Here is a 57671-nt window from a genome sequence, read left to right on the forward strand (position 1 = left end):
GATTTCACGCTTCAAGGGTGACATCACCTCTTCTCCTTATAGTGGTGCGGCGCGCTCGAAGTAGTCCAGCCTGTCGCCGTTCTGGAACTTGGCATGCCCGTCGGCGTAAGCCGCGTTCTTGCGCGACATTCCTGCTGTGCGGCCCGTCATGTGATAGTATACCAAATCTCCGATGGTGGGTTTCTCGGCGGGGTTGGTCACCGACGCCAGCGAGCGGCTGTCGCCCGAGTGATAGCCGGAGCAGCTATCCCAGTTGGTAATCACGTAAATAGACAGTCCGTTGTCGCAACGCCGGGTACCGTTATCACACAGTGCAGGCATCCAGCAGAACATCGCGGCAGGCTTGGCGTAATACTCGTAGCTGGTTTTGCCCGTCCAGTCGGGGCTCCACATATTGGGCACATTGATGCCCCACCAGGTCAGCGGCGCGCCGTTGTCGCTTGGGCAGGCGAAAATGCCCATATTCTTCACGTAGGGGCGCAGACGGAAGACGATGCCTCCCGGGAAGGTAGCGGGATTATCATGCTCGGCCTGCCACTCCCACCACTCCCAGCTGCCCGCATTCGGGAACTTCTCGTCGTAGTCCTGCGCATACATGACAATCGCGAGCCCCAGCTGCTTGAGATTGGATAAACACGAGGTCTGACGTGCTTTCTCCCGTGCCTGTGCGAACACAGGGAACAGGATGGCTGCCAGTATCGCGATAATCGCGATAACCACCAGCAGCTCGATGAGCGTGAATGCGCGTCGTTTCATTGTGCTTACACCCTCCTTGAAATTTTCGCGTAATCGGTTACGCAACAATATCTTAACAGAGGTGTTTCCTTGATGTCAAGAGATTTCGCAACATTTTTCCACAAATTCCCTCAAAAAACCGCTTTCTTACCTGCCCTTGCATACCCCGTGTCATTCCGTTATAATGCGTGTGATGAACCTGTTTCTCGGGAGGTAGCACGCTTGATGTCCAAACCCCGCCTTCTCAGCGGAATGCAGCCGACTGGCGTTTTGCATCTGGGCAATCTGGAGGGCGCGCTGCGCAACTGGGTGCAGCTGCAGCACCAGTATGATTCCTATTTCTGCATTGTAGACTGGCACGCGCTGACAACACTCGCCGAGCGCACCGAAGAGATACCGCACAACGTGCGCGAAGTGGCGATCGACTATATCGCTGCGGGGCTGGACCCCGAAAAGTGCGCCATCTTCGTACAGTCTCACATCAAAGAGCACGCCGAACTGCACCTACTCTTCTCGATGATTACCCCGCTGGGCTGGCTGGAACGGGTCCCTACCTACAAGGAGAAGCGCGAGAACCTGCAGCTGGAGTCTGTCTCCTATGGCTTGCTGGGCTACCCGGTGCTGCAGGCGGCGGACATCCTCATCTACAAGGCGCAAGTGGTGCCTGTGGGCGAAGACCAGCTGCCCCATCTGGAGCTGACGCGGGAAGTCGCCCGACGGTTTAACTATCTCTATGGCGAAGTATTTCCCGAACCTCAGGCGCTACTGACGCCAGCCGCGCGTGTGCCGGGGCTGGATGGGCGCAAAATGAGCAAGTCTTACGATAACGCCATCTACCTTTCTGACGATGCCCAGACCGTAACGCAAAAGGTAAGGCAGGCTTTTACCGATCCTCAGAAGATTCGCAAGAACGACCCCGGTCACCCCGAAGGGTGCGTGGTCTTCGCCCTGCACCAGATATACAGCAAGGAAGAGATACAGACCATCGAAAGCGAATGCCGCGCCGGACAACGCGGTTGTGTGGATTGCAAGATGCAGCTGGCGAGCAACCTGAATACCGCGCTGGACCCACTGCGTCACCGGAGACAGGAACTGCTGGCGAAAGCGGGCGAGCTGGAGCGCATCCTGAAGGAAGGAGCAGAGAAAGCACGTGCGGTTGCCAGCGAAACAATGAAAGAAGTACGCGCTGCCATGCATCTGGAGTGAGCAATGGAAGTTACTTTCCGAGCGATCCATCCCGATGAATTCGAGGCGTGCCTGGACGTTTGGGATGCCGCTTTCTCGGACACCCCGCGTGAGTATTTCCGCAAGTATTTCACGGGCGACCCCTGGTTCCATCCCGAATACACGCGTTGTGCCTTCGAGGGCAAGCGGATGGTCTCGGCGGTACAGATTGTGCGGCGAGAGGTGCGCGTTGGGCAGGCGACGTTGACACTGGGTGGCATCGCTAACGTGGGCACGGTCCCTGCCTACCGTTCGAGGGGGTATTCCACCCAGCTGCTGCGCGATGCCATCACCGTGATGGAGAACGACGGCTTCGATTTTTCGATGCTCTTCACGGGCATTCACGGCTTCTATGCACGTTTGGGATGGGAGAATCTGCCCGTAAAAGTGATGCACGCCGAAATCCGCCCCGAGCTTCCTCTCCCCGAAGGCGGATACCGTGTCCGTCCGCTTGCCGACGCTGACCTCGAGGCGTTGTGCGCGTGCTATGAGCAGTGTAATGCGGGACGCAGCTTCACCGTAGTGCGTTCCCCTGCCTACCTACGCGGCTGGACAGGGTGGGAAGAACGCACGCCGCCGGATGTCTACGTGGCAGAGGCTGCTGGCAAAGTGGTGGGATATATTGTTGCCCCGATAGGCGAAAGCCTCTCGGTCACGGAAGTGGGCTGGCTACCTGCATACAGTGAGTGTGTGTTCGCACTCATGCTGCACGTCACGCGGCTGGCTGCGGAATGCCAGGTGACCCAGGCGCGTCTGCATATTCCCCGAGATCCTGCATTGATGGGCGTTGTACGCAACCTGTTCCATCGTTTTACGTGGCACGAGTACCTGCCGATGGTGCGCGTGATACGTCTGCAGCCGCTGGTAAACAAACTCTTACCCGAGTTATCCCGGCGCATACAGGCAGTGGGTGCTAAAGGTACGGTGCGGCTCCGCCTGCCTTCGGGCACAATAGGTTTGAGGGCGGCGGGCGATGAGGTGACGCGGGATGCAAATGCCCTGCCCGAAGTGGCAATAACGCAGGCGCAGTTTCTGGGTCTGGTTTTCGGGCTGGTCGGTGCGGAGGAACTTCCCGAACCTGTTCCCCCTCAGACGCGCGTCCTACTGAACGTGATGTTTCCCCGTCAGCCCGCGATATACTGGGCGTGGGACGGTTTCTAAAAAGAGCTGAGGAGCAGTACCATGGCAGAACAACACCACATGCATCGTGAAATACACGAACAACCCCAGGTGATTCGCACTGTGGCGGAGAAAAGTGTGCGCTCTGCACAGGCATTGGCGCAGGCAATCCGCGACAGGGGCATCCAGTTTGCGATGATTAGCGCTCGAGGCACCTCGGACAACGCAGCACTTTACACCAAATACCGTCTGGAGATAGAAGCAGGCATCCCGGTCGCCTCGGCGGCACCCTCCATCTTCACGCTTTACAACGGGCAGCTCAACCTCTCTCGCGCGCTGGTCATCGGCATCAGCCAGTCCGGCAAGGCGCAGGACGTGGTGGAGGTGGTTTCCGCGGCTCGCGCCGCGGGGGCATTGACAGCGGCTATCACCAACGACCCCAGCTCCGAGCTGGCGCAGGTAGCTGAGCATGTATTGCTGTGTCATGCAGGCGAGGAACGCAGTGTCGCCGCTACCAAGACCTACACCGCCACACTGGCGAATATCGCCCTGCTGGTGGATGCTCTGGCGGGACGGTCGCGTATCGGTGAAGACATCGAAGATGCGGCACAGGGAATGGAGCAGGTGCTGGCGATGGAGGAAGAGATAGAACTGCTCGCCGAGCGTTATCGCTATATGTCTGCCTGCATGGTGCTGGCACGCGGATACAACTTTTGCACTGCGCACGAAGCGGCATTGAAAATGATGGAGACAGGCTACGTGATTGCACGCGCCTATTCTGCCGCCGACTTCATGCACGGACCCATCGCCGTGGTGGATACAGGATTCCCCTGCTTTGTATACGCCCCCAACGGCAGCGCATACGCGACGATGCTCCAGCTGACGGCAAGACTGCGAGAGCGTGGCGCAGAGATTGTGGTGATTTCCTGTAACCCGGAGATACTGCGTTTAGCCACCCGCATGGTAGTGCTGCCTTGTGATATTGCCGAGCGTATCAGCCCTCTGGTTTACATCGTGGTGGGTCAGCTATTCGCGTTCCATCTCTCAGAAACGCGCGGTTACGACCCGGACCGCCCGCGTGGGCTGAGCAAAATCACCATCACCCGTTAGGAGGTAGCACAATGGTCAACACCCAGCGGCTGGTGGACGATTTCCTGGCACTATGTCGCATCAACAGCCCGCCCAAACAGGAATCGGAAATCATCGCGGCTGTAATACCCCGCTTGATTCGCCTGGGATTGGAAGTCAAACAGGATGAGGCAGGCAAACAGATTGGCGGGAATGCGAACAACGTCATCGCCCGGCTGCCCGCAAACGTGCCCGGTGTGCCCCCCATCTTCTTCAGCGTGCACTTCGATACGGTGGAGCCCAATCCGAACGTGCAGATAATCGTGGAAGACGACCTGATCCGCACCGACGGCTCCAGTATTCTTGGCGCGGACGACAAGGCGGGACTCGCCCCGCTGCTGGAGGCAATACAGTGTATCGTGGAAAACAACCTTCCGCACGGGGAAATCTGGTTGTTGCTCAGCGTGGCGGAAGAGATTGGTCTGCTGGGGGCGAAGCACCTGCCTCTGCAAGGGGTCAACGCCACGATGGGCTTCGTGCTGGATACGGGACCGCCTGTGGGTAAAGTGGTTGTGGGTGCCCCCACCCACGACCACCTGACGGTGCGCGTGATAGGACGTGCCGCCCATGCCGGAGCTGCTCCTGAACAGGGTATCAGCGCGATTGTGGCGGCGTCGCGCGCGATTGCCCGCATGAAGCTGGGACGCATCGACGGGGAGACCACTGCCAACATCGGCTCGTTTCACGGCGGACAGGCGACTAACGTGGTGTGCCCGGAGGTGGAAATCCGCGCCGAGGCGCGCAGCCACAATAGCGAAAAGCTGGAAGCGCAGATAGCGCACATGATAGCCTGCTTCCGTGAGGAAGCGGAGGCAATGGGTGCGCAGGTGGAGGTAGAAACATCGCGTCACTATGAGGCATATCGCCTCCCCGAAGACGCTCCGGTCGTGCAGGTCGCCCGTGAGAGCGCGCTCGCATTAGGGCTTCCCTACGAGGCGAAACTGGCGGGCGGCGGCAGCGACGCCAATGTGTTTAACGCCAAAGGCATCCCTACCGTCGTGCTCAGCACGGGCATGGATAAGGTGCATACCCACGACGAGTGCTGTCGCATCTCCGACCTGGAGAAGACCGCCCTCTGGGTGCTGGAGATTGTGCGTCAGGTGGCACTCGGCTAAAGCTCGGGTACCGGCGTGTAAATGTTTTTGCCGCCTGTTCGGTCTTTGCCCCGCAACAGGTAAATGCGATGCGTGCCAGGCGGGTCGTGATGTACCACATAAGCGGGCATGTATCGCATGGTGTAGCCGCATCGTCGCTTGCTGGACGTGTTGGGGGCAGAGCCGTGCACGGTCCAGGCATCATGGGCACTGCACTCACCCTCTGCCAGCACCACATCCACGGCCTGGGAAGTGTCAACACCCTCCAGCTCTGAGGAAAACACATGTGTGGTCATATCCACCGGGCGATACGCATCTCTTCCGGGATGCGCCCACCGGTGCGAGCCGGGAATAACGCGCATACAGCCGTTTTCGGGGGTAGACTCGTCGACGGCTAACCATAAGGTGATGACCTCCATTGGGGAGAGCCGACTGCCCCAGTAGTCGCCGTCGGTATGCCAGGGTACAGCTTTACCATCCCCGCCGGGCTTCGCAATGACGTGGCTACTCCACAGAACGATATCGGGTCCGATGAAACACTCTACCACATCCAGCACGCGCGGATGCGCCAGATAACGAAACAGCCACGGGTCTTCAAAGTGTGGCACATCCAGCTCCTCCGGGCGTTTGCCGGGCGGCAGCGAAGCAATCATACCGTCGACATGGTCGCGCAGCGCGTCCAGCTCTTCCCGCGTGAAGAGGCGTCCCAGCTTCACGTAGCCGTGCTCCTGATAAAAACGCACCTGTTCGGGCGTCGCGCGAGAGATGACCTCCCATTCTTCAGGCACCACTGTCCCCACCTCCGTGATTATTTTGCATACCTAATCTATTTGGTCGGGAACGTGTAACTATCCTGCTCACGGCAAACGGGGGATGGGCAAATCGGCGACGGCGACTTATCCCGCAATCCCGCCTTAGTCGCCAAGCAAGTCAGTCAGCTTCAGTTCCAGTCCCTCGAAAAGACGCGGGCGGAAGACGGCATCACCTTCCACATGGCTGCGCAAGACGTAGCCTTCGGGAGTCAGCTCGTACTCGGCAATCAGCAGGGTTTCAGGATCGATGACCCAGTAAAAGCGTACACCTGCGTCCTGATAGCCCTCCAGCTTTGTGAACAGGTCGCGCAGGCGTGTAGACGGAGACAGCACTTCCACTACCAAATCGGGCGCCCCACGCACTTTCCCGTCCGGCGTCAACAGCATCGATCCACGCTCCCGCGCCACGAAAGCGATGTCAGGGATGTATCCCCGCCCGTTGGGCAAAGCAACGTCTACCTCCATCACCACCGTGCCCGATCCGTGCTGACGGCAATATTCATACAGGCGAGCAAAGAGGAGACCAGTCACCTGCTGGTGCCTGCGGTGTGGTGAAGGCATGAGGACTAACCTGCCTCCTTCTAACTCGTAATACGGGGGGCCTTCAGGAAGAGAAAGCCACTCGTCCTGAGTCCAATCCTTTTGTAATGGCGGCGCGTGCTGGCTCATCGGACCTCACCGGAACCCATTGTAGCACACGGCACTTTTGCGGAGCAAGGTTCAGTGTCTCAGGCACCACCCGGCGATCATCCGCACGCGCTCCATCGGTTCTTCTCCACCTCCTTCGGGTAGCTCATCGGAGATGCCCAGTACCAGACGTGGGTGGAAGAGCTTCACCAGCCTCTCCACCATCTCCATCAACTGCTCGCGCGTGAACGGTGGCAGGAAAAGAATCGCCGGGATGCCATCCAGCAAGACCTTATCGCCGATATGCTCTTTGATTTCCTCCGGCGTCACATCGCCCTGCGGCAGGGGTGTTAACGCCTCCAGACCGTCGAAAGGCAGGTCCTTCAGATACGGCAGCAACGAGCGGAAGTAGCCGTCGATATGCACGTGCGTAAAGATGCCTGCCTTGCGCAGCTGCCCCGACCGCTTCTCCCAGAACGGAACGAGGTAGCACTCGAAGTAGCGCGGGGAGAGCAGACTGTCGTGGATGTTTTCTCCGAAGTTCACGATGTGCACCATGCCGCTGGCGATAATCTGTTCGTAGAGCACGTCGTACGAGTCTTCAATCGCGCGCATGGTCTCCTCCACCTCGCGCGGGCAGTCTGTCAGCGCGTAGATAAGATCCTCCAGTCGCATCCATATCTGCGCCAGAGCCTGATAGGGGCTTTTGGGTACCCAGAACTGCGGTTCCCCGCGCTCGCCCACGAACTCGCTTCCCTGCTGGAAGTTCTCGCGCGAGAAGGTGTAGGTGCTGTGCTGATAAAGCCAGCGCAGGGCGCGCAGGTCGTCTACGGTTCGCACGGCGAACTGCACGGTGCGCCAGGTATCGTCTAAGGTGCGGGCGTATCGCTCCACCAGGTCACCATAAGGCGTCTCGTAAGCCACATAAGCCTCTTGCTCCCCCCAGTGATGACGCACTTTTACCTCCGGAGAGAACTGCCGCACCACCGGGTCCGGCATTCCCGTGTAGTAATGGACGTAACGCATGGAGACTTTCAGGTCGTCGAACAGCTCCAGCAGGCTCATCTCGCGATAGCGGGCGGGGAGCTTTCCAAACTGTTTGTGCCAGGCGTACCAGGGCTCGATGCGCGGCTGGAAGAACACATGCGGCAGCGGCTCACCCCGAAACACCCGCAAATTCATCTCACGGAAGGTCATATCAGCGTCCTCCAAATTGTCTCAAGCCCCATGAAACGTCGTTATTCTTATACTGTGTAACACTCCTTTACGTGCTGTCGGAAAAAGCCGTCATATCGCGAATTACCCAAGTTAAAAATAAAAAGATTCAGGCGTGCGCGAGTCAAACCTGTGTAGATGAGTTCATCAGTTGCAAATTCGTGTTCGGTATCATTCTCTCCTCAATTATAAGAAACAATGAACGTGCTTCCCATCCCTTGAAGCTATGGATTGTGGAAAGCTTTACCGTGCCCGTACCCATCCAAAAGTGATTCTTTCTATTCCTACGAATCTTCTCCAATTCTTCCTGAAGTTTTTCAGCCTGCTTCCCGATTTTGCGCGACAACTGTTCGTATTGTTCTCGCGTTTCAAAGGTTGTTGTCGTTTTTTCATGCAATTCGTGTCTAAATCGGAAATCGATTTCTCTAAGAACCTCAACTCGGGGTGAGACGATGGCTACATCCGATGGATGAATTGTTCGGTTACGAATTATCTCGTATATCCTAGCAAACACCTTGCCCGCCGACGGGTCCACAAAGTGGTGGTACTGAATTAGAACTGGCTGAAAATCTAGCGACAATTGTGGAGCAGCGAACTCGTCAAGGGCATACTTTTCCCTGAAGAAACAGATCTGGAACTGCTCTGCTAGGTTCGCAATTTCGCCTTGTAGGCGGATTGGCGCATTTAGGCTCCGGTTCCATCTGCCCGGCACGCTCTTGACCACAGGCTCTCGGTTCTCATCCAATGGTCTGCCATAGATGTTTTGCTTATCATCACCAAAGACGACAAACTCCGCGTCAGGAGCTAAGAAGTAGCGAGTTATTACTTCATACCACTCTGTTTTGTAATCCTGCCCTTCATCGATGAAAACAGCGCGGTAACACTTGGTCTCGTCGCGCACCGCTTCAAAGAACCGAGGATTGTCGAGGTCCGAAAGTCGCACAATTTCCAAATTGTGGTTATTCGCCATAAACTTGAAGAACTGATGGTAATTTGTGATAATGAAATTTTTCCAATCAAAGTTCTCGCTTACCAGACTAATCTGATCGTGCAGATAGTTCTTCAGGGTGAGATTGAAAGTTAAGATCAAGACAGGCTCTCCGGTTCTTTTATGAGCATTCACAGCACGCCGTGCACGCACGAAACTTTTTCCACTTCCTGCAACACCTTTTACTTTTTGTCTGACACCCCCGCGGCTGACGGTCAGAACTTCTTGCTCCCGAGTAAGCGTCGGTTCCTTTCCTTGATCTGCTCGATGCACGGGAGGTAAGAGGTACCGCTTAAAGCTTTCGTACAGGTCGGAAGTGAACAATACAGAGGAGCGATCGAGGTGACACTGTCTAATTAGCTTCCGAAGCCGCTCCACAGTTAGCGAGTCATAACCCAACAAGTGGAAACGCTCGATAAACCTCTTGTATTCGTCGTATTCGGGTTTGCTGCTGTTAGGGGCACTGAACAAGAACTTCCTCAACTCATCTTCAGAAGCCCTATGGAAATAGACGGCGCAAGACACTATCCCGAAGTATCGTGGGTCTGATATCTTTATCTAACAACGACTCAATATGTAAGTCGAAAAGGTTCTCTTTGTATTCGAGCACTTGTTCAAGGGGAGATTTTATAGGAGCTTTTTTTTCTTTCAACCTCCATCTATTTTTATCATCAATATAATAGCTCTGCAGTAGCCAGTCTTTCACCTTGGTAATTAGTACTCCGCTTCCTTTGCGCATTACGATTACGTCAGGGTTATCACCGTTGAGACAGGGCTGAAAGAAAATCTCATAACTATCGTCGAGATGTTGAGCTAGAAACTGAACAAGACGCCACTCGCCTTCAGTAGGCGCCGGCCTCAGTATCTTGATGTCCTCCACGTTCGGATATAGCACAGCCATCTTAACCACCTCGGTAATTGTGCGCCAAATGGTACCGTATACCCTGACCTCGCCCCAAACAATACGTTCGCCACACGCAAATACTAACAGCCCAACGTCCTCACATCGCCGGACGCAGCATCGTGTAGAACCCTGCTTCCGTCGATTGTCTTCCGTCCATACGAGCATCATATGAGAGCTGTAATCGGCGACTCCAGCAGCTGCTTCACCCGCTGCAAGAATCGGGATGCTGGGGCGCCGTCCAGCACGCGATGGTCAAAGGTGAGACACAGGTTCATCAGGTGTCGAGCAACGACCTGTCCCTCACGGATAGCAGGCTTTTCCGCGATGCGCCCCACCCCCAGGATGCCTGTCTGCCCGGGCACCAGCACAGGGTTGAATATCTCTACGTCGTACGCGCCCAGATTGGTGATGGTAAATGTACCGCCGGAAAGGTCATCAGGGGTGCTTTTGCCCGCGCGGGCACGGTCTGCCAGTTCGCGTAACTCGCGGGAGATTTCGCCCAGCGTCTTGCGGTCGGCGTTTTTCAGCACAGGGACCAGCAATCCGTCCTCCACCGCCACCGCCACGCCCACGTTGATGTCGGCGTGAATCAGAATCTGGTCGTCCTGCAGGGTGGCGTTCATCATCGGATGCTCGCGCAGGGCACGGGCAGCCGCCTTTACGATGAGGTCGGTATAGGTCAGGCGGGTGCCGTATGCCTTCTCCACCTCGGGCAGCAGCTGCTCGCGCAGGTTCACACAATCGGTCATATCGACTTCTACCACCAGCGTCACCGGCGGCGCAGAGAAGAACCCTTTCGCCACGTTCTCCGCCACCAGCTTGCGAAGCCCTGTCAGTTTGATGGCTTGTGCGCCTGCAGGCGGCGCGGGCGGCGCGACAGGAGGAGGTGGTGTCGGCGCGACGGAGGGCGCGGTAGCGCGAAGCACATCTTCTTTCGTCACCCGTCCGCCTACTCCCGTACCTGCGACCGCTGCCACATCGACGCCCGCTTCTGCGGCGACTTTCTCTGCCAGTGGCGTCACACGCGGCTTTGCAGACATCAGCTCCTGCCAGACGCTTTCCACATCGCGCTCCAGAATGCGCCCTTGGGGTCCGCTGCCACGGCCAGCCAGTGATGTCAGGGGCACGCCCTTCTCCTGTGCCAGACGCCGTGCTCGGGGGCTGATGAACAGGCGTTCCCTGGCAGCTGCCGTCGCCGGGGTTTCCGCAAAGGGTGCTGCCCTGGCAGGCTCTGGTGCTTCCGACCGTGCGGCAGCGGGCTGCGGTTCGCTCGTTGCGCTGGTTGTCAACAAAGAGGAGATATCTTCGTCGGGTGTCTTGCTGATAATGGCAATGGGCGCGTTGACAGGAACGGTTTCTCCTTCTGTCGCCAGAATCTTGCGCAGGTAGCCTTCGAAAGTAGCGTCCACTTCCAGATTGGCTTTATCGGTCATCACCTCGGCGATGATATCGCCGCGGCGGATGTAATCCCCTTCCGCTTTCAGCCACTTTGTGATGGTGCCTTCCTCCATCGTTTGCCCGAGCATGGGCAGGTTGAAATATTCCGCCATCTTCCCCTCCTATTGCGTGCGGTACACTCGCAGGTGGTCAATGCCAAACCATCCCGTGTCGCCCACAGGCAGGTTTTCTACTTCTATGCGTAACTCTTGGACATCGGACAGTAAAACCCCTGCTCGCCACTCCACGTTCACCCACAAACCCGGGCGCAAAGTGACCGGTTGGGGCAAATAATGCTTTTGCCCCTGACTATCCACCAGCGCCAGGGTGGCGCGACAGGTTGTGCTCACCCGCGCTGGCAGGAAAATATCCACCGCCAGCGTATCCCCGAAGCGCGACCAGTCGCTGGACTCGGGGGACAGCCGCACCGCGAGGGCAGGTTCGTACTCCAGAGAACGGTTCATCACCTTCAACCAGTATGCTCCCTGACTCGCACCGCCGCGCACGCGCTGAAGGATGGTAGCAGTGGTCTCGCCCCGCCAGCCGCCCGCTGCGATTTCAAAATCGCTCAACACGTAGGTCGCCCCCACAGGTTTCGTAATGACAGCACTCGTCTCCGAAGCGGATACCGGCGCAGCCTCTGATTGGGGGACGATACCCCAATCCGCCAAATAGCGCCGCCACTGTCCGTCGCTCCCACTCAGCACAACCCACGCCCCCACAGCCAGCAGCACGACGGCAGCGGATGCCGTAGCAGCTATCCAGCCCCACCCTCGCTTGCGCGGCGGGACAGGAACCTCTTCTGGCGGCGTGGTAATAACCGTTTTCTCTACCTCTGGTTTGGACGGCTGCGGACGCGCGTGGAAGATATCTGCCTCGCCCTGCGCACCCGAGGTGAGCATCGCCAACCCCAGGTCCTCGGCGAACGCACGGGCGGACTGATAGCGTTTGGCAGGCTCCTTCTCCATCGCTCTGCGCAGCACGCGCTCCACCGCGGGAGACAGTTCTTCCGCCGGGGCAGGCTGTTCGTAGATAATCTTGTGCATCACCGCGGTAATGGTGCTGGCGTCAAACGGCTTGGAACCCGTGAGCAGCTCGTAAGTGGTTACACCCAGCGAAAATACATCCGAACGTCCGTCGATCTCATCACCGACAATCTGTTCTGGCGACATATAGGCGGGTGAACCCACCATGATTCCCGCCTGCGTGCGCACCAGGTCGTTTGCCAGCCGCGCGATGCCGAAATCGGTCAGCTTGACAATACCGTCTTCCAGCAGGGCGATGTTGTCGGGCTTGACATCGCGATGGATGACACCTCGTGCGTGCGCGTAGTCCAGCGCGCTGGCGACCTGTTTCACGATGTTCAATACACGGTCCGGCGGGAGTTTACCCTCCTCGTTCAGCACCTCTCGCGCTGTTTTGCCGTGCATGAACTCCATCGCGATATAGTGCATCCCATTCGCGCTGCCCACCTCGTAGATGGTAACGATGTTGGGGTGCGAGAGCTTGCCCGCCGAACGCGCCTCCCGCTCGAAGCGGCGCACCATGTCCAGACGCTCGCTCTCGCTGATGATGGAGGGAAGCACGAGTACCTTTAATGCGACCGTGCGCCCGATAGTCTCATCCTGTGCTTCGTAAACGTGCGCCATGCCCCCTACTCCCAGCTGGCGCACAATGCGGTATTTGCCGATGTGTGTGCCTATCACGGAAACCTCACCACTTTCGCTAACCTCTACTCTTATTGTCGGTTCATCATCATGCGTTCTTCTTCTCGCTGACGGTCGCGTTCCGCGATGGCTTGGCGCTTGTCATACAGCTTCTTGCCGCGCACGATGGCAATTTCCACCTTCGCATAACCGCGCTTGAAGTATGTCTTCAGCGGCACAATGGTCAGCCCTTTCACCTCTGCCTTGCCCATCAGGCGGTTTATCTCCCACCTGTGCAGGAGCAGCTTGCGAGGGCGCACCGGGTCAGGATTGTAGCGGTTGCCGTGTGAATAGGGGCTGATGTGCATGTTATACAGCCATACCTCGCCGTTTTGCACCTTGCAGTAGGCGTCCTGTAGATTCACCCTGCCCGCGCGAACCGACTTGACTTCCGTGCCAACCAGCGCAATACCCGCTTCGAAGGTCTCCAGTATCTCATAGTCGTGGTAGGCGCGACGATTCACCAGCACCACGCGGTCACCCGATTCCTTCGTTTGCTGCGACTTTCCTTTTGCCATAGCATTCCTATTATAGTTCATCATCCTGTCTGCAAGCAACCGAAGATTTGAAAGCTCCCCTTTCCCTGTGATACAATCCCTGTGGAGAACGTCAAGGTTCTCGCTGGCGAAACAAGAGGTTCCCCAATCCGCATAAACTATCGGCATACTCTTTCTAGGAGGTAACCATACGATGAACTGGCAACGAATCGCGGTTGTGACGGCGACGACCGTCGTCGTTCTCACCCTGGCATGGGCGCAGGTCTCGCCCGATAGTCAGAAGTGCAGTGCCCACATGAAGAAGGCGCTGAAGGCGGTACAGATGTATCTGCAGGAGTGGGACAACATGTTCCCGCCCGCTACCACCGCCCAGAAGCTCAGCGAGGCGTTGCAACCCTACGCAGCGGACAAGTACGTGCTGACCTGCCCCGTCACGCGCAAGGACTACAAAACCAACCCGCACATCACGTGGCGTCCAGCCAGCATGCACCCGAAGATGAGCGATGTGGTGGTGCTGTACGACGCAGTGCCGCACAAGGACAAAAAGTATCTGGTCGCTTACGCAGATGGGTCGGTGAAAGCCGTAACAGAAAAGGAACTGGCAGCCATTAAGCAGAAAGCAAGGCTAAAATAGGCTCGGCTGCTCTCCCGTCCGATGCGCCATCTCGTGCTGATACTGGGCGACCAGTTAGACCGACGCTCTGCCGCGCTGGATGGGTTTGACCCCAATTGCGATGCCGTCTGGATGGCGGAAGTCGCGGAAGAGGCAACCCATGTGTGGAGCCACAAGGCGCGAATCGCCATTTTCCTGAGCGCGATGCGCCACTTCCGCGACTGGCTGCGCCAGCAGGGATACACGGTTCACTACCACGCACTGGACGACCCCCACAACGGCGGCAGTTTCGCCACCGAACTTGCCCGCGCCGTGCGCACGCACCAGCCCCAGAAACTCATCGTCGTCGAGCCAGGCGAGTACCGCGTGCAACAGAGCCTGTTGCAGACAGCACGCGAACTCGGTGTGCCGCTGGAGGTGCGCCCCGACCGCCACTTCCTGATGACGCTGGACGAGTTTCGCCAGCACGCCGCCACACGCAAGCAGCTGCGTCTGGAGTTCTTCTACCGCGAGATGCGCCAGCGCACGGGCATCCTGATGGAGGGCAAGCAGCCCGTCGGCGGCGCGTGGAACTATGACGCCGAGAACCGCGAAGCCTTCGGCAAGCAGGGTCCAGGGCTTGTGCCCCAGCCCGTGCGCTTTATGCCCGACGCCATCACGGAAGAGGTGATCCGCTTGGTGGAGGCGCGTTTCCCCAGCCACCCCGGCAGCCTGCGCGACTTCGACTGGGCAGTCACGCCGGAGTACGCCGAACGCGCACTGGACGACTTCATCGAAAACCGCCTGCCGCTTTTCGGACCCTATCAGGACGCAATGTGGACAGGCGAGCCGTACCTGTACCACTCGCGCCTGTCGTCGGCTATCAACCTGAAACTGCTCGACCCGCGCGTGGCTATCCAGAAGGCGCTGGACGCCTACTATCAAAAACACGCGCCGTTGCAGAGCGTGGAGGGCTTTGTGCGCCAGCTGCTGGGCTGGCGCGAGTATATCCGCGGCGTCTACTGGCTGTATATGCCGGAGTACCTGGAGCGCAACGCGCTGCACGCCGACGCGAACCTGCCCGACTTCTACTGGACGGGCGAGACCGACATGAACTGCCTGCGCGAGGTGATTGGACAGACGCTGCGCTACGGCTTTGCGCACCACATCCAGCGGCTGATGGTCACGGGGCTGTATGCGCTGCTGCTGGGTGTGCAACCAAAGCAGATTCACGCCTGGTATCTGGCAATCTACGTGGACGCGGTGGAGTGGGTAGAGCTGCCGAATGTGTACGGGATGTCGCAGTTCGCCGACGGCGGGCTGATGTCTTCCAAGCCGTACATCGCCAGCGGAAAATACATCCAGCGGATGAGCAACTACTGCGCGGGGTGTCGCTACAAGCCCGACCGCGCCGTGGGCGAGGACGCCTGCCCGTTCACCACGCTGTACTGGGACTTCCTGATGCGCCACGAGGCACTGTTTGAGAACCATCCGCGCGTGGGGCAGCAGGTGCGCAACCTGCGCCGTCTCAGCGAGGCAGACCGCACAGCGATACGAGGGCAAGCTAGACGAATAAGGTATAATGCTCCTGACAACTGAGCCGTATCTTTTGCATCAAACGCCCGCAGTTTCGGGAAAAGACGTGGGGAGGCCCGACAAGCAATAAAGCCGGGCAAGAATACAGCCGTTTTCACCCCTCTCCCGCAGCGTCGGGAAAGGGTTGGGAGTGAGGGCACAGGAGACCTTATGCCGATACAACACAACCCATACGCGCAACGGCATTCGCTTTGGCTGAGGGGCAACCTGCACGCGCACACGACCCTCAGCGATGGAGAACTATCCCCCGATGATACGCTGAACGCCTTCGCAAAGCGAGGATACGACTTTGTGGCACTGACCGACCACGATATAGTCGCCTCTCCGAACGGGCTTCATCCACACATTCTTTTCTTGCCTGGCGTCGAACACAGCGCACAGCAGCACATCCTGCGGGTGAACGTGACCTCTACCCTACCCCACGACCTCAGCTACCAATCGGTCATAGACCTTACCCGACAGGAGGGTGGTTTAGTTATTCTCAATCACCCCAACTGGGGCGAAAACCTCGACCACTGGCGCAACGCACAAATGATCCAACTGGAACGCTATCACGGCATCGAAATCTACAACAACGTGATAGAGTATCTGGAGGGCAGTCCGTATGCACTCGACCGCTGGGACCTTCTGCTTTCGGAAGGCAAACAGGTGTGGGGATACGCCAACGAAGACACTCACCGCGTCTTTCAAATAGGAAGCGCATGGAACGCGGTGAACGTGCGCGAGCGTAGCAAGGAAGCGGTGCTGAACGCGCTGAAAGAGGGACGTTTCTACGCCTCCACAGGCGTCGTGCTGGAAGAGATAACAGTAGAGGACGGCTATTATCGGGTACGCGCCACAAACGCGAAGGAGATGCGATTGATCTCTCTGCACGGTGAGGTAGTGGAACATGTTGCTGGGAGCGTGGCTTCGTTCTCGCTCGACAAAGCCAGAAAGTATGCCCGCGTGGAAGCAATTGGCGAGGCAGGATCTCGCGCGTGGACACAACCAGTCTTTCTGGAGTAATCGGATGAGAACGTTTGTTGGTTTGCTGCTGTTCTTCGTAACCACCACTGCTTTCTCGCAAGAGATCTGGCATTTCCGCGCCACCATCGGCGTGGATGATGCCGTGCTGGGCAGACCCGGCGCAGCAATCTTCCGCGTGTTCGTGGGCGAGGAGAAGGTTTACGAAAGCCCCGTGATGAAACCGGGCGACAATCCCATCACGCTGCATGTTCCCTTAAAACGCGAGGATGTGCTGACGCTGGAGGTCGCCGACACTGGCGACGGCCACGGGGGCGACTGGGGCAACTGGTGCGACGCGCGCATCCAGGACGATTCGGGACAGACCACCATCTGGCTGAGCGACCTGAAGGAGCAGGTATTGCAGGAGTGGATTACCACGCGCAAAGACCGCAACATCGTGGGACAGCCGATGAAGCTGCGCGGGCGTGTCTACCTGCGGGGGCTGGGCACTATCTCTGGCTCGAAGATGCGCTATGTGGACTGGTACGAGCAGTGGCAACAGCGGGAGACTGAGCTGGACGCCGAGGAGCGCGCGGCGCAACAGCGGTTACAGTGGTTGCGCATCGAGGGCAACCTGCATGGTGCGCAGCTTCTGCGGAACGGCAAGATGGTGGAACGCCTGCCAATCACCGTCTCGCCCAACGACAGCATACAAATTCGGCTGACCAGCGTGAACGACAAGCCGCTGTTTTCACATCCCGTGTGGCGGGGCGTGCGGGCGCACACCGCACGGGGTACCGTGCTGTTAAGCCAGTGGATTCCCGACCGCATCCGATGGAACCTGTCCGCTGACGCTGGCGACCTGCCGGTTCTGGATGGTATGCCTTATGCGGGCATCTCATCCGCGCAAGGCGAGGTACAGGTGACGTATCGCCATCCGTTCAGCAACACCGCCCGATCACTTCCTGCGCCTCCACCTGCTGCACGGTATACCCTGAGCCTGTGGTGCGCGGTAAGGCAATCGCCGAGCGCGGCGCGCGCGACCAGCTATGTGGCGGTCTACGAAGGCGAGCATCTGCGGGCGCGCACCCCACTGCTAACCGCCAGCCGCGTCGTTCAGCTGTCGGCGGTGGCGCTGGATAGCAGCGCGCCACTGCGGGTTGTCATTGAAGTGGCAGGCGATGGCAATCTCGGTGACGAGGTGTATGTGGGCGGAACGGTGGCGGAGCGCAAAGGTTCTTATGCATTGCGCGTGACCAACCTTCCCTACCTGCTGGACAGAGCGGGACATGACGCAGTGCAGGTATACCACTTCCCGACTTCCGACATGAGAACGAGCACGAAGGAACTGCCGTCGGCGCGCGCAGCCTTCCGGATGCAGGCTCCCGCCGAGCTGATCTTTGACAGTTACGGGTCAGCACTGACAAGTATCGCCCGCGCTGAGCGACTCGTGCGTGAGGCGGAAACCCTGCTGAAAGCGGGCAAGACCGCCGAAGCGGCTGAACGTCTTGCCATCGCGTGGCGGCTGGACGACGAGAACCCGCACATCTATCGCCTGCGGGCACAAATGGCGAAGATTGCAGGTAGAGCCGACATCGAACTCAAAGCGTGGAAGCGGCTGGTCGAAATCTCCCGCGCCGACCTGCCCTTGCGCCGACAGGCTAAGCAGCGCATCGCGGAACTGTATCGCCAGCTGGACGACAACCGCCCTGAGTTTGAGTTTCGCCTGCCACCCCCGGCTCCACCCAACGCCGACATCGCCTCGCTGACACAGGGCATCGTGCGTCTGCACCTGAAGCCATCCGCGCCTGAAGACGATGTTCAAACGGGTGAGTTGCACTTTACCGTGCCGCGCGAACGCGATGCATGGTGGCTGCAGGGGCGCGTCGACACGCGAGGGCTGGCGGTTTCGGTGCAGTTGCAACAGCACGTTCGAGGGGAGTGGCAGACCGTCTGGTGCACGCCCGATGGCGAGCCACAGGGGTTCCCGCTGGTGGAGTACCAGACGGCGGCGGGGCGGTACCGCCTGCTAGTTCAGCACGACTCGACTCGCGACGGCGTCGAGGGCGCATTCCACCTTGCGCTGAGCTTGCGTCACCTGCCCCAGAAGCCAGACGCGCCGAGCCAGAAGTGGACATACCGTCTGCGCACCGACGGTTCCGCCGAGGTAGAGGTGGTCGCGTCTGGCGCTGTTGCGCTGCCAGTGCCCCTGACGGCGGACGAGTTAGTCGTTGAAGGAGCAAAATACTCGCTACTGCCTCCGGTGTATGAGTACCTCTCGCGACTGGAGTTGCGTCACGCGCAGGTGTTATTGCTGCATCCAACCGCCGACCAGGCAACGGTGCGCTTCCGCTGGCTGGACGCCGCTTACAACGTGCCGATGACCCGCTACGGTGGCGAACGCAAAGACCATTTTTATTTCCGCTCGCTGGCAGGGCTGGGCAAGGCGACGGGAGAGATAGATTTGGCCGTGCAGCTGCCGCAGGGCACAGCCGACCTCCAGCAGGTCATGCCCGAACCGCAGTCGCGGGATGTGTCCACTTTGAACTTCCGTGTGCCTTCCGACAGGGTGGTCATCGTTACTGCCAAACACCCGCAGCTGGACACGCGCTGGCTTACAGCCTCCTACCGACGCATGACCGTTCATATCCCTGACACGCCATTCTACCGCCGCTGGCTTCCGGAGTACCTCGCGCTGTTAATGCGTATCTACGACCGCGAGCGGCAGGTGGTCGGTGGCTATGAGCCAGAGGATGCGCTGTTCGTCTCGCTTACCGCGCCGGCGCAGCTGTCGGGTTATGGTGGAGCCACTTGGGGTGGCCCTCAATCCGAGACGTGGATTGCCTGCACGGGACGTGTGGGACCCTATAACCTGCGCTACGAAGCGGGAGGAGATGGCGTGGAAGCGCACGAGCTGAAATGGGTCTTCCTGAGCGGTGTCGGAGAGAATCTCCCCTACTGGCTACTCATGGGCGCGATTATCTGGATAGAAGAGCAGGGCAAGGTGGCGGGCGATACGGCGTATCCGGATATATGGTATCGCCGCTCGCTGCGTCCCGGGGCGCAGCAGTTCCGCAAGCGATATTCCGGACAGACAAATCCCATCTGGCTGCCGGAGAAGGAGTTTCGAGAGCGTTCTGCTGAGGAACGCATGTTGGGCGAAGCAATGATGCACAACGTACTGCATACCATCGCGCAACGCTACGGCGTGGGCGTGTGGGCAGAGCTGTTCCGCCAGAACCGCGCGGGAAAGCTCAACTTGAAAGACCTCCCCGAAAACGAAAAACACAGGCGTGTTGTGGACGCGCTCGTCCAGATTACCGGAGACCAGCAGATACGCGAAATGTTCCGTTCACTTGGTCTGAAGTAACGGGCGATGCTACCTATCCCACACGGCTTGCTGGCGTTCCTGCGCCTCCTTCGCCAGCAGCAGCGCGCTTTCGTACCGTCGGCGGTCAACCTTCCCCTGCTCTACCGCCTCTTTCACCGCGCAATCAGGCTCGGTGTCGTGCTGGCAGTCGGGGAAGTAACACTCGCCCAGATAAGGGCGTATCTCTGCGAAGGCTTGCCAGATGGTTTCGGCGTCCACTGCCCACAGCTCAAAGTTACGCATACCCGGCGTGTCTGCAATCCAGCTGTCCTCTCCCAGCCGGATAAGCTGCGCCAGGGTGGTGGTATGTCTGCCTTTGTGCGTGGTCTCGCCAACCTGCCCTACCTTCAGCCCCAGTCCGGGCTGCAGGGCGTTCAGGATGCTGCTCTTCCCCACCCCCGACGGTCCGCACACCGCAGCGATTTGTCCTCGCAGCCGTTCGCGCAGGTCGGCGATGCCGTCGCCCCGTGTCGCGCTCAGCCGCCACACTTCATAACCGCAGCGGGCATATACCTGCAGATGGTGTTCCGTCTGAGCCTCGATGGGCAGGTCGCACTTGTTCGCCACGATAACGGGATTCAATCCGTTCGCGTATGCAGCTACCAGAAACCTGTCCAGCTGCCAGGGGTCCAGGCGCGGCTCCAGTACCGAGAAGACAACCAGCAGCAGGTCGATGTTCGCCACGATAACCTGCACCTCTTTGGTGCGAGGGATGAAACGCACTACTGCCGAACGACGGGGTTCCACCTCGGTAATGACGCCCTGATGCGAGGTGGTGTAGTGGAACCACACCGTGTCCCCTACGGCGACGGGGTTGGTCAGTCGTTTGCGCTTTGCCAGAATCACGCGCGGGGCGCGGCTGGCGCTTTCGGTCATCACCAGCTCCTTTTTCAGGTTGCCCCGCAGGGTGCAGAGTACCTCATGCCCCTCATGAAAGACGGTATAGTTGCCCGCGCTGGCGCGGATGACGACACCCTTTAGCCTATGCGTTGTCGTTGTCATCGGTACGCCCTTCGCGATACCGTCGCACCGCCTCCGTGTAGACCTCTTTCAGCGTCACACCACACTCTGCGGCGCGCGCTGCACAGTCCGCATGCTCCGGCGAGGAGGTCACTTCCCTGCCGTTCCAGATGCCGATTTTCATCCGCACCTCTCCGTAACGGGTTTGCACCGTTTCCCACCGCCGTTCCAGACACAACCTCTGCCATCGGCTAAAGCGCGCCCCAAAAGTAGTGGTCTCACGGAAAAGAGTCTCCAGCAGGGCTATCTCCCTGCCGGGCTCACATAACACGCTCAGCTGCGTGGCGGGACGTCCATGCTTCATCACTATGGGAAGGTAATATACATCCATCGCTCCCGCTGCGAACAGCTTCTGCTGCACTGCGGGATACCACTCCGGATTCATATCGTCTATGTTGACCTCAATCAGCACCGTATCCTGTAGAGGCAGCTCTGGTACCGCCTCTCCCACGACCACCCTCAGCAGGTTCGGCCGCGACTCGAATCGCTTCTTGCCCGCGCCGTAACCCACTTGCTCTACCCTCATGCGAGGAAACCCACCGAATCTTCGCGCCAGAGTCACCATCAGGGCGGCTCCCGTTGGGGTTACCGTCTCACCCTGCACAGCGTCATCGGGGACCACTTCTACTCCTTGGGTCAGTTCCATCACCGCGGGCGGAGGTACCGGTATCACCCCGTGTGCCGCCTGAACAAACCCGCGCGACATCGGCAGAGGCGAACATTCCACCGCATCCACGCCGAGCACATCCAGCAACACACACACGCCCAGAATGTCGGCAATGGCATCTATTGCCCCGACTTCGTGGAAATGCACGCGCTCCAGCGTCGTACCGTGCACGCGTGCTTCCGCCTCCGCCAGCCGACGAAACACTGCGCCTGCCCACTGTTTTGCACGCACCGATGCTGTGCTTTGCTCGATAACCTCCAGCACGTCGGATAGATGGCGATGAGGTTGCGCCCCATCGCAGAGGATGGAAACGTCCGTCGCTTCTATTCCGTTAACGGTTGTTTTTTCGATACGGTAACTCCAGCCCTTCAGGGGCACACTATTCCACACCTCCTGCAACCTGTCCTCTGGCGCGCCTGCGTCGAGCAGTGCCCCCAGCGCCATATCGCCCGAGATACCGGAAAAGCAGTCGAAATAAGCGATTTTCATCCCCTCACCCGCGAATCTTGCCGTTGTCCGCGTGCTTGTTGTATGATACACTTAGCGACAGGAGGCAGTTTTCCCTTTTCGGAAGGAGGTCACCCATGAAAGGCTTGCAGTGGACGCAGATGGTTATCGTCGTCATAACGCTTCTCTGCACGACAGCGTCATCCGGACAGGAGGCCACAAAACAGTCATCGGATACCAAAGCGCCACAATCCTTTACCCGTACGGCATCCGCGGACCCCGCGCTCCCGCCTGTATCGATGCTCCTGAGGCTGCTGTCGCTGACCCCCGAGCAGGAGCAGAAACTTCGACAGGTCTATGCAGAGCATAACGCGAGCTATGCAGAAGTGCTTCAACAGAAAATCTCTGCGAAAGAGCGCCAGGAGAAGCTGCGTGACCTGCGCAGAAACCTTCAGAAGAAGCTGGAATCTGTGCTGACGCCTCAGCAGTTACAGAAGTTGCGCCAGATAGACCCCGAGTCGATGCTGGTGGACAGGCTCACTGTCGCTTTGAAACTCACCGAGGAGCAGAGCGACCAGCTGCTGCAAGTGATGCGTGAGCAGAGCGCGGGCATCCGTGCCATTGAAAAGCAGGCGCGGGAGGAAGGCTGGAGCGAACAACAGAAAAGGCAAAAGCTCGCGGAGTTGCGCAAACAAATAGACGAGAAGGTGAATAAAATCCTGACGGCGGAGCAACAGCAGAAGCTCCGGCAAATCCTGCAGGGCGAGGCGGGAAAACCGGTAACGCCCTCCAATGAGGAGCAGAAGCCATCACCATAGACCCGGCGCCATTTGACGAAATCACGTAAACAACTTATAATGATGTCCAGTAACTACAAGGAGGATTGTCAGTGGGTATGACGACTCATTTCACATTGACCCAGGCGGATATTCCGACGCACTGGTATAACATTCTCACCGACCTGCCGGAGCCTCTGCCACCACCTCTGCATCCGGCTACTCACCAACTCATCAAACCGGATGACATGTTCCCCATCTTCCCGGAGAATCTGGTGATGCAAGAGTTCAGTCCGGAGCGCTGGGTGGAGATTCCGGAGCCGGTTCGGGAAGTATATGCGCTGTGGCGACCTACCCCCCTGCTGCGTGCTGTCCGGCTGGAAAAGGCTCTGCAAACTCCTGCACATATCTACTACAAGTATGAAGGCGTCAGCCCGGCCGGCAGCCACAAGCCCAATACCGCCGTTGCTCAGGCGTATTACAACAAGGTAGCGGGAATGGAACGCCTGGCAACCGAAACGGGTGCGGGACAGTGGGGGTCTGCGCTGGCTTTCGCTTGCCGTCTGTTTGGTCTGCAATGCACCGTGTACATGGTAAAGGTCAGTTACTACCAGAAGCCTTACCGCAAGATGATGATGGAAACATGGGGCGCGACCGTTTACCCCAGCCCCAGTGACCAAACCGAGTTCGGGCGCAAGCTGCTCAAAGAGGATCTCGATTGCCCCGGTAGTCTGGGAATCGCGATCAGCGAGGCAATAGAGGACACGGTGCGGTCGAAGAACACACGGTACTCACTGGGGAGCGTGTTGAACCACGTCTGCCTGCATCAAACGGTGATAGGGCTGGAAGCCCTGAAGCAGATGGAGATGGCAGGTGAGGAGCCGGATGTGATTATCGGTTGCGTCGGCGGCGGCAGCAACTTCGCCGGTCTGGCGTTTCCGTTCGTGCGCCAGAAAATCACGGAAGGCAAACAGTACCGCGTGGTGGCGGTGGAACCAAGCGCGTGCCCCTCGATGACGAAGGGCGAACTGCGCTACGATTTCGGGGACACGGCAATGACCACTCCCCTGCTGTGGATGTACACACTGGGACATGACTTCATGCCGCCCAAGATCCACGCCGGAGGCTTGCGCTATCACGGCATGGCGCCGCTGGTGAGCCATCTGTACAATCTGGGGCTGATCGAGGCGGTTGCCTATCCCCAGACGAAGGTGTTCGAGGCAGCGGTAACCTTTGCCCGCACGGAGGGCATCATTCCCGCACCGGAATCGGCACACGCCGTACGCGCAGCGTTCGATGAAGCCATCCAGGCGCGTGAAGCGGGCGAAAAGAAGGTCATCCTGTTCAACCTTTCCGGTCACGGGATGCTGGACCTTACTGCCTACGAAGCATACCTGTCCGGCTCGTTGCAGGACGTATAGCGTGCGTGATTCTGGAGGGCAAGGCTCTGTCCATTTAGCATACAAGCGTTCTGGTGCATCGCGGACGCTGGTTACGACAGAGCATGTCCCTCCGACTCTGTACATCTCTCAGGAGGCACTGGAATGACGGAAATGCAAATGGTGTTGATTGTGTGTGACGCGGGTGTGACGCATCGGGTAAAGGAAATCATTGACGAAGCAGGCGCGCCGGGTTATACGGTACTGCAAGATGCCACAGGAAAAGGTGAAAGCGGTCCGCGCGAGAACACTCCCATCTGGCCCGGTTTAAACAGCGTGGTTTTGTGTGCCGTTCCTTCGCATTGCGTACCGAGGATCCGCGAAGGGCTGGATGTTCTGCGCAAACAGCGCAGCGCACGCCATTTACCCCTCAAAATGTTTGTGTGGAACCTCGACGAGATAGGCTGAGTGCACAGCGGGCGAGGCTCCTGCCGAGTCGGTAGCCAGCGCCACTTCTGTATGCACGGCACGGACGCGTTATCCACTACAGGTTTTGCACAATATCGTATCTCGCCTGAAGTTCACGTCATCCCGCTCAGGAAAGTCCATCAGGGTATGTAAGCCGCGGCTCTCATGCCTGCGCAGTGCACATTGCACAATCAGGTTGCCCACCATAGCGAGGTTCCAATCCTCCCATGCTTCCACCCGTTGAGGAGCCTTTTGCATCGCAGCCTGAGCCTGCTGCTCGATGCGTAGCAACATCCGCGCCGCCTCTTCCAGAGATGCCAATCTGCGCACGATGCCTACCTTCTCGTGCATGACCAGATGTAACCGGTGGCGGATAGCTTCTTGTTCCACCTCGTCCGGAACACCGCTTGCCAGAGAGAGGGCTTCCAGTGTGGGCACATGGTCGGCTTGGGGCAGGCTCCAACCCACCTCCAGTGCATGGAGTGCGGCGCGATCGGCGAACACCAGAGCCTCCAGCAGGCTGTTGCTGGCAAGGCGGTTTGCACCGTGTACGCCCGTACAGGCGACTTCGCCTGCTGCATAAAGGCGGGGGATTGAAGTCCTGCCGTGCAGGTCGGTTTGCACGCCGCCGCACATGTAATGTGCCGCAGGCACAACGGGTATCCACTCCCTTGCCATATCGATGCCCACGCTCTGCAGCCTGCTGTAGATCACAGGAAACCGCTGGCGCAGAAACTCCTCCGGGCGGTGAGTGATGTCCAGATACACGCATGGGATGCCAAGCCGCTTCATCTCGGCATCGATGGCACGCGCCACCACGTCGCGCGGCGCAAGGTCTTTCATCGGATGATACTTCTCCATGAAGGGCGTGCCATCGGGCAAACGCAACACCGCTCCCTCGCCGCGCACGGCTTCGGAGATAAGGAAGCTGCGCGCACCAGAGTGGTACAGGGTGGTGGGATGAAACTGCATGAACTCCATGTTAGCGATGCACGCGCCTGCTCGCCATGCCATGCCAATGCCGTCGCCGGTCGCAATGGGCGGGTTCGTGGTATGCGGATACACCTGTCCACAGCCGCCTGTTGCCAGCAGCACCGCCCGCGCGAAAAACGCCTCTGGTTCGTCGGAATGGGTATTCAGCACCCACACCCCGACGCACTCTCCGTCACGGACGATGAGGTCTAAGGCGAAGAAGTGTTCGTAGATGGCGATGCGCGGATGGTGGCGAGTGGCTTCCAGCAGGGTGCGCTCGACCTCCCAGCCCGTCTGGTCGGCATAGTGCACGATGCGATTGCGCGAGTGTCCTCCCTCGCGTCCCAGAGCCAGCACGGGGTTGCCGTGCGCGTCTCGCTCCATGTCGAAACGCGCGCCCAATTCTATCAGGCGACGGATTTGGGCAGGACCTTCCTGCACCAGCACGCGCACCGCATCCTCATGGCACAGCCCCGCCCCCGCGTTCAACGTGTCCTGAGCGTGCAGTTCAAACGTATCTTCCGGCGACAGCACCCCCGCGATGCCACCCTGCGCATAGTTGGTGTTGGACTCGCTGCGCTCCTTCTTAGTGATGACCAGCACTTCCGCCTGCTCCGCCACACGCAGGGCGAAGGTTAGACCTGCGATTCCGCTGCCAATCACGATAAAATCGGTAGTGTGAGCTACCATGTCAACCTTTTCAACCCCCGGCAGATAGTATCAGCATTTTACCCCTGGTCTTGCCGTCAAAAATACCGCGGATGGTCCACATCACTCGCACCACCTCTCTTTGATTGTACTATACCTGTTGCCAATTCGATTTGGTATTCGTATAATAACGTCAAAGACGGTGCAAGGAGTTTCGGAGAATATGTATGTGACGATAGAGGTCCTCTGTATTCTTTTGCTGGCGCTGCTGGCGGTAGAGGCAACAGCACAATCTATGCGCTATCCGGAGACGAAGAAGGTCGATGTGGTAGACGACTATCACGGCACTCTCGTGCCTGACCCTTACCGCTGGCTGGAAGATACCGACTCTTCCGAAACAAAGGCGTGGATTGATGCACAAAACGCTCTGACACTGCCCTACTTGCGCAACCTGCCTCATCGCGAACCGCTACAACGCATCCTCACCCGACGATGGAACTACGCGCGGTATGGCATCCCGTTCAAACGGGGCAGGCGCTACTTCTATTTTAAGAACGACGGGCTACAGAATCAGTCTGTGCTCTACTGGCAGCCGACACTGAAGGGCAAACCGCGTGTGTTGCTCGACCCGAACCTGCTCTCACCCGATGGCACGGTATCGGTCTTCAGCGTATCCGTCTCGGACAATGGGCGCTGGCTCGCCTACGGATTGTCGGATGCTGGCTCCGATTGGCAAACAATCCGCGTGCGGTCGGTGGAAACGGGAGAGGACCTGCCTGACGAGCTGCGCTGGGTAAAGTTCTCCAGCATCGCATGGACAAAGGATGGTAAGGGCTTTTTCTACTGCCGCTATCCCGAACCGCCCAAGAACTCTAACCCGATGTGGCATCCCAACCTGAATCAGAAGGTCTACTATCACCGGCTCGGCACGCCGCAATCGCAAGACCTGCTCATCCTGGAACGACCGGACCAGCCTGAATGGCGGTTCTCCATCGTGGTGAGTGAGGATGGACGATACGCCGTGGTGGGGGTTACCGAAGCCGGACCTAAAAACCTGGTCTATGTGATCGACCTGCAGCGTCCGAACCAGCCCCAGGTGCAGGCTCCGGCGCAACCTTTGATAGACCGTTTTGAAGCATCCTATCAGTTTTTAGGCAACGATGGCACGCTCTTCTACTTCCGCACCGACCTCGATGCACCGCGTGGCAAGGTCATCGCCATTGACCTGCGTCAGCCCGACAGGACACACTGGAAGCAAATCCTGCCTGAAGGCGAAGACACTTTGCAGGCAGTGACGCTTATGGGCAAACAGATGGCGGTGGTTACCCTGCACAACGCGACCAGCAGGGTACAAATCTACACCCTCAAGGGCGATTTCGTGAAAGAAATCCCTCTGCCCACACTGGGCACGTGCAGCGGCTTTGTCGGCAGACGCAATCAGGACGAGTTCTTCTACGGATTTACCTCGTTTGTGTATCCTTACACTATCTACCGGTACGATGCCCGCACTGGCGAAAGCACCGTCTTTCACGCACCTCACATAGAGGGACTGGAGCCAATACAGTACGAGACGAAACAGGTGTGGTACCGCAGCAAAGATGGTACGCGTGTGCCGATGTTTATCACTCATCGCAAAGGCTTGCAACTCAACGGCGAGAACCCGGTTCTGCTCACTGGATATGGGGGGTTCAATATCTCGATCACTCCCCATTTCTCTGTGAGTAACCTCGTGTGGTTGGAACAGGGAGGCGTTCTGGCAGTGCCCAACCTGCGCGGGGGCGGCGAATTCGGTGAGGAGTGGCACCAGGCGGGTACAAAAGAGCGCAAGCAGAACGTTTTTGACGACTTCATCGCCGCGGCGGAGTACCTGATAGACCGTCGCTATACCAGCCCACGCAAACTGGCGATTCGTGGAGGATCCAACGGCGGGTTGCTGGTGGGCGCGGTGATGTGCCAGCGACCCGACCTGTTCGCAGTTGCCCTGCCCGCTGTCGGTGTCATGGACATGCTGCGCTACCACAAATTTACGATTGGCTCGGCGTGGAAAGAGGATTACGGTACCAGCGACGACCCGCAGATGTTCAGGGCGCTGTACGCATACTCGCCTCTGCATAACCTGAAACCAGGTGTGCGCTATCCCGCCACGCTCATCACCACCGGCGACCACGATGACCGGGTGATGCCGGCCCATTCCTTCAAGTTCGCGGCGAGACTGCAGGAGGTGCAGGCAGGAGACGCTCCTGTGCTCATCCGAATCCAGACTCGTGTCGGACACGGCGCGGGAAAACCGACCTCCCTGGTGATTGAGGAGGAAGCAGACGTGCTGGCATTTGCCATGTACCATCTCGGCATGGAGGTACCCAAGGAGTGATTATCGACATGCACACCCATATCGGCGACCTGCGCTCCCCGAGCAACATGCATCGCAAACCGATTACCATTGAAGACCTGATAGCCCGCCTGAATGACGAAGGCATCGTTAAAGCGGTTCTGCTCCCATGGCCAGCCTCACCCGATGATGTGCAGTTTCCCGGGCTTTTCCAGCCCCAGCCCGATGTCATATCTCAAGTCCGAGCAGCCCGTCGCTATCCCGAGCGAATCATTCCCTTTGGCAACGTAGACCCCCGGTGGGGGGGAAACAGTTCTAAAACAGATTTTTCGTGGCTCTTCCAGCGATTCGTGGAGATGGGTTATGTGGGCATTGGCGAAATCAGCGCAAACCTGCTCTACGACGATCCCCGCGTGGTGAACCTGTTCCACCAGTGCGGAGAATGGCAGTTCCCTGTGACCATTCACGCTACCGGTTTTGCCGAGGGGCAGTACGGACTGATCGACGAGCCGGGCTCGCCTCACCTGCTGAACCTGGTGCAACAGTCTCCTGACACCATCATCATCGGGCACGGACCGGGTTTCTGGGCGCAAATCAGCGCGGATGTCAGCCCCGCCGACCTGCTCGGCTACCCAAAGGGGCCCGTCCGAGGCGAGGGAATGATTCCGAAGCTGTTGCGCGACTTTCCCAACCTGTATGCGGACATCTCTGCAGGTAGCGGCTACAATGCGCTTACCCGCGACCCCGATTACGGCATTCGATTCCTGAACGAGTTTCAGGATAAACTGATATTTGGTACCGATGTGTGCTTTGCAGACGAGGAAGGGCGAATGCCTCACCTGAACTACCTGAAGGAACGTCTCGCCAGCGGCGACATCTCCCAGGAGGTTTTTGATAAAATCACGTACAGGAACGCGCTGAAAGTGCTGAAACGCTGGAGCAGTGAGCGCTAAGCCCCGTGTCACGAATACAGGTTCACCTTGAAGACGATGCATGAACAGATGCCTCCGTACCAACTGAAAGCGGCTTACTGGTTGCCGCCTGACGCCCTCGTCCTTCTGGAAGAAAATGCGGCTGTTCGGGCTTTTGGCAGCAGGCAGGGGTTGCTGTGGGTGGATATTACAGCGCACGATACGCGGGCGGCTGCGATGCTTTTGAGACAGACTTTCCACTTCCATCCCTTAGCGGTGGAAGATGCCCTCAGCCCCTACGAACGCCCCGCCCTTCAACGGCATGAAGACGTGCTATTCCTGACGGCTCACGCAGTGCAGCAACAAAACGGTGAGGAAGTCTACACGGAGGTGGGTTTCTTTCTGGGGAAACACTTCCTGGTGACCGTGCATACCGAACCCGTGCCGCTGATAGAACACTGGTTCGGGCGGTGGACATCACAGCCTGAGAAAGTAGGCAGGACTTCCGCTCACCTGTTGCATCTCCTGCTCGACGCGATCGTCGACGAGTACTTCCCGCTCGGGGATACGCTGGAAGAGAAATCGGACGACCTGGAGGACGCTATCTTCGCGGGCAGCAGCGACGTACAGGTTGCGGATATCCTGCGGGTGAAGCGCAGATTACTGGAGATGCGCCAGCATATCACCCCTCTGCGTGACATCCTAAATGCGCTCTTGCGTCGCGATATGGAACTAATCCCCGACGAGGTGGTTCCCTACCTGCAGGATGTTTACGACCATACCCTGCGCATTGCAGAGCTGGCTGACCTCAACCGTGACATCCTTGCCGGTGTGCTTGACGCCTACCTTTCGGTGGTCTCCAATCGGCTGAACGAGGTCATGCGCATCCTCACCGTCATTTCCACCGTGCTGATGTCTGCTGCACTCATCGCTGGCATCTATGGCATGAACTTCGACTACATGCCCGAACTGCAGTGGAAAGCGGGCTATCCCTTTGCAGGCGCAATGATGCTATTGGTAGCCGTGGTGGAACTATACATTTTCAAACGCAAGGGGTGGTTATAGAAGCATGGTACGGTACGTGTTATCGCGCCTGCTGCAGGCAATACCCACCCTGCTACTCATCTCTTTCCTCACCTTCATCATGGGCTACCTCGCACCAGGCGACCCTATCCGCATGATTCTGGGAGAGCGTTCCGACCCGCAGGCGGTGGCGCAGGTACGTCGTGAGCTGGGGCTGGACCAGCCGTGGTGGATGCAGTATGGACGGTTTGTCTGGAACGCGGTGCGTGGGGATTTCGGCATCTCGCTGTATAACCGGCGACCCGTCGGCGACATCATCCGCGAGTCGTTTCCTGCAACCGCCACTCTGGCAGTACTGGCAATCCTGCTGGCGATAACCGTTGGCATACCGGCGGGCGTCGTGGCGGCGGTCTGGCATAATCGTCTCCCCGACCGGCTCAGCATGGCAGGCGTGGTGCTGGGCATCTCCGTGCCCAATTTCGTGCTGGCGACGCTACTCATTTTGCTGGTGTCAGTGCGGCTGGGCTGGCTTCCCGTAGCGGGCTGGGGTGCGCCGGAGTATGTAGTGTTGCCGGTGCTGGTGCTGGCAGCGCGACCTTCGGCAAGCATCGCGCGCTTCACCCGCACATCCATGCTGGAAGTGCTGCAGCAGGACTACATCCGTACCGCCCGCGCCAAAGGCGTACCCGAACCCTTTGTCATCTTCAAACATGCCCTGCCCAACGCCCTGTTACCGGTGGTCACGGTCATCGGCAATGCCTTTGGCTATCTGTTAACGGGCTCGTTCATTGTGGAGACAGTGTTCGCCGTGCCTGGTGTGGGATACAAATCGATCGAAGCGATTCTGCGCCGTGACTATCCCGTCATTCAGGCAACAACGCTGTTGTTCGCGTTTCTGTTTATCGCGGTGAACCTGCTGGTAGACATTCTGTATACGCGGTTAGACCCGAGAGTACGACTCCGTGCGTAAAAGGGAGGAGGTACATTCCATGCAAGTAGCATCCATCACTGGCAAAAGGCAGGCACAGCTGGTGGAGCGCGAAACGCCCCACGCATGGGGCGACGTGGTGGTAGTCAAAATCCACAAGACCCCCATGTGCACCGAATACAAACTGTATCGCGATGGGCACGTCACCGACGTGCTTGGGCACGAAGCGGCAGGAGAGGTGGTAGAAGTCGCACAGCCGGGCAGAGTGAAGGTGGGCGACCGCGTGGTCGTGATGCCACAGTATCCATGCGGAACCTGCAGATACTGCCTCGCGGGCGACTACGTGTACTGTCTGAACAATCTGGACATCCTGAAACTCACCGGCAACAGCGCAGGCACCGCAACTTATGCGCAGTATATCCTCAAGCAAGACTGGCTGCTCATCCCTATACCTGATGACATGTCCACTGAACATGCAAGCATGGCATGTTGCGGACTGGGACCCACGTTCGGCGCGATGCAACGCCTGAACATTAACGCCTATGACACTGTGTTAATCACCGGTATGGGACCGGTAGGATTGGGGGGCGTAGTCAACGCCATGTACAGGGGCGCGAAGGTCATTGCGGTAGAACCGCATCCCTATCGCCGGAATCTCGCGCTGGAGCTCGGAGCTGCTGCGGCAATAGACCCCAACGACCCCACTGCGATGCAGCAGATTCTGAACCTGACAGACGGTAAAGGTGTGGACAAGGCGGTGGAATGCGCCGGAACGCCGGAGGCGCAACGTTTCATGATAAACGCCGTACGCCGGCGCGCACAGGTAGCTTTCGTCGCAGAGGCAGGCGAGTTCACCGTACACGTGAGCAACGACCTGCTGCGCAAGGGGCTGGTGGTACATGGCATCTGGCACTGGAATCTTGCCGATACTCCACGTATGATGCAGACCATCCGCGCGATGGGACACCTGCTGGACAAGATGATCACGCACCGCTTTCCACTAAGCCGTGTACAGGACGCCTGGGAATTGCAGCTGGCGGGCGACTGTGGAAAGGTAATGCTCTATCCGTGGGGTGATCCCGCCTGATGTGGCGTGAGTGGAAGCGACATCCGCTGGCGCTGGCGTCGCTGGCGTACTTGTGTTTCGTGGCGGCAATTGCCCTGTTCGCACCCATTATCGCGCCCTATCGCTACGACGCGCAGGACGCTTCGGCGGTACTGCAGCCGCCGTCCGATGTACACCTTCTGGGCACCGACGAGCTGGGACGTGACGTGTTCAGCCGTCTGGTGTACGGGGCGCGAGTGTCGCTCACGGTGGTGCTACAGGTCGAACTGCTGGAGGTGCTTATCGGCGTGACGCTGGGCTTACTGGCAGGATACTTTCGCGGCAGGTGGGATACCGTCATCATGCGCTTCACCGATATGATGTTCGCCTTCCCCGACATCCTGCTGGCGATACTGATAGTGGCGATACTGGGACCGGGCTTGCATAACGTGTTCATCGCTCTTGCACTCACGGGCTGGCCCAGCATGGCGCGGGTGGTACGTTCGCAAACGCTCGCCCTGCGGGAACGCGAATTTGTGGAAGCCGCCCGCGCCATCGGGCTGAGTCATTTCCGAATCCTGTGGCGACACATCCTGCCCAACCTGTTACCGACGATCGTGGTGGCGGTGACGGTGGACTCGGCGGGCGTCGTACTGGCGGAGAGCGCGCTCAGCTTCTTGGGATTAGGGGCGCAACCGCCGACACCTTCGTGGGGGCGGATGATTGATGACGCTCGTCAGCTCATGCGCAGCCACCCGATGTTGCTGGTCTACCCGGCGGTCATGCTGTCGCTCACAGTGATGGCATTGAACTTTCTCGGCGACGGCTTACGCGATATCTGGGACCCCCGGAGACAAAGACACTGACAAGGCGGCGTGAACCCACCCATCCGAGACTGGACGGCGCGGCAACAATCACGCTTGACGAACCATGACTCTTCTCGCTATGATGGTGGTGCAGAGACACGTGCAAAAGGAGTTACCATGTCTACCACATTAACCGCTATCAGCCAGCACCTGTTTATCCATCGCGGTGCGGTGAACGTTGGCGTCATCCATCGTGGTGAAGAGGCGTTGCTTATCGACGTTGGAGATGGCTCCGTGATGGACACACTCGAAGGGTGTGGCATCCGCTGGGTGGACGGCGTGCTGTTCACCCATCACCACCGCGACCAGGCGTACGGTGCGCCTCGTGTGCTGGCTGGAGGTGGCTGGACAGGTGCCCCGGAGGCAGAACGTGCGCTGTTTGAGGAGGTAGATGCCTACTGGAGCGACCCCAAAAACCGCTGGCATGTATACCACTTCCATCCCCAGAACGTGCTTACCGAACCTGTGCCGATACATCGCACCTTCGTCGATAGCGATACGCTGAAATGGATGCCTGCCCGCATCACCGCCCTGCATACCCCGGGTCATACCGACGGTAGCGTGACCTACCTGCTGGATGTGGATGGACAGCGCATCGCTTTCTGCGGCGACCTGATATTCGATGAGGGACAGATAGTGGATTTATACAGCCTGCAAAAGGGGTTCGGTGGGTTGAGCGACTACCACGGTTTTATGAGCGCATGGCGCGAGATGATTGCCAGCCTGCGCCGCATCGAATCGGCAGGCGCGACGGTGCTCGTCCCCTCACATGGTAACATCATCCGCGACCCCAGAAGCGCGATAGACCTGCTGGAAGCCCGTCTGCACGCTCTCTACGAGAACTACCTCTCCACATCCGCGCTGTGGTACTACTTCCCCGACCTGCTGCGTGAGCAGTCTTCCACCGCAAAGCCTGTTGCCGTCGCTCCTTCCCTGCCCACTCCGCCCTTCTTGCACCACGTGGGAACCAGCTGGATGGTACGAAGCGACAGCGGTCACCTGCTGGTGATGGACTGTGGCTGTGAGGAGGTCATCCAGCAGGTGGAGAACTGGCTGTCTTTGGGTGAGGTGAAATCGTTAGATGCGCTCTGGATAACCCATTACCACGATGACCACGTGGACTGCATTCCCCAATTTCGGCAGCATTTCGGTTGCCCCGTCATCGCTGAAGAATCGGTAGCGCAGGTGGTGGCTCAACCCGATGCATGGCGACTGCCGTGTCTTTCCCCGTTTGCCATATCGGTAGACCGTGTGGTGAAGCACGGTGACTCGTGGCGATGGCAGGAGTTTACCCTGACCGCTTACCACTTCCCGGGGCAGAGCCTGTACCACAGCGGACTGCTGGTGGAAGGTCATGGTCTGCGCCTCTTCTTTTGCGGCGACTCGCTGACACCGACCGGACTGGATGATTACTGCGCCTTCAACCGCAACCTGCTGGGCGAAGGTGTGGGCTACGATTTCTGCCTGCAGCTGCTGGAAAATATACATCCTGATATGCTTTTCAACTGTCATGTGGACACGCCTTTCGCTCCGTCGCCTGCCCACCTGAAGAGGTGGCGTGAGACCTTGAGGGAGCGGGTATCTTTGCTGAAAGACCTTCTTCCCTACGATGACCCGAACGAGGGCGTGGACCCCTTCAGAGCCAGTGACAGGTGGGCATCTTGACTTGCCCGCCCTACCACCTATACAATATAGCCATGAGCAACGGTCAAATTATTCCGTTTCACGGCGACCTGCTGGATGACGTGGTGCTGTTGCTCCAGCAAACCCTGCACGCCGACCCCATCTCGCGCAGCCTGTTCGTGCGCAAGGTGCTGATAGACCCCAATTTCGAGCCGGAAGGTGCGCCGATTGCCCTGGCGGGCGGACAGGTAGTCGGTTTCGGGTTGAGCATCGCCCGTCGCCTGCCTCTGGAAGATGCCCCTTCGGACTTTGATAGAGGCTACATCACCCTCCTGGGCGTACATCCCCGCTTCCAGCGGCAGGGTATCGGTACGCAGCTGTTGCAGAGGATGGAGGAGTATCTGCGTTTGCGGCAGCGGCGACTGGTTCTTGTTTCACCCTATTCGCCCAACTACTTTACCCCCGGCGTGGACGTGAATGCCTACGCGGGCGGGCTGCAGTTCTTCCTCAAAAACGGCTATCAGGAGGTTTACCGTCCCATTGCGATGGACTGCAACCTGCTGAACCTGCGCGTGCCGGAGTGGGTTCAGCAACGTGAAGGGGCTCTGTTGCAAGAGGGACTGGTGGTGGAACACTATCGCCCACAGTTAATACCTGCGCTTTTCCGCTTCCTGAAAGCCGAGTTCCCCGGCGACTGGCAACGCTTTGCCCGTGATGCTATCGCCCGTATCGAACAGGGCGATACTCCCACACGATTGTGGATTGCGCATGAGAAGGGGGAAGCGGTGGGATACAGCCACTTTGAGGGCGAGCGTTTCGGACCGATTGGAGTGTCGCAGTCGCAGCGCGGAAGGGGTATTGGGCAGGTGCTGATGTACAAAACCCTGCAATCCATGCGCCTGTTGGGGCTGCACACTGCCTTCTTCATGTGGTCGGATGACCGTACAGCCGAAAGGCTGTACCATGCGGCAGGCTTTGTGGAAACCCGACGGTTCGCACTTTTACGGAAGGAGTTGTCCAATGGCTGAGAGTGTGGACATTTTAGCGATTGGGGCGCACATCGGTGACGTGGAAATCGCCTGCGGGATGGCCTTAGCGGCGCATGTGCGACAGGGCAAAAAGGTGGCGATACTGCACCTGACCCCTGGTGAGAAGGGACACCCTGCCCTCTCGCCCGAGGAGTACGCGATGCAGAAAATCGCAGAAGCGCGCGAGGCGGCAGCGGTATACGGAGCGCAGGTGTACTTTCTGGATTACCGCGACGGCGAGCTGCCCGTGAATGACGAGGTGCAGTTCCAGATTTGCGACGTGATTCGCGCCTGTCGTCCGCACGCCATCCTGACTCACTGGCAGGGTAGTATCCACAAAGACCATACCGCCTGCGCCCTGAATATCCCAAACGCCATCTTCTACGCTGCCATCAAGGGCTTTGTGCGTAAGTACCCACCCCACTGGGTTCCCCGTCTGTACTTCGCGGAGAACTGGGAAGACCGCGAGGGGTTCGAGCCTGAAATCTTTCTGGAGGTTGTCGAAGAAGACATCGCTTTATGGCAAACAGCGGCGGAGAAACTGGAACTGTTCCGGGGCGGGGTATCGCGCTTCCCCTATGTGGATTACTATAAGGCGCTGGCGCGAGTACGGGGAGCGGAGATAGGCTGCCAGTATGCGGTGGCGTTCGCCGTGCCACCCAGCGCGCACCGCAGGCGCGTGAGTAGTCTGCTGGGGTAGAATCAGGCTGGAGGTGACAATCGTGACAACGGCAACTTTGGAATTGGAACGGGCAGAGGAACAAATTAGCCTGCTGCTATGCAAGGAGCCGATGACCTTTGAGCAATACTTGCAGACCTTCGGAGAGGACGATGACTATGAACTTATCGACGGGGTGCCGGTAGAGAGAATGTCTGCACAACTAGACCACGAGCGCCTGTATGTATGGCTGCTGACCCTGATACACGGTATAGTGGAGGCACGCCAGCTGGGTATCGTGCTGGGTTCCCGTTCCGCGGTGCGCATCAGCAACTTCCGCGCGAGGCTGCCCGACCTGCTGTACGTTCGTGCAGAACGGATGGACATCGTGCGGCAGCTGGCGATTTACGGCGCGCCCGACCTGATTATGGAGATTGTATCGCCGCACGACCGCCGCTCCGATGTGCTGCAGCGCGAGGCAGACTATCGCACACTGGGCGTCGAAGAGATTTGGATGATTGACCGCCGCCGAAAGGTGGTGCGGTTACTCCAACGCGCGGGGGAAGACTACACGGTGCAGGAGGTGTCAGGTGGCACGGTCGAGAGCCGTGTCATCCCCCACCTGCGGTTGCAGGTAGAGTGGTTGTTCAGCCACGAGCGACCAGCGGTTCGGGAAGTGCTGAGGGATTTGGGTCTATGAGTCAACCTTGCACCATCCATCTCGCCCATAGTCCCGACGCCGACGATGCCTTCATGTTCTATGCGCTTGCCAAAGAGCTCATCGATACCGAGGGGCTTCGTTTTGAACACGTCCTGCGCGACATCCAGACACTGAACGAATGGGCGCGCGAAGGCAGGATGGAAGTCACAGCCATCTCGGTTCATGCCTACGCCTACGTGCGCGACAAGTACGCGATTCTCACCTCGGGGGCAAGTATGGGCGACGGCTATGGGCCGCTGATTGTGAGCGCGGAGCCGATGTCTGCTGACGACCTGATAAACATCACCATCGCCGTTCCGGGATTGCTCACCAGCGCGTATCTCGCGCTCAAGCTCTATCTTCCGCAGGCGCGCACGATTGTAATGAACTTCGATGAAATCCTGCCTGCGGTGCAACAAAAGCGGGTGCTGGCGGGTCTACTGATTCATGAAGGGCAGCTCACACACCGCGAAGCAGGAGTACACAGTGTGGTGGACCTCGGTGCATGGTGGAAAAAACAGACGGGATTACCGCTGCCGCTGGGCGTGAACGCGGTGCTGCGCGACCTGTCCCCGGAGCTGCAGGGGCGGGTTGCTCGTATCTTGAAGCGCAGCATAGAGTACTCGTTGCAACACCGGCAGGAAGCATTGCAGTACGCTCTGGATTTCGGGCGCGGCATCGGACAGGAGACCGCTGACCGGTTCGTGGGCATGTATGTGAACAAGTGGACAGTGAACATGGGCGAAGCAGGCAAAGAGGCGATACGGCTTTTCCTCTCAAGGGGTGCAGAGGCTGGGATAATCCCTCCCGTGGGGGAGGTTGAGTTCATAGGATAACAGACATCTCAACACAGGCAACCAACGGAGGAGGGTCTCAGTGAAGAGACGTCTCTCAGTAACAGTCTCGTTGCTGGTGCTGGTGGTAGCCGCGGGGTGCGTGGAAATGCCCGGCTGCGGCGTCGGAGTGGATTTCTCACCCGATGGGAAACAGATAGCCTTCACTTGGATGTCCCGAGACGGACTGCGCCTTGCAATCACCGATACGGAAGGCAGGCGGATGCGTATCGTTCCACAGTCGGAAAACCCCGGACCGCCGTTGTGGTCACCCGAAGGCAAGAATCTCCTTTTCACCACCGACACCGACTTAGTACTCTACGACCCGGCGCAAAAAACGGTGCGTAAAATCGCCACGCAGGTGGTTCCGGGAGCTTACGCCTGGAGCAGCGACGGGAGCCAGATTGTATGCCTCGGCGCACCAGAGACCAAATCCACCGAGCAACCAGCATGGGTCTTATGGATATCTGCGCCCAGCGGAGAGGTGCAGATGCGAACCGACCTGCCAGCACAAGTGGAACCGCTCACATCCATAGTCCCTCAAGTCTCGGTGGTTTCGCTGCCTCCCACATGGGGCATTGCCTTCATCGATTCGGGCAGAAACGTGTACACCGTGGAGGCAGGCAAGGTATACCGCATTACCAGCACCGGGGACGTGCAGTCTCTCAGGGTAAGCCCCGACGGAACGCAGTTGCAGTGGGTGCGTTCGCCACCGGGTTCGCCGGTTCTTGTGGTGCACACCTACGACCTTATCTCGCGCACCCTCATCGGAGACCCCATACGCGTCGATTTGCGGCTTATCCCGCACCTTCCCGGCTACAAGCATGGAGGGGCATGGGGCATCCTTTCCCCCGACGGACACAGAATGCTGGTGGCTGCAACATTTAAGCGCGAAGCTGGCAAAGAAAAGAGCCTGTATTCTGCAGTGTATCTGGTAGACCTTCCCAGCCGCGAGGTACGCTTGCTTCGCCAGCAACGACCTGTCCTGTCACAGAAAGCACAGCTGCCGTTGCTGCCGTTCTGGTCTCGCGACGGCTCAAAGATTGCGGTGCTGGCTCTTGGGGACGAGAGCTCGCTGTGGGTCTGCCGGGCGGACGGTTTCGGCGGGCGAGTGATACGATACGCGAAGGTCAGGTGAAGAACTTCAGGAGAGGCTCACCGACAAGGGTGAGCCTCTAACACTTGACGACACTATCCGCCCTTTCTGCCCAGTATCAGACCACTCTCAGCCCGACGCGAGCAGCTGCACCGTAGCCCATTAGCTGAGACGTTCAGCTCACGCCCTCGAACGAGCAACCCTGTTTGACACCACGTCTGTTCTCAGCGCATTCCACTGGCGGATTTCGAGCGACCGCTTACCCCTGACCACGAGATAAGACTCCGCGTAAATAAGGCGGATTCCCATTAGCAGGAATAAGAATTATTATTGATTTTTTGGATTTCTCAAAATATTTTTTAGAGGTATTGAAAAATTATTTTAATGTGATATATAATGAAAACCAGAGAGACATTGCTCACGTCAAGGAGGCGAATCATGCGCAACCAAAGCAACCAAAAGGCGTTCACGTTGATAGAGCTGCTGGTGGCTATCGCGATTATCGCGATACTGGCAGCGATCCTGTTCCCTGTCTTTACTCAGGCACGCGAGAAAGCGCGTCAAACCGCTTGCCTGAGCAACGTGAAGCAGATGGCGCTGGCAACTGCGATGTACACACAGGATTACGAGGCGTTTCCCCTTTATTCCAAAGCAGAGGGCGGAGTGGAGTACCGCTGGTTTGACCAGATTATGCCGTACATTCGCAACCAGCAACTGCATTCCTGTCCCACGGTGCCACACCTCAAATTCGGGCGAAACCCAGCCTACGGATACAATTATCAGTACCTTGGGAACTCACGCAGTAACTGCTCCAACGTGCCGGTCAGTGAAGCGGAGATACTTGTTCCCGCCAACACCATCCTGGTCGGCGACAGCCGAGGGTCTGGCACGCGTATCTGCGACAACGACGAGCCGAGTGACCCTGACTACCGCAATCTAGAGTGTTTGGGCAACCACGGCTATACTATTGACCCTCCTGTGTTGCCGCCGTGTCGTCGGGGGAACAGTCCTAACCGTTACGGCACAGGGGGTACGCCGGGAGTACGCACTCCGCTTCACCCTCGCCATAACGGTGGCACTAACATTGCCTTCGTAGACGGGCACGCCAAATGGATGCGGACGGAGGAGGTGGATCTGGACAACCGGTGGTGGAACGGACGCTACCCGGACCCCACGCCGTAATGCCATAATGTCGGTTGGGGGAGCGTTGCGCTCCCCCAACGCGCTGTAGCGCTAATCCCTCTTTTTGCGGTGTTTTCTGCCGCCGCGCCTGCGTCGCTTCTTGCCCGTGGAGACAGGTGGTTCTGCACCTATCTCTTCACTGCGTTCGGGGATGGAGATTCCCAGTGCTTGCAGATGCTCGTATCCGCCCACCACATACAACCCGGTTTGTCCCGTGCGCATGTTCAGGCGCAGATTGACTGCGTCCTCCGCCAGCAAGCAGTCCTCCGTCAGGTCATACACCACCTGCTTGTGCGGTAACTGCAGGTAGACCACGCCGTCACCAACGGAGTGCACCGCGAGGAACGGCGGAGCCACGCGAACGACATCGCTGCTCTGCGACCACACATGCACCCCCGCAAACCGGCATAAGCCGCGCAGCAGGTCAACGCTCAGTTGGCGTTCCCCAATGAATACCGAACGCCACGAACCCATATCTTTCACGGCGATGGAAGGCAAGCCGGTCTGGATGTACTCGCCCAGCACCACTGCCTTCTCATCCAGCACGTAGAACGACGGGTTGACCCTTTCCCGAATGCCTATCTGCTTGTTGCGCAACCTTTCGGAAATCGGGTGTCGGTCATTGCTGATAATGGAACCCGTTTCGCTGTTCCACGGCTGTGCTTTGATGGCTATCCCAGCGACGTCGCGTGGACCATCCGGGGTATAGCCGTTCTCATCGAACAGCGCTACCGCGTAAAGCCACACGAGGGTCTTGCCGTCGCGCTGCAGTCGCTCCCGAATCGCCTCGCGCACTTCGGAGTCTATCTCTATCGGGTCGAGGAACAGATACATTTTGGCGTCGGGGAATGCCTTGCGCACAAGGTCACTCTGCAAGTAGATACCGTAGTGAATGCCCGCTCGCGCAAGCACCTCCTGCTGCCCGATGATGAGAGGTTCCAGTAACGCCTGAGGAGACTGGATGCGCGTGAGGCTGCGTTCGTCCACAATAACGGCTACTTCAGGTGTCTCGGGGAGCCTTTGCCGAATGTGTGCCAGATACAGCGTCGACAGCTTTCCTGCCTGTTGCCAGACCTCGCTGTCGTTTAACCAGCCTTCGCCCCACAGGTCCATCCATGAGACGCCTGCATGGTGTACGAGGGCGGTTGTCGCGTTGCGCAGACGCACCTGTCGGGTGGATTCCGCATCCGAACAGCGAGGGTTATAGTCATCCGGCGTGTTGCCCTGTGCGGTGTGGGGCTTGGTATCGTCTTCCAGGATAAACAGCTTGTCATGCAGGCGCACCGAAGCCACCGGAACCGGTATACTGCCCGGTTGGGTGGAGCACCTGTCGCGGTACGACACCGGTGCGCATATCAGGTCAATACTCTGTGTGGACAGCACCTCCGAAAGCGCGAGATGTCCGCTGTGAGGCACCGGAAAATCCAGCACATAGCCATACGATACCGCCACGAGACGCCGGTCGTCGCAATTTTTCTTCACGGTTCGCGACAGGTTCACAATCCGTCGCGCTATGGTTTCCGAAGCGAAGCACAGGTAGTCCCCATACCTCTGCCCTTTGCGGCTCTCGTAAAGCACGGTGGCGGGCACGGCGTCACTGCGATAAGTCGGTATGCTGGCGCTGGTGAAGGTCACCGAACCATCGTGCCATGCCGCGCGAAGCCTCACGATGTCGTTCTTGTATCGGGCGCGCAGCCATTGCCGAAAAGCCTCCTGGGCGGCAGGGCTGTAATCGTAGCCACGCTGGTACTCGTAGAACCACTCCCTGCAGTCCAGATGGTAGCCCAGAATGTAACGCGACTCTTCGGTCACTTCCAGCTGACGCACCAGCAAGGTTAGAGCCGCTTCCGCCTCCTGCCAGTATCGGTCGGAGGCGAACGAAGGCTCGCCGGTAGAACCGTCGGCGTAAGTGGTCATGGCTTCGGGATAGAGCTTTTGCCAGTCTGGAGGCGGAGTGAACACCACCCGAAACATCACATACCCTTGCGGGTCATGTTGATGCACCAGATGCAGCAGTCGCAGTGCCTCGTTCACGCTGTAGGAGACCATCGGCACCGATACAGGCAGTTCGAGCAAAAGGGCATGTAGATGCACCCCTGCGGAGGCTGCCTGCCGAATCTGCTCACACACCCTGCGTTCCGACGCTGCCGAGTCGATATTGCCGAAAAAGAAGAGGGGCACCACAGGCTCGCCGTCGATAATAATCTCCGGGTGCCCCTGACGGATACCGAGGCGCACGCCCTCACGCTTACGTCTGCGCGGTTCCGGCTCCTTCCGCTCAGCGGCAGCCTCCGCCGGAGGAATCTCCTCCGTCTCTGCTCTGGCAGTGCGTCGCGTTCGCCTTCGGCGTCGGGCGGGAGGCGGCGTCGCCTCCGTCGGCGTTTCCGGCTCGGCAACCTCTTCGGCTGGCGCAATGGCTTCCAGAGAGGGTTCACCCGCCTCACGGGGCGATTCCAGCACAGGCGGTTCTTCGGCAGGTGCTTCTTCCACCACGTGTTCCACACTCAGCGATGGCGTTTCTTCCGCAGCCGGTGCTGCTTCTACCGGCGTTTGCTCAACCACTGGCGTGGGTACTCCCGCCTGTGCCTCTTCGGTGCTCGCCGCGGCGGATTTCGCTCGCCTGCGTGTGGATGTGCGCTTTTTGCGGGCAGGTGCTTCGGTCCCGTTCACGGGCACAACAGCCGCCCGCTCCTCGCCAGAGCTCTGGGCAGACTGTTGAGCCTGTGGTTCGCCGCCGGCAACTTCGCCAACAGGAACGGGTTCTGTGCTAACCGTGCTCCCTGCGGAGTGAACAGGTGCAGGTTCCGATTCCGCGCCTGCGGCTTTCGCTGACCGACGACGCGCGCGCCGTTTGGGCGCAGGGGATGGTTCCTGTGGAGTTTCCTCCTGAGAACCAGCATCGCTTTCCGGTGCTGGGCTTGCCGGTTCAGGTGACGTAGCAAGCGGCTCCCCGTTCTCCGGCGTGGAGCGACGTCGACGTGATGGCATCTTCTTGCACAGCCTCCTTATTTCACGGCTATTCGCCTGCCGTTGGGATGCCGACACGCGCCACCTCTTGCTCTGCACGCCGCAGTGACCCGAAAAACTCCCGAAGCTGCGCAGGCTCCTCAAACAGCCAGTCAGGACGTTCCGCACGCAACACCTCTACAGGGTGCGCTCCCCATCCGACCGCTATCACCGGAACACCCGCTTCCCGAGCACACTGGATGTCGTACACCGTGTCGCCCACGAAAATCGCTTCTGAAGGCGATGCCTGAAGCCTCTTCAGCGCCGCCAGCACCGGATCCGGTGCGGGTTTCGGACGAGCCACGTCGGACGAACTTACCACCGCGTCTATCCATCCGTTCACGTTCAGCCGTGGCAGAAAAGTCTCCAGCTCCAGCCTGTTCTTGGATGTCACCAACGCGACGCGCATTCCCGCCCGCTTTGCCTCTTTCAACGCCTCGACTGCTTCTGGAATCACCTGTTCCAGATGCCTGTGCGACTCGTAATAGGCGATTTCGTCTGCCTCCATCGCGCGGTGGTCAGGCACAAAGTCCACCAGATGGTCGAACAGGCGAACCTGCCGGTGTAAAGGAAGCCCGATGGTACGGCGCAGCTCGTCTCGCGAAATCTGTACTCCCAAATGCTTGCGGAAGGTATGGTCTAAGGCGCGGACGATTAACTCCACGGTGTCGACCAGAGTACCGTCTATATCGAACAGCGCGCAACGATAAGGTGGCTGTGTCGCTGTCAATGCACTCCCCATTGATTACATCGAGTATCGACAACTTTATCCTTGTGCATTATACGGGCAAGACGGGTCGGTTGTCAACTGGCGGCGCACCAGCCTCGTCGTCGTTTGACAAATGCCATGCTCTCGGATAGAATCACCATCGAACCTGAATACAGGAGGTCGGTGCGTTGGTTACATCGGAGGTCTCACTGGAACATCTGCAAAAGATTGCCCGCAAGCTGCGCCGTCACATCGTTAAAATGCTGGCTATCGCAGGTAGCGGGCATCCGGGCGGTTCCCTCTCTGCCATAGACATCCTCACTGGGCTCTTCTTCGGCAACGTGATGCGCTACAACCCTCAAAACCCCCGCTGGGCGGACCGCGACCGCTTCGTCCTCAGCAAGGGGCATGCAGTGCCAGCGCTGTATGCCGTGCTGGCGGAAGCGGGCTTCATCCCCGAAGAGTGGTTGTGGCAGCTACGCAAGATAGACACGCCGATGCAGGGACACCCGTCGGTGAAAGACCTGCCCGCGGTGGAGGCATCCACCGGGAGTCTGGGACAGGGGCTGAGCATCGGGCTGGGAATGGCGCTGGCAGCGCGTCTGGAGGACAGAGATTACCGCGTGTACGTGATGATTGGCGACGGCGAGTCGGAAGAGGGGCAGATTTGGGAAGCGGCGATGGCAGCGTCGCACTTCCGCGTGGGCAACTTGACCGCCATTCTGGACTACAACCGCTACCAGCTGGACGGCGCAATCGGCGAGATTATGAGCATCGAGCCTGTGGTTGCCAAGTGGGAAGCCTTCGGCTGGGCCGTGCGCGAGATCGACGGGCACGATATGCGGCAGATCATGGATGCCCTGCACTGGGCGAAAGAACCGCGAGAACAGCCATCCATCATCGTCGCGCACACGGTGAAAGGGAAAGGTGTGTCGTTCATGGAGAATAACAACGAGTTTCATGGCAAAGCGCCCACTCAGGCGGAGCTGGAGCAGGCGCTGGCGGAGCTCGCCGACTGAATACCAGAGGTGATGGGAGGAACTGCAATGGCAAGACCATTGGGTGAAGCCACCCGTGAAGCATACGGTAAAGCACTGGCGGAGCTGGGACGCGAGAACCCCAACATCGTGGTGCTGGACGGCGACCTGTCCAAGTCCACCATGACGAAGTACTTCGCGCAGGAGTTCCCCGACCGCTTTTTCAACGTGGGCATTGCCGAGGCGAACATGGTGGGCATCGCCGCGGGGCTGGCAGCGTCGGGCAAAATCGCCTTCGCATCCAGCTTTGCCTGCTTCGTGATGTGCAAAGGTTTAGACCAGCTGCGGTTGGCTGTCGCTTACAGCGGCAATAACGTGAAGATTGTGGGCACGCATGGCGGCATCTCTATTGGCGAGGACGGCGTGTCGCAGATGGGACACGAGGATATCGGGCTGGCGCTGTCCCTGCCCGGCTTTGTGGTGATGGTGCCCGCAGACGGTGCGGAAACGCGCGCGGCGGTGCGCGCGGCAGCAGAACACGTCGGACCGGTGTATATCCGCGTGGGACGCCCCAAAGCACCCATCGTGTACGAGAACGGCTGTCCCGATTTCCGCATTGGCAAAGCCATCACCCTGCGCGAGGGGCGTGACGTGACGCTCATTGCCAACGGACTGATGGTGGCTGCCGCGCTGGATGCGGCGGAACAGCTGGAACAGCAAGGCATCTCGGCGCGGGTGCTGGATATGCATACCGTGCGTCCGCTGGACGAAGAGGCAGTGGAAAAAGCGGCACGCGAGACCCGAGCTATCGTGGTTGCGGAGGAGCATTTAGTATACACTGGACTGGGGTCGCAGGTCGCTATGGCAGTGGCAAAGCGTCATCCCGTGCCCATGCGCTTCATCGGCTTGACCGATTACGCCGAATCCGGCGCGCCCGAGGCACTGATGCGCAAATATGGCTTGACCGCCGACGACATCGCACGGGAAGCCATCGACCTGGTAAACGTGCGTCAGGAAGCCGTTTTATAAGCGCAAACACACGTTGTGCAGGGCAATCCACCACGTTCGGATTGCCCTGTGCTTTTCGAAGTGATGAAAACCGCTAACATTACCAGTCCAAACCTCTTGCCAAAATCGCGCAAACATGAGAAAATGAGATACCCGTGATATTCGGGCGGAAGGGAGAGTGGCGAGATGCGTCGCGATATCGCATTATTCTCTCTGGTGATTTGGCTGCTAAGCGTGGGAGCATCCGCACAAAATACAGGCAGGCGACCCGTGCCTCAGCCAACGCCGACGCATCGCATCATCTGGGTAATACTGAAAGAACAACCGATGGCGGAAGCAGCAGAACGCTGGCAGCCCGCGTTGCGCCAGCGTCTGGATGAGATAGATTTGGCGTTGCGTGCGCTTGCGGGAAACCCTGCAGTGCCCCCCGACGTGCTTGCGGGAGCACATATCGCCGCCCAGATGCAGAGTGCGGAAGCGTTGAACACCTATCGCCTTGCGGTCTACGTGGATTCAGCACGCCCGCTGATGCTCTCCAGAGTGAGACTAATCTCGCGGGTGGCGCCTCTGGGAGGGCGGGTGTTAACGCATATTCCTTTCTTGAACGCATTCGCCGTGAGTGTTCCCGCACACCGCGTGCGCGACCTGCAGAAAATACCGGAGGTCGCTATCGTGTGGAATCCCCCGGTCCTGCAGGCCCAGCTGGACGTTTCCACGCCCACGCTGTTTGCACCGGCGGTGTGGGATGAAGGTTATACCGCGCCCATGTGGGCACCAGCCATCATGGATACGGGAGTCAATTTCATGCACAACGCGCTCTCCGCGCGCACCTGGGTTATCCCCAATCGCACTGTGCCCGGAATCGGCAGCGGCATTCAGGCTTTCCACGACTACGGAAGGCTCGATACCGATTCCAGCGGCAACCCCGTTTACGGGGACGACTACATGACTGCACGCGACCTGCAAGGTCACGGCACGATGGTCGCCGGTTGTGCTCTGGCAAACACCTCCACGAGAAAAGGTGTTGCGCCGTTTGCCGGATACGCGGTGATACTGAAGGCGGGTTATCGCACCAGAACGGGCGGAGGTTCCATGAACGCCGCCGACGCACTGATTGCGCTGGACTGGGCGGCGCGGGAAGCCTCCTTGCCACCCGGCGTGGGGATTGCGGGCGTCAACTTTAGCTTCGGCGCGTCAACCAGTGTGGACGACGATATTTTGACCCAGGCGTTCGATGCGTTTATCTACACCTATCAGATACCGCTTTCTATTGCGGCGGGCAACGGCGGAGGCACCCAGAAAACGCTCTTTACTCCCGCTCCTGCCTACAACGGTATCGCCGTGGCTGCCTCCGATGACAGGAACACCATATCCCGGGGAGATGACGTTATCGCCAGCTTCAGCAGCAAGGGACCGACCATCGCCGGACGCAAAAAGCCCGACGTAACGGTTCCGGGCGCAAACATCAGCTCCACAAGCGGCTCGGGCAGCAGCTTTGCTACGGCGAGCGGCACCAGCCTGGCGGCTCCCCATCTGGCGGGTGCACTGGCGCTTTTGCATGACGTGGGTATCCACGACCCGCTATTGCTGAAGGCGGTGTTGATTAATAGCGCGGAAGACCGCGGAGACGCCGGCTGGGACAGGAACTGGGGCTGGGGATACGTCGACCTGCGCTCTGCCATGCGACACGTTATCAACCGGCAGTACGCCACCGGCTCGGTGAAGCCTGCGGGCATGTCGGGGAGCGTCGCATACTTCTGCACGCGGTTGCCTGCAGGAGGCAAGGTGACGCTGGTATGGCACCGCCATGCCGGTTTCTCTGCCTCGCAAGGGTACACCTACCTGCGTAGCTTGGCAAACTTGAAACTGACCTTAATCGATGAAAGCACAGGCAGCGTCATCGGCACCTCTGCCTCGACGATTGACAACGTACAGCAGGTGGTTGTGCCCATCGCTTACCCGCGCGTGCTGGTCAAGGTGGAAGCCACCAGTGCCTTTGACCAGTACCTTGATGAGCCTTTTGCTGTCGCAAGCAGCGGCGTTCTGGTGCCTGTGAGCAGCCCTTAGGGCGCGTTGATGCACTGATAACGGGAAGACGTAAACAGCGGATACCCCGACAAAGGAGGAAAGACGAGAACATGAGAACGTGGTGGTTGGTAATAGTCCTGCTCACCGTGAGTGCGCTGGCATTGTCGGCGGATGACTACCGGATACAGCGCGACGACGTCCTGCAAATTACGGTGGTCGAAGACCCCACCCTCAGCCGCGAAACGGTCGTGGCTCAGGATGGTACCATCAACCTGCCTGTGGTTGGTACCATCACCGTACGCGGTATGACAACAGGCGAGCTGGCAGAAAAGATTCGCACCGCGCTCATCGAAGCGCAATATTTGCGCGATCCGCACGTCAGTATCAGCCTGAAGGTCATCAACCGTCCGCGCGTTGCCGTGCTGGGAATGGTGCAGCGTCCGGGTACCTACGAGTTCAAGGAAGGGGAAACGGTCATGCACGCCATCTCGATGGCTGGTAGCTTCGACCCCGACCGCGCCCGGCTCCAGGATGCCGTGCTTCGTCGGAAACGTGCGGATGGCACGGAGGAGACCATCCCGTTGGACCTGGAGAAGCTCTTCTTCAAGGGCGACCTGAGCCAGAACTACCGCCTGCAGCCCGACGACGTGATATTTATCCCGGAAGACGTGGTAAACCGCGTCTATGTTCTGGGCAAGGTGGTTCGCCCGGGTCTCTACCCTTGGAAGAGCAGCACCACGGTACTGGAAGCCATTAACCGGGCGGGAGGTCAGCAGGAGAAGGGCACGTTGAGCCGGGTATACATCATTCGTCCCAACCCCAACGCGCCGGACAAGCCGCAGCGTATCGAGGTCAACCTGCTCAAACTCATTGACAAAGGGGATACGTCTCAGGATATCGCATTACAGCCGGGCGACACGGTGTACGTGCCCGAGGTGAAGAAGCCCGACTGGAATCAGATATACAGCATCGTCGCAACTATTGCTCTCACACGAAATCTTATTCGTGACAGGGCATTCTACCGGTACTAAAGGAGGCGATTAACAGGTGGAGTTTTGGCGTCACTACCTGATCCTGAAACGGCGATGGCGCATCATTGCGCTGGTGGTGGTGCTGTGCTCTGGCGCAGTGCTGGTGTGGTCGCGCACCAGCCCTCAGCAGTACGAAGCCGTTGCCGTAGTGCGTGAGCAGCGACCGATTGGCGAGATGAGCACCGAGATCTACCCGGTGCGTGCTCTCGTCAACGACCCGGTGCTGCGTCAGCAGAACCTGCTTCAGCTGGTGGCAAGCAACACCGTCATTGGAAAGACCATCAGCGACCTGCAGGTCATCCGTCCGGGAGTGCTGGAAGGTGACACGCCTTCCGAGCAGATAGTGGCTTTCAGCGGCAAGCTCCGCGTGGAGCCTATCCCAAACACCGAGTACCTGCGCGTACGGCTGCGCGATACAGACCCCCAAAATGCTTTGACCGCGCTGAGCGTTCTGGTCGCCAACGCTACCGAGCGCTACGACGAACTGTATCAGGGCTCGGTGCGTGCAGAGCGCGAGCGTATCGAGAACGAACTGCTGCCCTCTGCTAAAGCGGACCTGGAAGCCAAACGCAAGGCTCTGGCAGACTACAAGCTGGCGAACCGCATTAGCGGTGACCTGACCTATCAGACCCAGGTCCTGGTGCAACGCGCAGCGCAGTATCGTGCCAATTACGACCAGGCGATGGTCGAAATGCAAGAGGCAAAGGCACGGCGTATCGCAGCGGAGCAAGAGCTCAAGAGCCAGTATGCTCGCAACGAATATGAAGAGATGCAGCGGGTGATGGCGACCAACCCGGTTCTGCAGCAGTTGCGCATTGACCTCGCGCGGGCGCAGGCAGAGCTGCAAAAGGAGCTGCAGACCAAAGCGGAACGCCATCCCGATGTCGTTGCGCTTAAAGCGCAGATTGCGGAGATCGAGGCGCGCATGCGCACGGAAAGCGAGCAGATTCTGAACTCACAGACGCGCTCTCGCAACCCGATACGGGACGCCGCACTACAGGCATATATCTCGGCACGTGTGGCAGAAGACGCTGCAGCGAAGCGCGCACAGGCATACTACGAACCTTTGCAGCGCGCGATGGCGGACCTGGCGGATATGCCTCGCAAAGAGGCAGGTCTTGCCCGTCACGAACTGGCAGCACGCACTGCGGAACAGGTGTATAACCTGTACCTGCAAAAGCTGGAAGAGGCTCGCGCTAAGGAAAGAGGCGCGCAAGCGGCAACGCTCACACTGCTCGACCCTCCGCAGGTGTTCGTTGTTCCGAAGCAGACAGGGTTGAAGGTTGCCCTTGCGCTGCTGTTGTCGCTCCTTTTGGCAAGCAGCATCGCGCTTCTGCTCGGGCAACTGGATACCTCGGTGCGCACTCCGGAGGAGGCCGAGCGTCTGCTGAAGCTGCCTGTGTTTGCAGTGATACCTCTGATGAAGCCGAACGCTCTGGACAAGCAGGATGGCTTCACCCCGATTGGCGCGTCGTACCAGATACTCTCCACTAACCTCTGGTACGCCAGCCGACAGATGCAGGGTTCTGCTGTAGTCATCGCCAGCGCGGAGCCGAATGTTGGGCGAAGCACCACCGCGGCGAACCTGGCTATCACGCTTGCCCGTGACGGAGCCAGAGTGCTGCTGGTGGATGGTGATATGCGTCAGCCCACCCTGCACACTCGTTTCGGCGTGGATAACTCACTGGGACTTGCAGACGTGCTGGCAGGCGAGAAATCCATCGAAGACGTTGCTGTGCCGACGATGACTGAAGGGCTGGTACTGATACCTGCAGGCTCGTCGGCAAACAACCCGGTGCGCCTGCTGCGCTCGCCAGCCATGGAACAGTTTATCGAGCGCACCACACGGCTGGCAGACTTCGTGATTTTCGACTCGCCCGCAGGTGCCATATTCGCTGACAGCACCCTGATAGCGGCTCACGTGAAGAACGTCATCATCGTTCACGCAGCGGGACAACCTTCTCGGGGCGCAGAAGCGGAGTTCCATGCGCGCCTCGAGCAGGTAGGAGCAAACCTGATTGGCGCGGTGCTGAACAAGGTACGTCCCGAGGACAGCCGAGGTGTCTATTACTATCGTCGCGCCTACCGGGAGCTGGCGCTGCGACAACCTGCGTCGCGCGCACTGCCTCGAGGATAGGCACGGTGAACTCGGTTCGCCTCGGCTTGCGTAATGGAAATGGAGGTGTACCTGATACGCTGTTTTGTGATTATTTTGCAGAAGGGAGTTCGAGACCATGGCACATGCTCAAGCACCTTTGCCGGGCATCGTGCCTCCCGCCGTGGGAGAAGCAGAGATGCCGGATTTACGGGTGACCGTGCCGCTGCTTGAATTGCCAAGAGGCTACCGCCTCGCCAAACGCGCGCTGGACGTCACAGTGGCCTGCATCGCACTGGTTGTGCTGGCACCTTTGATGCTGCTTATTGCGCTCGCAATTAAGCTGGATTCGCCCGGACCTGTGCTCTTTCGACAGGTGCGCATTGGCAGAGGCGGTAAGCCGTTCTGGTTTATCAAGTTTCGCTCGATGGTGAAAAACGCCGAGCAGATGAAGCGAGATCTGATGACGCACAATGAGGTCAAGGGCGGCCCCGTGTTCAAAATGCGCAATGACCCGCGCATTACACGTGTCGGCAGGTTTCTTCGCCGGTACAGCCTGGATGAACTACCCCAACTCATTCATGTGCTGCACGGCGAGATGAGCCTTGTGGGGCCGCGTCCTCCCCTTCCCTCTGAAGTGGCAAACTACGGCGAATGGGAGATGCGCAGGCTCAGCGTCACGCCGGGCTTGACCTGCTTATGGCAAATCAGCGGACGCAGTGACATCGGCTTCCGCGAGTGGATAGAGCTGGATCACATCTACATCGACACGATGAGTTTCTGGACCGACTTGAAGATTTTGTTGTTCACCGTTCCTGCGGTGCTTACCGGTAAAGGAGCCTGTTGATAAAGTAGCGATGGACGGGACAGACGAATGAAATGGTTCCAGCAGGCTGAAGCTCCGTTGGAGCGTTCGCACCCTCTGGAGTGGATGAAGTGGAGCATCGCTGCGATGCGACCGCGCCAGTGGAGCAAAAACCTATTGCTGTTCGCGGGACTGCTCTTCGCCGAGAAGCTGGGAGACACCGCCAGGGTGTGGCTCAACATACTGGCGTTTCTCAGCTTCTGCCTGATCTCGGGTGCGGTTTATATCTACAACGACCTCCGGGACGTGGAGGAGGACCGCCTGCACCCGCAGAAGCGACTGCGCCCCATCGCCTCCGGCAGGCTGCCCACCTCGGTCGCAGGCTGGTGGATGACAGGGGCGATGTTGACGGGGCTGTTGCTGGCTTTCTGGATACGTCCAGCGTTCGGCTGGATGGCGGTGCTGTACGTGGTGCTTTCACTGGTGTATTCGCTTGGCGCGAAGCATGTGGTCATTCTGGACGTGTTCTTGATTGCGGCAGGATTTGTGTTGCGCGCGCTGGCAGGAGCAGTCGCCATCGATGTCAACATTTCAGGATGGCTACTGGCGTGCACCACCCTGCTGTCGCTGTTCTTGGGCTTTTGTAAGCGCAGGCAAGAGATTGTCACGCTGGGCGAGGAGGCAGTCAATCACAGGGTGACTCTGGGAGAATACAGCATCGGGTTGCTGGACCAGTTCATTGCGATAGTCAGTTCAGCAACCATTATCACCTATGCGCTCTATACCATCCAGAGCGCCACGGCAGCACAGCATGACAACCTGAAGTATACTATTCCACTGGTGATGTATGGTATCTTCAGGTACCTGTATCTGGTGCATCGAAAAGACCTGGGAGGTGCTCCCGAACAGGTACTGCTCGAGGACCGGGGCATCCAAGCCACTATCATATTGTGGATAGTGGTAGCAGTATGGGCAATGCTGTACTAGGAGACTTGCATGAACGGTATCGCGCTCAACAAGTGGGTATCAGGTCAGCTGAAAAGGAAAGGTCTGAGGCAATTCATCAAGTTCTGCATCGTCGGGACAAGTAGCACGCTGATAGACTTCAGTGTGGCGAACGTGGCATATTATCTTTTGAATGTACGCCCTGCCGCACTGGCAAGCGTGATGGGCTTCTGTGTGGCGGTGGTCAATGGATACTTCTGGAACAGTCGATGGACGTTTCGCGACCGTGTGCGCAGCGCAGTCCATGAGGAGTTTATCCGATTTGTGACGGTGAATATCGTGGGCGCCACGCTGAACTATACGATTGTCAGCCTTGTCTTGTTGCTCGATAACCAGGACCCACATCCCAAATGGGTGTTCAATGGAGCAAAGCTGCTCGCTACGGGCATTGTGGTGTTCTGGAACTTTTTCGCCAATAAACACTGGACTTTCGGTAGTCGGAAAGGAGCGGTGAAAACACAATGAACGAAGCGCGAATGGGAAAACTGCTGGGCATTCCCGCGGGGCGCATTCTCCAGAACCCTCTGGCCTGGGTGGGGCTCGGTGCGCTCGTTGCACTGGGGGTTGCCTACTATTCGGTGTTTGACTACTGGCAATACCACTGGTTTCGCTCAGATGGTTATTACTCACATGGTATACTGGTTCCTTTTCTTGCGTTGTATATGGTTTGGATGCGGCGAGAAGAGCTTCGCCAGGCACAGATTAGCCCCAGTTCGTCTGGTCTGGTTGTGGTCGTATTGGCGCTGGCGCTGCGTGTTCTAGGGCACCTGGCGCAATCTTCGACGATTTCCTCGCTGTCATTCCTGATTCTGTTATACGGTGTCCTGGCATCGCTGCTGGGATGGCGCGTGGTACGCCTGGTGTGGTTTCCTGTGCTGTTCCTTGGCTTCATGATGCCGTTGCCGTCCACCATTTTTGACGAGATTTCACAACCGGCTCAGGAATGGTCGACCATCATCGCGGACGTGATTCTAAAGACGATCGGCTATGAAACCCATCGTGTGGGCAACGTTATCTACATTCCGGGGGGATTTGACCTGGATGTGGGCGTCCCCTGTAGCGGTTTCAAAATGCTGGTTTCCATGGCAACCTTTGCCTTCTTCTTTGCGTATTACATCCGCGTGGAGCTGTGGCGACAGGTGCTACTGGTGATATTAGCACTGCCTCTCGCACTGGTGATTAACGGCTTGCGTATCGCGCTCATCGGCATCGTGGGCACCAAGTTCGGCGAAGAGGCAGGCTATGCCTTCCACGACTGGAGCGGCTATCTGGTGCTGGTGGTAGCGTTTGCCGTACTCTTTCAGCTGGGGAGGTGGCTCGGATGGCAACGATAGTCTCTTCGGAACACACAAGAACCCCTGTGCTGCGGCGGAACCTGCTCTTGTTGTTTGTACTGAGCGTGGTGGTCGCCGTGCTGACGCTGACTCTGCCTCCTCTCAGGGGTAAGGTGCTGCGCGACATCAACGATAGCCTAATACCCTTCCAGCTGGGCGGCTGGGTCGGTCAACGATACGACATGGGCGCACAGGTTTTCGAAGCCCTGCGTCCGGACGCCATTGTGTCGAGGCACTATTTCAACGAAAAGGGTCAGCAACTGGACTTCGTCCTCTTAGCGGGTACGCACGCGGAAACCTTCCATAACCCCCATGCCTGCTTCCCAAGTCAGGGTTGGAAGCTGGAAAAAGAGCGAAAGATAGACTTCACGGTGCCAGGGGTCGAAAAATCGTTTCACGCCCGCCTGTTCCGGGTGGATAACAATGGCAGAAAGGCGACGGTTATCTACTGGTTCCGTACGCCCTTCGGCACGACCGGTTCCATGGGGCTGGCGCGTGTCTCCACCTACACGGCACGGCTTGTCGGAATGGAGCGCCAGCAGACGTTCTTCTTCCGCTTCATTGTGCCGTCGTCCGGAGACACGCAACAGGACGTAGAAACCATCCGGCAGTTTGCTGCCGAGCTGTTCAGCGCATTGAAGCAGACCCTGCCGGAGGTGATATAACCAGCCGCTACCGCATGAGCATCTCGATCGCTTTGTCCAGCTGAGGGTCGCGCTCAGCCAGCCAGTCGTCCGGGCTTATCCACACCTGAACATCTGGCTTCTCGCCGATGTTCTCCATCGGTGTACCGTCCAGACGGTATACGCCGCTCTGCGGCATGCGCGCGCCTGTGCCGTCCACCAGCTGCAGTCCCCACGTCCAGATAACGTAGCCGGGCGTGGGCATACCCACCAGCTTCGCCAGCCCTTTGGCGCGCATGGCGTATGGGAACATCTCGGCGTTCGAGTAGCTGTGTTCGTTCATCAGCACGATGATGGGCTTATCCCAGGCACGACTGGGGGCAGGCTCCACAGCTCCATCACGCGGGCGGTAGAAACCGTGCGGTTTACGTTCCAGCCAGTCCACCAGCGTATCGGAGATATTGCCGCCGCCGTTGAACCGCACGTCGATAATCATCGCCTGCTTGCCGACTACCTGTTCGTACACCTCTCGCTCGAATCGCACCTGATTACTGAAGCCCATACCGGAGATATGCACATAGCCGATTTTTCTTCCGCTCTTCTCATCGGTGTACTTGCGCAGCCGCTCGATGCGGTTGCGATAGATGAGGTCGCTCCACTCGCCACTGCTCAACACGCGGTACTTCACCACGCGCGCGCCATCCTTACTCGGCCTGGAATTGACCAGAAACTCGAACTCGCGCTCCTGCTTATCGTTAATCAGCCTCCACAGGTTCTCGTCGAGAGTGACATCCTGCCCGTTAATCGCCAGCACATACTCACCCTCACGGATGCGTGTTTGCGGGTATGAGCCAGGCGCGCCCTGCGGCACCTTAGCCACCTTGATGCCGGGACCCTCGTAGCTGTAGTCGAACGTGAAGCCCAAATGAGGTGTCACCGGACTGGGGTTGCCACCGGCCGCAGGTGATACCTCCGAGTGGGAGGCTTCCAGCTCCCCAACCATCATCTGAAGCAGGGTGGCAAACTCTTCGCGGGTCTCTACAGCGTCCAGCAGAGGTTCGTAGCGCTTACGAATAGCCTCCCAGTCTCTGCCGTGGAAGTTGGAATCGTAGAAGCCCCGATGGTAGCTTCGCCAGAACTGCGTAAACGCCGCCTTCCGTTCGGCGCGCACGTCGCGGTCCCAATCCGCCGTGAAGGTCACTTTCTCCTGAGGGTTATTGCCCTCTAATTTCATTGTCCAAAGTTCCCCGTTGCGGATGAAGAAAAGCCGTTTGCCGTCCACAGACACACGCAGGCTCGATACGCTTCCACCTGTGGTTAGCCGTTTGGTTTCCTTTCCGTCGTACGATACCGACCAGATATCCCCTTCGGAGACGAAAAGGATCAGCCCCTCGCTGCTGACCGTGAGGTCTGCCTGCGGGTTCTGATTGACTACTTTGCGGATCCGCCGCTGAATGTCCTGAAAGTCTATCTCCACCAGAACTTTCTCTTTGGGCTTCTCGTACTTCAGGTCTGTATCCACAGCACGGGCTGGCTCCTCCTTTAAAGGCAGTACGTACAACCCGTTGCCGTCGCGGTCGCTCTGGAAGAAAAGATACTTACCGTCGGGCGACCACGCGGGCTGGCTGTGGTACGCATTCAGTCGGGTGACGTTGACAGGGTCGCCTCCCGTTGCCGGCACTATCCAGATGTTCCAGGCCAGGTCCTCTCCGCGATAGGTGAACGCCATCCAGCGCATATCGGGCGACCATGCAAACTGCCCGCCGCCCAGGCCGTACCAGTGGGGGCCTGGCACCTTGACCAGCCTTCTGGTTTCACCGGTCTCCAGCGTGAGCACGTACAGTCCTCCCTCGCTGCCGGACACCCAGAAACCCAGCTGCTTGCCATCAGGGGAAACGCGCGGAGCGGTCACATCTTCGGGACGGTTCCAGAGGGATTTCACCTGCAAGGTCTCGATGTCCAGTTCGTACAGGCGTGTATTGAATTCGCGGTCGGAGGTGAAATAGAGCTTCTTACCATCCGCCGACCAAACGAAATCCGAATCATCCCCCGCCCAATCGGTGAGCCTGCGAGCGATTTCGGCGCTGCGTCCCGCCACACCTTTGGGCTTATCGATGAGCACCGTCCAGATGTCACCGCGCAGCCCAAACGCGAAGGTCTTGCCATCGGGCGAAGGCTCGGCTTCGGTAACGCCGGAGGTCAATACCTCGCGTCGACGGGTGTTCTGCTTCTCGTCCTCGGCGGCGTACAGCACGATTTTCTGCGGGTTCCGCGAGCCCGCGGGAAGCAACCACAGGTCGTGTTCGTACTCGAAGGCGATATCGCCTGTGCGGAGCGCCACCGTCGGAAAGCGCACTGACCCGCCGGTGAAAAACGTTAACTGTTTACCCCGTCCCTCTAAGTCAAAAACCCACAGATTTGGAGTTCTGCTGGGGCTATCCACAATCTTGCCGATGGTGGTG

General features: G+C 58.6%; 50 protein-coding genes and 1 pseudogene (2 of these 51 cut by a window edge). 35 read left to right on the forward strand and 16 right to left on the reverse strand.

The window, feature by feature from the left end; genetic code table 11:
• Window positions 1–24: the start of a hypothetical protein gene (locus tag K6U75_06415; protein MCL6474669.1), read on the reverse strand. It extends 186 nt beyond the left edge of the window; the window shows 24 of its 210 coding nt (coding positions 1–24); its start codon is at window positions 22–24; its stop codon lies off the left edge, out of view.
• 552 nt (window positions 25–576) lie between these two features.
• Window positions 577–756, reverse strand: a pseudogene (locus tag K6U75_06420) (DUF1559 domain-containing protein).
• 204 nt (window positions 757–960) lie between these two features.
• Here K6U75_06420 and trpS point away from each other — a divergent pair.
• From trpS to K6U75_06440, 4 genes are read left to right on the forward strand one after another with little or no spacing between them, the layout of a single operon-like run.
• Window positions 961–1941, forward strand: coding sequence for a tryptophan--tRNA ligase (trpS, locus tag K6U75_06425; protein MCL6474670.1), 981 nt, complete (start codon window positions 961–963; stop codon window positions 1939–1941).
• Between the two features lie 3 nt (window positions 1942–1944).
• Window positions 1945–3120, forward strand: a complete 1176-nt coding sequence (locus K6U75_06430; protein MCL6474671.1) for a GNAT family N-acetyltransferase — start codon at window positions 1945–1947, stop codon at window positions 3118–3120.
• 21 nt (window positions 3121–3141) lie between these two features.
• Entirely contained in the window at window positions 3142–4188 is a 1047-nt protein-coding gene (locus tag K6U75_06435) for an SIS domain-containing protein (GenBank protein ID MCL6474672.1), read from the forward strand.
• Between the two features lie 11 nt (window positions 4189–4199).
• Window positions 4200–5321 (forward strand): M20/M25/M40 family metallo-hydrolase, encoded by a 1122-nt coding sequence (locus tag K6U75_06440; protein MCL6474673.1) that lies wholly within the window; start codon window positions 4200–4202, stop codon window positions 5319–5321.
• Here K6U75_06440 and K6U75_06445 read toward each other — a convergent pair.
• The 8 genes from K6U75_06445 to smpB form a co-directional block, all read right to left on the reverse strand.
• Complete coding sequence (locus K6U75_06445) at window positions 5318–6088, reverse strand: phytanoyl-CoA dioxygenase family protein (protein ID MCL6474674.1); 771 nt, start codon at window positions 6086–6088, stop codon at window positions 5318–5320. The two genes, K6U75_06440 and K6U75_06445, sit on opposite strands and share 4 nt — an antisense overlap.
• 126 nt (window positions 6089–6214) lie before the next feature.
• Window positions 6215–6781, reverse strand: coding sequence for a Uma2 family endonuclease (locus tag K6U75_06450; protein MCL6474675.1), 567 nt, complete (start codon window positions 6779–6781; stop codon window positions 6215–6217).
• Between the two features lie 51 nt (window positions 6782–6832).
• Entirely contained in the window at window positions 6833–7936 is a 1104-nt protein-coding gene (locus K6U75_06455; protein MCL6474676.1) for a hypothetical protein, read from the reverse strand.
• A gap of 142 nt (window positions 7937–8078) precedes the next feature.
• Window positions 8079–9413 (reverse strand): AAA family ATPase, encoded by a 1335-nt coding sequence (locus K6U75_06460; GenBank protein MCL6474677.1) that lies wholly within the window; start codon window positions 9411–9413, stop codon window positions 8079–8081.
• A 28-nt stretch (window positions 9414–9441) separates the two neighbouring features.
• Window positions 9442–9843, reverse strand: coding sequence for an NERD domain-containing protein (locus tag K6U75_06465; protein ID MCL6474678.1), 402 nt, complete (start codon window positions 9841–9843; stop codon window positions 9442–9444).
• Window positions 9844–10010: 167 nt separating this feature from the next.
• Window positions 10011–11396, reverse strand: a complete 1386-nt coding sequence (locus K6U75_06470) for a 2-oxo acid dehydrogenase subunit E2 (GenBank protein ID MCL6474679.1) — start codon at window positions 11394–11396, stop codon at window positions 10011–10013.
• 9 nt (window positions 11397–11405) lie between these two features.
• Window positions 11406–12989, reverse strand: a complete 1584-nt coding sequence (locus K6U75_06475) for a serine/threonine protein kinase (protein ID MCL6474680.1) — start codon at window positions 12987–12989, stop codon at window positions 11406–11408.
• A gap of 32 nt (window positions 12990–13021) precedes the next feature.
• Entirely contained in the window at window positions 13022–13507 is a 486-nt protein-coding gene (gene smpB / locus K6U75_06480) for an SsrA-binding protein SmpB (GenBank protein MCL6474681.1), read from the reverse strand.
• A gap of 172 nt (window positions 13508–13679) precedes the next feature.
• On the opposite strand from smpB, the gene K6U75_06485 reads away from it, so the two are divergent.
• The 4 genes from K6U75_06485 to K6U75_06500 all read left to right on the forward strand — a co-directional run bounded on the left by K6U75_06485 (window position 13680) and on the right by K6U75_06500 (window position 19989).
• Window positions 13680–14120, forward strand: coding sequence for a hypothetical protein (locus K6U75_06485; protein MCL6474682.1), 441 nt, complete (start codon window positions 13680–13682; stop codon window positions 14118–14120).
• 21 nt (window positions 14121–14141) lie between these two features.
• Complete coding sequence (locus K6U75_06490) at window positions 14142–15677, forward strand: cryptochrome/photolyase family protein (GenBank protein MCL6474683.1); 1536 nt, start codon at window positions 14142–14144, stop codon at window positions 15675–15677.
• A gap of 147 nt (window positions 15678–15824) precedes the next feature.
• Window positions 15825–16679, forward strand: coding sequence for a CehA/McbA family metallohydrolase (locus tag K6U75_06495; protein ID MCL6474684.1), 855 nt, complete (start codon window positions 15825–15827; stop codon window positions 16677–16679).
• Between the two features lie 4 nt (window positions 16680–16683).
• Window positions 16684–19989 carry an NPCBM/NEW2 domain-containing protein gene (locus K6U75_06500; protein ID MCL6474685.1) on the forward strand — a complete coding sequence of 1102 codons (3306 nt, stop codon included), beginning with the start codon at window positions 16684–16686 and terminating at the stop codon, window positions 19987–19989.
• A gap of 9 nt (window positions 19990–19998) precedes the next feature.
• Here the strand turns inward: K6U75_06500 and rsgA are convergent, their stop codons facing one another.
• Both rsgA and larC read right to left on the reverse strand, forming a co-directional pair.
• Window positions 19999–20991 (reverse strand): ribosome small subunit-dependent GTPase A, encoded by a 993-nt coding sequence (rsgA, locus tag K6U75_06505; protein ID MCL6474686.1) that lies wholly within the window; start codon window positions 20989–20991, stop codon window positions 19999–20001.
• The gene (gene larC / locus K6U75_06510; GenBank protein MCL6474687.1) at window positions 20972–22165 is read right to left on the reverse strand and encodes a nickel pincer cofactor biosynthesis protein LarC; all 1194 of its coding nucleotides are present in this window, start codon (window positions 22163–22165) and stop codon (window positions 20972–20974) included. The genes rsgA and larC overlap by 20 nt, the downstream gene beginning before the upstream one ends.
• A 95-nt stretch (window positions 22166–22260) precedes the next feature.
• On the opposite strand from larC, the gene K6U75_06515 reads away from it, so the two are divergent.
• The 3 genes from K6U75_06515 (at window position 22261) to K6U75_06525 (ending at window position 24746) form a co-directional block, all read left to right on the forward strand.
• A complete protein-coding gene (locus K6U75_06515) occupies window positions 22261–22941 on the forward strand; it encodes a hypothetical protein (protein MCL6474688.1) in 681 nt (226 codons plus the stop codon).
• Between the two features lie 77 nt (window positions 22942–23018).
• Window positions 23019–24320, forward strand: a complete 1302-nt coding sequence (locus tag K6U75_06520; protein MCL6474689.1) for a TrpB-like pyridoxal phosphate-dependent enzyme — start codon at window positions 23019–23021, stop codon at window positions 24318–24320.
• Window positions 24321–24443: 123 nt separating this feature from the next.
• Entirely contained in the window at window positions 24444–24746 is a 303-nt protein-coding gene (locus K6U75_06525; protein ID MCL6474690.1) for a hypothetical protein, read from the forward strand.
• A gap of 69 nt (window positions 24747–24815) precedes the next feature.
• On the opposite strand, the gene nadB is transcribed toward K6U75_06525, so the two are convergent.
• The gene (nadB, locus tag K6U75_06530) at window positions 24816–26408 is read right to left on the reverse strand and encodes an L-aspartate oxidase (protein MCL6474691.1); all 1593 of its coding nucleotides are present in this window, start codon (window positions 26406–26408) and stop codon (window positions 24816–24818) included.
• A 253-nt stretch (window positions 26409–26661) separates the two neighbouring features.
• Here nadB and K6U75_06535 point away from each other — a divergent pair, with 253 nt between their 5' ends.
• The 13 genes from K6U75_06535 to K6U75_06595 all read left to right on the forward strand — a co-directional run bounded on the left by K6U75_06535 (window position 26662) and on the right by K6U75_06595 (window position 40588).
• The gene (locus K6U75_06535; GenBank protein ID MCL6474692.1) at window positions 26662–28737 is read left to right on the forward strand and encodes a prolyl oligopeptidase family serine peptidase; all 2076 of its coding nucleotides are present in this window, start codon (window positions 26662–26664) and stop codon (window positions 28735–28737) included.
• Window positions 28734–29648 (forward strand): amidohydrolase family protein, encoded by a 915-nt coding sequence (locus tag K6U75_06540; GenBank protein ID MCL6474693.1) that lies wholly within the window; start codon window positions 28734–28736, stop codon window positions 29646–29648. The genes K6U75_06535 and K6U75_06540 overlap by 4 nt, the downstream gene beginning before the upstream one ends.
• 48 nt (window positions 29649–29696) lie before the next feature.
• Window positions 29697–30671 carry a magnesium/cobalt transporter CorA gene (gene corA, locus K6U75_06545; GenBank protein MCL6474694.1) on the forward strand — a complete coding sequence of 325 codons (975 nt, stop codon included), beginning with the start codon at window positions 29697–29699 and terminating at the stop codon, window positions 30669–30671.
• A gap of 4 nt (window positions 30672–30675) precedes the next feature.
• Complete coding sequence (locus K6U75_06550; GenBank protein ID MCL6474695.1) at window positions 30676–31599, forward strand: ABC transporter permease; 924 nt, start codon at window positions 30676–30678, stop codon at window positions 31597–31599.
• 19 nt (window positions 31600–31618) lie between these two features.
• Window positions 31619–32644 carry a zinc-binding dehydrogenase gene (locus tag K6U75_06555; GenBank protein ID MCL6474696.1) on the forward strand — a complete coding sequence of 342 codons (1026 nt, stop codon included), beginning with the start codon at window positions 31619–31621 and terminating at the stop codon, window positions 32642–32644.
• Window positions 32644–33468 carry an ABC transporter permease gene (locus K6U75_06560; GenBank protein ID MCL6474697.1) on the forward strand — a complete coding sequence of 275 codons (825 nt, stop codon included), beginning with the start codon at window positions 32644–32646 and terminating at the stop codon, window positions 33466–33468. Before K6U75_06555 ends, K6U75_06560 begins: the two co-directional genes overlap by 1 nt.
• A gap of 117 nt (window positions 33469–33585) precedes the next feature.
• Complete coding sequence (locus K6U75_06565) at window positions 33586–35133, forward strand: MBL fold metallo-hydrolase (protein MCL6474698.1); 1548 nt, start codon at window positions 33586–33588, stop codon at window positions 35131–35133.
• A 32-nt stretch (window positions 35134–35165) separates the two neighbouring features.
• Window positions 35166–36119, forward strand: a complete 954-nt coding sequence (locus K6U75_06570) for a GNAT family N-acetyltransferase (protein MCL6474699.1) — start codon at window positions 35166–35168, stop codon at window positions 36117–36119.
• Window positions 36112–36819 carry a PIG-L family deacetylase gene (locus K6U75_06575; protein ID MCL6474700.1) on the forward strand — a complete coding sequence of 236 codons (708 nt, stop codon included), beginning with the start codon at window positions 36112–36114 and terminating at the stop codon, window positions 36817–36819. Before K6U75_06570 ends, K6U75_06575 begins: the two co-directional genes overlap by 8 nt.
• A gap of 22 nt (window positions 36820–36841) precedes the next feature.
• Window positions 36842–37477, forward strand: a complete 636-nt coding sequence (locus K6U75_06580) for a Uma2 family endonuclease (GenBank protein ID MCL6474701.1) — start codon at window positions 36842–36844, stop codon at window positions 37475–37477.
• Entirely contained in the window at window positions 37474–38313 is an 840-nt protein-coding gene (locus K6U75_06585) for an ABC transporter substrate-binding protein (protein ID MCL6474702.1), read from the forward strand. Before K6U75_06580 ends, K6U75_06585 begins: the two co-directional genes overlap by 4 nt.
• 40 nt (window positions 38314–38353) lie before the next feature.
• Window positions 38354–39448 (forward strand): hypothetical protein, encoded by a 1095-nt coding sequence (locus K6U75_06590; protein MCL6474703.1) that lies wholly within the window; start codon window positions 38354–38356, stop codon window positions 39446–39448.
• 396 nt (window positions 39449–39844) lie between these two features.
• Window positions 39845–40588: a DUF1559 domain-containing protein gene (locus K6U75_06595; protein MCL6474704.1), complete on the forward strand. Its 744-nt coding sequence runs from the start codon at window positions 39845–39847 to the stop codon at window positions 40586–40588.
• Window positions 40589–40639: 51 nt separating this feature from the next.
• On the opposite strand, the gene K6U75_06600 is transcribed toward K6U75_06595, so the two are convergent.
• Window positions 40640–43264 (reverse strand): beta-galactosidase, encoded by a 2625-nt coding sequence (locus K6U75_06600; protein ID MCL6474705.1) that lies wholly within the window; start codon window positions 43262–43264, stop codon window positions 40640–40642.
• Window positions 43265–43383: 119 nt separating this feature from the next.
• Between K6U75_06600 and K6U75_06605 the strand changes: the two genes are divergently transcribed.
• Window positions 43384–43527: a hypothetical protein gene (locus K6U75_06605; protein MCL6474706.1), complete on the forward strand. Its 144-nt coding sequence runs from the start codon at window positions 43384–43386 to the stop codon at window positions 43525–43527.
• 77 nt (window positions 43528–43604) lie between these two features.
• Here K6U75_06605 and K6U75_06610 read toward each other — a convergent pair whose 3' ends face one another.
• Complete coding sequence (locus K6U75_06610) at window positions 43605–44324, reverse strand: HAD-IA family hydrolase (GenBank protein ID MCL6474707.1); 720 nt, start codon at window positions 44322–44324, stop codon at window positions 43605–43607.
• Between the two features lie 167 nt (window positions 44325–44491).
• On the opposite strand from K6U75_06610, the gene K6U75_06615 reads away from it, so the two are divergent.
• From K6U75_06615 to K6U75_06660, 10 genes are all read left to right on the forward strand, one after another.
• Complete coding sequence (locus K6U75_06615) at window positions 44492–45322, forward strand: transketolase (GenBank protein ID MCL6474708.1); 831 nt, start codon at window positions 44492–44494, stop codon at window positions 45320–45322.
• 12 nt (window positions 45323–45334) lie between these two features.
• Window positions 45335–46309: a transketolase family protein gene (locus tag K6U75_06620; protein ID MCL6474709.1), complete on the forward strand. Its 975-nt coding sequence runs from the start codon at window positions 45335–45337 to the stop codon at window positions 46307–46309.
• A gap of 165 nt (window positions 46310–46474) precedes the next feature.
• On the forward strand, window positions 46475–48355 hold the full coding sequence (locus K6U75_06625; GenBank protein ID MCL6474710.1) for a S8 family serine peptidase: 1881 nt from the start codon (window positions 46475–46477) through the stop codon (window positions 48353–48355).
• A gap of 71 nt (window positions 48356–48426) precedes the next feature.
• Window positions 48427–49347: a polysaccharide export protein gene (locus K6U75_06630; GenBank protein MCL6474711.1), complete on the forward strand. Its 921-nt coding sequence runs from the start codon at window positions 48427–48429 to the stop codon at window positions 49345–49347.
• A 16-nt stretch (window positions 49348–49363) separates the two neighbouring features.
• Complete coding sequence (locus K6U75_06635) at window positions 49364–51484, forward strand: polysaccharide biosynthesis tyrosine autokinase (protein ID MCL6474712.1); 2121 nt, start codon at window positions 49364–49366, stop codon at window positions 51482–51484.
• Between the two features lie 97 nt (window positions 51485–51581).
• Entirely contained in the window at window positions 51582–52289 is a 708-nt protein-coding gene (locus K6U75_06640; protein MCL6474713.1) for a sugar transferase, read from the forward strand.
• A 57-nt stretch (window positions 52290–52346) separates the two neighbouring features.
• Window positions 52347–53234: a decaprenyl-phosphate phosphoribosyltransferase gene (locus K6U75_06645; protein MCL6474714.1), complete on the forward strand. Its 888-nt coding sequence runs from the start codon at window positions 52347–52349 to the stop codon at window positions 53232–53234.
• Between the two features lie 9 nt (window positions 53235–53243).
• Window positions 53244–53717, forward strand: coding sequence for a GtrA family protein (locus K6U75_06650; protein MCL6474715.1), 474 nt, complete (start codon window positions 53244–53246; stop codon window positions 53715–53717).
• Window positions 53714–54586, forward strand: coding sequence for an exosortase/archaeosortase family protein (locus K6U75_06655; GenBank protein ID MCL6474716.1), 873 nt, complete (start codon window positions 53714–53716; stop codon window positions 54584–54586). Before K6U75_06650 ends, K6U75_06655 begins: the two co-directional genes overlap by 4 nt.
• On the forward strand, window positions 54574–55251 hold the full coding sequence (locus K6U75_06660; GenBank protein ID MCL6474717.1) for an EpsI family protein: 678 nt from the start codon (window positions 54574–54576) through the stop codon (window positions 55249–55251). Before K6U75_06655 ends, K6U75_06660 begins: the two co-directional genes overlap by 13 nt.
• Before the next feature lie 7 nt (window positions 55252–55258).
• On the opposite strand, the gene K6U75_06665 is transcribed toward K6U75_06660, so the two are convergent.
• A protein-coding gene (locus tag K6U75_06665; protein MCL6474718.1) for a hypothetical protein crosses the window boundary here: on the reverse strand, window positions 55259–57671 show its 3' portion. Its footprint extends 740 nt past the window's final position; the window shows 2413 of its 3153 coding nt (coding positions 741–3153); the start codon falls outside the window, past its right edge; its stop codon occupies window positions 55259–55261.

Source organism: Bacillota bacterium (genome assembly GCA_023511455.1).
In the GTDB taxonomy this organism is placed as follows: domain Bacteria; phylum Armatimonadota; class HRBIN16; order HRBIN16; family HRBIN16; genus HRBIN16.

Bases quoted from the DNA above. Each gene is read 5' to 3' on its own strand.
- K6U75_06565 (MCL6474698.1), top strand. From the start codon at position 33,586: ATGTCTACCACATTAACCGCTATCAGCCAGCACCTGTTTATCCATCGC.
- K6U75_06520 (MCL6474689.1), top strand. From the start codon at position 23,019: ATGACGACTCATTTCACATTGACCCAGGCGGATATTCCGACGCACTGG.
- K6U75_06515 (MCL6474688.1), top strand. From the start codon at position 22,261: ATGAAAGGCTTGCAGTGGACGCAGATGGTTATCGTCGTCATAACGCTT.
- smpB (MCL6474681.1), bottom strand. From the start codon at position 13,507: ATGGCAAAAGGAAAGTCGCAGCAAACGAAGGAATCGGGTGACCGCGTG.
- K6U75_06455 (MCL6474676.1), bottom strand. From the start codon at position 7,936: ATGACCTTCCGTGAGATGAATTTGCGGGTGTTTCGGGGTGAGCCGCTG.
- K6U75_06640 (MCL6474713.1), top strand. From the start codon at position 51,582: ATGGCACATGCTCAAGCACCTTTGCCGGGCATCGTGCCTCCCGCCGTG.
- K6U75_06485 (MCL6474682.1), top strand. From the start codon at position 13,680: ATGAACTGGCAACGAATCGCGGTTGTGACGGCGACGACCGTCGTCGTT.
- trpS (MCL6474670.1), top strand. From the start codon at position 961: ATGTCCAAACCCCGCCTTCTCAGCGGAATGCAGCCGACTGGCGTTTTG.
- K6U75_06585 (MCL6474702.1), top strand. From the start codon at position 37,474: ATGAGTCAACCTTGCACCATCCATCTCGCCCATAGTCCCGACGCCGAC.
- K6U75_06440 (MCL6474673.1), top strand. From the start codon at position 4,200: ATGGTCAACACCCAGCGGCTGGTGGACGATTTCCTGGCACTATGTCGC.
- K6U75_06470 (MCL6474679.1), bottom strand. From the start codon at position 11,396: ATGGCGGAATATTTCAACCTGCCCATGCTCGGGCAAACGATGGAGGAA.
- K6U75_06525 (MCL6474690.1), top strand. From the start codon at position 24,444: ATGACGGAAATGCAAATGGTGTTGATTGTGTGTGACGCGGGTGTGACG.
- K6U75_06450 (MCL6474675.1), bottom strand. From the start codon at position 6,781: ATGAGCCAGCACGCGCCGCCATTACAAAAGGATTGGACTCAGGACGAG.
- K6U75_06650 (MCL6474715.1), top strand. From the start codon at position 53,244: ATGAACGGTATCGCGCTCAACAAGTGGGTATCAGGTCAGCTGAAAAGG.
- K6U75_06500 (MCL6474685.1), top strand. From the start codon at position 16,684: ATGAGAACGTTTGTTGGTTTGCTGCTGTTCTTCGTAACCACCACTGCT.
- K6U75_06430 (MCL6474671.1), top strand. From the start codon at position 1,945: ATGGAAGTTACTTTCCGAGCGATCCATCCCGATGAATTCGAGGCGTGC.
- K6U75_06465 (MCL6474678.1), bottom strand. From the start codon at position 9,843: ATGGCTGTGCTATATCCGAACGTGGAGGACATCAAGATACTGAGGCCG.
- nadB (MCL6474691.1), bottom strand. From the start codon at position 26,408: ATGGTAGCTCACACTACCGATTTTATCGTGATTGGCAGCGGAATCGCA.
- larC (MCL6474687.1), bottom strand. From the start codon at position 22,165: ATGAAAATCGCTTATTTCGACTGCTTTTCCGGTATCTCGGGCGATATG.
- K6U75_06550 (MCL6474695.1), top strand. From the start codon at position 30,676: ATGGTACGGTACGTGTTATCGCGCCTGCTGCAGGCAATACCCACCCTG.
- K6U75_06630 (MCL6474711.1), top strand. From the start codon at position 48,427: ATGAGAACGTGGTGGTTGGTAATAGTCCTGCTCACCGTGAGTGCGCTG.
- K6U75_06570 (MCL6474699.1), top strand. From the start codon at position 35,166: ATGAGCAACGGTCAAATTATTCCGTTTCACGGCGACCTGCTGGATGAC.
- K6U75_06495 (MCL6474684.1), top strand. From the start codon at position 15,825: ATGCCGATACAACACAACCCATACGCGCAACGGCATTCGCTTTGGCTG.
- K6U75_06655 (MCL6474716.1), top strand. From the start codon at position 53,714: ATGAACGAAGCGCGAATGGGAAAACTGCTGGGCATTCCCGCGGGGCGC.
- corA (MCL6474694.1), top strand. From the start codon at position 29,697: ATGCCTCCGTACCAACTGAAAGCGGCTTACTGGTTGCCGCCTGACGCC.
- K6U75_06535 (MCL6474692.1), top strand. From the start codon at position 26,662: ATGCGCTATCCGGAGACGAAGAAGGTCGATGTGGTAGACGACTATCAC.
- rsgA (MCL6474686.1), bottom strand. From the start codon at position 20,991: ATGACAACGACAACGCATAGGCTAAAGGGTGTCGTCATCCGCGCCAGC.
- K6U75_06660 (MCL6474717.1), top strand. From the start codon at position 54,574: ATGGCAACGATAGTCTCTTCGGAACACACAAGAACCCCTGTGCTGCGG.
- K6U75_06435 (MCL6474672.1), top strand. From the start codon at position 3,142: ATGGCAGAACAACACCACATGCATCGTGAAATACACGAACAACCCCAG.
- K6U75_06595 (MCL6474704.1), top strand. From the start codon at position 39,845: ATGCGCAACCAAAGCAACCAAAAGGCGTTCACGTTGATAGAGCTGCTG.
- K6U75_06490 (MCL6474683.1), top strand. From the start codon at position 14,142: ATGCGCCATCTCGTGCTGATACTGGGCGACCAGTTAGACCGACGCTCT.
- K6U75_06560 (MCL6474697.1), top strand. From the start codon at position 32,644: ATGTGGCGTGAGTGGAAGCGACATCCGCTGGCGCTGGCGTCGCTGGCG.
- K6U75_06625 (MCL6474710.1), top strand. From the start codon at position 46,475: ATGCGTCGCGATATCGCATTATTCTCTCTGGTGATTTGGCTGCTAAGC.
- K6U75_06555 (MCL6474696.1), top strand. From the start codon at position 31,619: ATGCAAGTAGCATCCATCACTGGCAAAAGGCAGGCACAGCTGGTGGAG.
- K6U75_06575 (MCL6474700.1), top strand. From the start codon at position 36,112: ATGGCTGAGAGTGTGGACATTTTAGCGATTGGGGCGCACATCGGTGAC.
- K6U75_06620 (MCL6474709.1), top strand. From the start codon at position 45,335: ATGGGAGGAACTGCAATGGCAAGACCATTGGGTGAAGCCACCCGTGAA.